Origin of the sequence: Blautia sp. AM47-4 (assembly GCF_003479865.1) — a bacterium.
Classification (GTDB): domain Bacteria; phylum Bacillota; class Clostridia; order Lachnospirales; family Lachnospiraceae; genus Fusicatenibacter; species Fusicatenibacter saccharivorans.
In genome coordinates, this window is the sequence record NZ_QUHY01000012.1 from 1 (window position 1) to 57,671 (window position 57,671).

Genomic DNA, 57,671 nt, shown 5'->3' on the forward strand with positions numbered 1-57,671 from the left:
TTTTACCCAGTTGTAAAAAGTTCCTGGCTTGATATCATGTTCCACACACCATTGATGATCTGTCAATCCACTTTGACGGCATTCCATGATGAGACGGTATTGTTCTTCGGCAGGTATTCTTTTGCTTCTCATGAGCACACCTCCATAACTTTAATAGAGTAAAATGCTCGCATCTATCATTTCTAGCAAGAAAAGATGAAGTAAAATGCTTGCATTCTCTATTGATTATTATGGGATATTTTTTAGGGCAACACAATCCGTCGAATTATTTTGCACTTACAGTTCTTCTGAATTGCCTAGATGTTTATGATATTTTAATTGTATTTTTCCAACTTCTACATACTGTTTGTTTTCTGGCTCACTACGATCTATCTTACTTTCAATCTCAAAAAGTATTTTTTCCGCTTTCTCATATTCTTTACGATGCATATATTTTGAAAATTCTATTTTTAATTCTAATATTTCATATTCTTCTACCTGAATTCCTGTCTCAATTCTTTTTCCATTTCTATCCATTTTTTCCATAATTTGCCAAAGCTTTTCACTTCGCGGCTGCTGATTTCCGTTTTCTATCCGCGCCAGTGTCTCCTGTGTGCAAATATCCTCACTTAACGATTCTTGTGTGAGTTTGGATGCTCTTCTCGTTCTTCGAATTAATTCGGCATCCACCTCAAAATTCCGAATTACATGTTCAAACAAACGATAATTCTCAAACGACACATTATAATCATGTTCTACCTCTAATATGCATTTTTGTTCCTGACGTAATATTTCAATAAAATCCGCATTTGACTGTTCTTTCTCTAAAATTCGTATATACTGACTTAAAATTTCCGGCATATAAAGTAGCTTTCCTTCGTCTCTTAACGCTTCCAGCGCTTCTTCTGTTCTCATTTTTATATATGTAGTATTTTCACCCTCTTCTATCACTTTACTTATTAAAAGTGCTGCGTACGGAATTATTTTTACTCGTTCTGTCTTTTCAAAATTTTTTCGGAAAATTTCTTCTACTAACGCTTTAATTTCATCTTTGGCTCGTTTTTGTTCTGTTTCTTGACAGACTTCCCACCTAAAAAGAAGTAATTTATATTCCTCAGCACTTAAAACTCCCGTCTTTCTTTGGTTTTCTGCCTCCGGCATTGTTTGTAGAATTGCCGTTTCCAGATGCTCACAAACCAGTTCTACCGATTCTCCGCGCAGCCACGCAATCTGCGCACGTTCCTGTTCTATGAATTGTCGATGCAATGGTTCTTTTGCCCGTTTGTTCTTTTCATATTCATCCAGATATTGTTCTGCTTCTTCCCATTTTCTTTGACATATTTTTTGTTGAACTTCCTGTCGTAATTCATAAATTTTATAAACATCCATCGGCAATATATAAGTAAGTCGCTCTACTGATTTTCCTAATCGCCCCATAATTCGATCAATCAGGAAAAAATCTATTTCCTGCTGATCCGCTTCAATTCTTGCATATTTCGACAAAGAAGAAATTCCCATGCATAATTGTTTTTGGCGTATTCCTTCTTTTTCTCGTAGTTTCCACAGTAGCTGTCCAATTCCTTGCATTTGTTTCATTTTTTCTCAATAAGTCCTCTTTTATATGTTATATTTTTTGACTTTTATTATATCTCGTTCTTCTACATATTTACTAATCAATTCTTTGCTAACTTGAACTAAATCTGGCGTACGTACTCCTTCTCTCTTAACGTCCACAACAACTGCCCGATTTTTTTGTCTATTTCATAATTTTCTCGTAATACTTTTGGTTACATTTTGATTTATTTTGACAAAACTACAAATATTATCATTCCTTCTATTATAAATTCTCATTTCTTGCAACAACAAGAGAAATTATATACATATTTGTGTGCTTTTCTTTGTACAAAACAACGTATTTCATTTTTTTTCAATAAAAGTGTAATTTTTCATTCTTTTAAACGTATAAGATTATCTTAGGCGTAAAAAAGGCCCCAGCGTAAACCGAAGCCTTCCTTTGCTCTGCAACTATGCCCTCTTTTTTTCCGAATCATCACACCAATTTCATAATTTCCCTTTTCCCATTTATTTTTCATCTCTTCTATGTTTTTTGTCCTCACTTTCACTGAGACTTTTCTATGTTCTAGCAAAACCTTTGCTTTTAATACCCTTCTCGGCTCTCAGATTCCTCATACACTTCCACCGTACCGGAATGATTTCCCATCATAGGACGGTAAATGTACTGCCGCACGTTGATGTCTACCTTCGCTGCCTTATCATCTGCGGAAATGTAAATTCCAGCCTCTGTGTTGTCATCGTCTACCGTGTAGGTATCTCCTGTTCCAAAATAGGAAAGATCGCCGTCCTCTTTCTGCTTCTGTGTTTCTTCTGGCAATTTATCTCTTGTTGTTGTGTTCACGTACCTTTTAGTAAGTTCATATTACGCCTAAATTATCTGAAAATCTATGATTTTATTTAAAATTCTTCTTACATTTTTCTTTATATAAAAGACTTCTTTCCATACGCCAAGGCAGGTTGGATTTTCATGCATCTTCTCTCTTACTTTTTCTTCTAACTACCACTCCCAATACTATGATCGCTGCTAAAACTCCCCCCTCCGTCATCAACATACGATACATCATTTTATGCTGATATTTCCCCGGCTGTGCCGCTACATCAAGAACCGAGCTAGTTCCTCCGAGGGAATTTTCCAGCTCTATGTAAGTGGAATCTGCAACAGCGGCTACAACCGACGGATAGCTGTATGCCGGAAATGCCGTCTGCTTCACAAACATATCATTCGTATTATTTTCCGCCCGTGAACTGTCGGTAAGACAGCCTGCCGCATCTTCGCGTCCCGGGATCAGATATTCTACACTTTTTTCATTCATTGCAATCCAGATCGGAAAACGGATGGGATCTGCTCCACCGACCAGATGAAACTGATAATCTTCCCACGCAACGTCTGGATTTGCAGCAAGCGAAGTCTTTAACTGCTCGATATAGGTAGGTGTATTGTCATTTTCATACCCTCGAGTGCCGCTGATGTGCCACGCATCGCCCGGCTTTCCATCCTCTCCATCAGCTCTCACTGCGCACGCCTCATACAAATGACCATAAGCTTTGATCGGAACAATCCAGATATAATCACTCTCTTCCAGTGCCGTTTCGACTTCCGAAACAGAAAGCAGCTCGGAAGTAAAAAGCGGCGTGTCAATATACTCTTTCAGCGCATTGTCGAAATCAATATCATCGACCGTCACCCCTTCTGAAAACGGGTCGTAAACAGGCCCGCCATTCGTAGAAGACACAATTTCATCTGCAAGCGCCACAATTTTTTCATAGTCTCCGGAATCCGGCAATGTTTCGAATGTTGATGCAGAAACACTCATTGCTGATACTGCAACAGCACCAACCAGTCCCCAAAATATTCCCAATTTTCTTTTCATGCAACGCCCTCCTTTCCCTTTTCATCTCTTCCCTTTTTTCTTTATTATATCTGATCCCGCTTTTCCCAGACAATGCAGCACTTTTCCTATATTTTCCTTTTCTTTTTTGTTACTATTTTAATTGCAACTTGTTATCTTCTTCAAATGATTACCAGTTCCAACACGCAAAAACAGAGGCTCACCTCCTCATTGGAAATGGCCTCTGCTTTTTTTCATTTTTCTTCTTACATCGGAACTTTTTCCACCAGATCTTCTACCTTGCATACTAACACCCGTGCAATCTTCAACAACGTTTCTGTCTGCGCCTTGTTAATGTCTTTTCTTCGCTGTTCGTACTGCTGAATAGTACGAACTGAAACACCTGATTGCTGTGCCAGTTCACTCTGACTTAAATTTGCAAAGGTACGCAATTCTTTCAGGTTCGTCTCCGGTTTTGCTTCACGATATAATTCATTCATTTTGTCCACAAACTGGCGTATATCCATTTCATGGTATGGTGTGTAAAGCATTCGTACTTCAGTTACAGGGATGGCCTGATTTATTTCCGCAAAGGATAAACTAGTACTCCACTGATAATAGGCCAGTGCCCAGCCGATCCAGTATTCAGGGCTTCGATTGTAGGAATATGAAGGTGTTTGTTTCGGATGTGGTTTTCCAGTTTCCCTTAATACTTCATATGCAATCTCAACTCCCGATCTTCCAGCCACTATAGAGCAGTCACCTCTTTCAAACCGCGATGCTGTATTACTCATGCAAAACCACTGCCATGCCGTTTCCAATGGATATTTTAAATTATTCACCATATAATCCAGCATGCAGGCAAGATTTTTTTGAGCAACAGAAAGATATAATTTATCGTAAGCATAGATCATCTGGTTTCATCTCCTCATCCAAACTTTTTTCAAAACAAAGCAAAAAGAACTTTTGACATTTTCACAAAAGCGTGATACTATGATATTGAAAAAGAGTGCTACCGGTAGACGGTTAGTCCGATATAGTTTGCAAAAATAACCGCAACGTTTGTCAGACTGTATGGCGGTTATTTTTGTGTCTTATTGTTATCCTTGCCAAGCGTATATCCGATACTAAAGCAGGTTAAGCCGAAGCTCATTACTGCAAGAAAGTCCATAATACTCATTGGCTTAGCCCTCCTTTCAAAAGATTCTCTTTCGAGTTTCTATGTAATCAGAGGGTCACAGGTCTACACTTCGTTTCGGTCGTTGCTAAACGAGTGCCACCGGCACTCAGCAACCCTCTGTCGAAGGACTAACCGCCTACCGTTTTGATAGCACCCATATTTTTATTATATCCTCTTCACAATCAGCTTTCAACAACAAATTTACTCTCTTCGGTTATATTATAGTGTTTCTTTTTGGTTGTATTTTACGTTCGACACTTATTTTAAAACTTTCTCTTTCCACCACCATACGATCCCCACAACAATTCCTCCCGCCAGCACAAAAATCATCTGCCTTCCTGAAAGCTCCCATCCAAATAACTCAACCCTTGCTTTCTTCGGCTGATACGAATACCCCATCAAAATTCTGTTATCATCCCCCGTCCCCACTGTAGCATGGCAATATGTGGTTCCCATAAATTTCATTGCAGAATTTGATGTTCCCAACTGGCTTCCGGAATAGCTGGCGCCGTTTAGCTGTTGATTATTTGCGACAAGATTTCCACTGACTTCCCAGTCGTTCATTTTGCTGTTTTTGTACCATAAGGTTCCGCCAAATTTATACGGTCTTATCGCCTCTCCCAGCAAAAACGAAAAGCTGTCGTTTCCACATGGCTTTTTATCCTCTGTGAATTCATACGTTGGATAAACATAAATCGTCGAACCATTTTTGAAGGCTGATGCAGAAAATTCAATCCCTTCGAAATCTTCCTCTCTTCCATTCATCGCCTGTTTTCCTACATCGATTTTCATATACTCAAATTTTCCATCCCCATTTTTTAAATCATCGACGATAAACTGCTTCACATGCTCATCCAGCTTTTGTATCTCATTCTCTGGCATCCCTGTTTCCTGCAAATAAGCATCGTAATCAGAAGGAACCTTTTCCTCTGCCTTCACATAAGATACCCCCGCATACAATGACAGTCCGCAGCAAAGTAAAACCAGAAATAACGTCCGCATTTTTCTCATACAACGCTCCTCCTTCCTGTTGTCATATTCGATAAACCCGTTCAAATATTCTCTCTTTATCATTATATTATCATAAGATTCAGAATCTTTATATGACGTTTTCCTTAACTTTTTAAAACGCAAAAAATCCCTCCCCACACATCACGCATGGAAAGGGATTTCTCTATTTACTCTATTTTTCTTTTAATCCATCAGCAGATCTCCGCACCCGCCGGCATTGCTTTTTCCGGGGTCATGAGGCATACGTTGCCTTCGGCGTCTTCTGCACAGAGCAGCATTCCTTCGGACATCATTCCTGCCAGTTTGGCCGGTTTCAGGTTGGTGAGAACCATAACCTTCATTCCGATGGTGTCTTCCGGTTTGTAATATGCTTTGATTCCGGAGACGATCTGTCTTACCTGGCTTCCTACTTTGACCTGGAAGCAGAGGAGTTTTTTGGATTTCTTGACTGGCTCGCAGGAGATGATTTCACCTACCTGGAACTGCATTTTTCCGAAGTCTTCGAAAGTGATTTCTTCCTTCGGCTCAAGGTCAATCACTGCTTCCTCTTCTTTTTCCTCTTCCTGGGATGCAGCAGCCATAGCAGCTTTCTGTTTTGCCTGGATCACTTCTACTTTTTCCATTACCTCTTTGACATCGAGTCTCTGGAACAGGATCTGCGGCTGATCGGTTACTTTATTGCCCGATACGTACAGTCCGAACTGATTGAGCTCTTCGTAGCTGCGTTTCTCTGCGTTCAGCTGAGCCAGGATCTTCTCAGTAGTCTCCGGCATGAAGGACTCGAGCAGGCATGCGCCGATGGTGATGCTCTCTACCAGGTTGTACAGAACTTCTTCCAGACGGTCTTTCTTTGCCTCATCCTTTGCCAGTGCCCACGGCATCGTCTCGTCGATGTATTTGTTGCAGCGTTTGAACAGACCAAAGATCTCAGTCATTGCATCTGCCACACGCAGCTCTTCCATCTTTGCAGCAACTTTTGCTTTTGTTGCGGTAACGACTGCTTTCAGATCATCATCCACCTCTTCTGCTGCGCCGGTCTTTGTCACAACGCCGCCGAAGTATTTGTTGCTCATGGAGATGGTACGGTTTACCAGGTTTCCAAGAGTATTGGCAAGGTCGGAATTCATACGCTCAACCAGCAGCTCCCAGGTAATGACACCGTCGTTCTCAAACGGCATCTCGTGCAGAACGAAGTAGCGGACAGCGTCTACGCCGAACAGGTCTACCAGATCGTCTGCGTAAATCACGTTTCCTTTGGATTTACTCATCTTGCCGTCGCCCTGCAGCAGCCACGGATGACCAAATACCTGTTTCGGCAGCGGCAGATCAAGTGCCATCAGGAAGATCGGCCAGTAAATGGTATGGAAACGGATGATGTCTTTTCCGATCAGATGCAGGTCTGCCGGCCACAGCTTGTTGAACTGCTCGGAACTGTTTCCGTCACAGTCATAACCGATTCCAGTGATGTAGTTGGTCAGTGCATCCAGCCATACATAGGTAACGTGCTTCGGGTCGAAGGATACCGGGATTCCCCAGGTGAAGGAGGTTCTGGATACACAGAGATCCTGCAGTCCCGGAAGAAGGAAGTTGTTCATCATCTCGTTCTTTCTGGAAACCGGCTGGATGAATTCCGGATGAGTGTTGATATAATCGATCAGTCTCGGTGCATATTTGCTCATCTTGAAGAAATATGCTTCTTCTTTTGCCGGCGTAACCGGGCGTCCGCAATCCGGGCATTTTCCGTCTACGAGCTGGGACTCGGTGAAGAAGGATTCACACGGTGTACAGTAAAGACCTTCGTAATATCCTTTGTAGATATCTCCCTGATCGTACAGTTTTTTGAAGATTTTCTGTACCTGTGCCTCGTGATCGGCGTCGGTGGTACGGATGAATTTGTCGTAGGACGTATTCATCAGATCCCAGATTCTCTTGATCTCGGTGGATACGTTGTCTACGAATTCTTTTGGCGTGATACCTGCCTCTTCTGCTTTCAGCTCGATCTTCTGGCCATGCTCATCGGTTCCGGTCTGGAAGAATACATCGTAGCCCTGCTGACGTTTGAAGCGGGCGATGCTGTCCGCGAGTACGATCTCGTAGGTGTTTCCGATGTGCGGCTTGCCGGATGTGTAGGCAATCGCCGTGGTGATATAATATTTTGGTCTGATTTTTTCCATTGCTTTCATTTCTCCTTTCAAATAAAAAAACTGCCTTATTCCGCTCTCTTGTAGTCGGAAGAAGACAGGTTTGTTTACCCGTGATACCACTTCTTTTCGTCCCTGCCTCACGGCAGAAACCTCTGCAGGTACATGTGCTATACCTCTCCGCTGTAACAGGCGGAACCTGTCGCAGCCTTACCGTTTCAGATTGTTGTTCTCACGGTTCGGTGCGCCTCTCGGAAGCCATGTTCGATCTGCCGCTCCTCCTCCCCTCTCAGCCTGCAAAACCGGAATAGTTTTCGGGGGTGTTCTCTGTAAATTCGCACATGCAGATGTACTCTCTTCGTCACTGTGTTTTGTTTTTATGCACTGGTTTTATGCTAACACATTTACATCAATTTGTAACCGCAAAAAAGCCCGCCGTACGGGGATTTTTTCATATTCTCCCCATTCGGCGGACCTTTCATTCATCGTAACAATTATCTGTGGTTTGCTTTGATCACAGACATTGCTGCTTCATCTGCTACAACTGTCAGATCGTTGTGAAGCTGCAGGATGGAAGCCGGAACCTGCGGAGTAACCGGTCCGTACAGAACTTTGTCGAGGATCTCTGCTTTTCCTTCGCCGCTGACGATCAGCAGAACTTTTCTCGCCTGCATGATGTTCTTGATTCCCATGGTGTATGCCTGGGTCGGAACATCCTCTACTTTTTCAAAGAAACGTTTATTTGCCTGAATGGTGCTCTCGGTCAGGTCAACGCAGTGTGTCTCTTTCTCGAATGCTGCGCCCGGCTCGTTGAATCCGATGTGGCCGTTGTTTCCAAGTCCAAGAAGCTGCAGGTCAATGCCGCCGACGCTGCGGATGATTTCGTTGTATGCTGCACATGCTTTTTCGCTGTCCGGCTCCAGTCCGTTCGGAACGAAGGTGCGCTCTTTGTTGATGTTGACATGATTGAACAGGTTGGTGTTCATGAAGTAACGATAGCTCTGATCATTCTCCGGAGAGAGTCCTTTGTACTCGTCCAGGTTTACGCTGGTGACATTTGCGAAATCAAGGTCGCCTTTGTTGTACCACTCAACGAGCTGTTTGTAAGCGCCGACCGGGGTAGATCCGGTTGCAAGGCCGAGCACTGCGTGTGGTTTCATGATCACCTGCGCGGAGATGATGTTTGCTGCTTTTCTGCTCATATCATTGTAATCTTTTGCTTCAATTAATAACATTTGTTTTTCCTCCAAATTTCTTCTATATAATAAATTACATAATAACCTGTTTCAGGTTCAGTTCGTCGTCCACCAGAAGTACATGCGCTTTTTTGCCCGGTGCAATGGATCCTACTTCATCGTAGATACCGATGCTCTGTGCCGGATTTCTTGTTGCCGCAAAAATGGCATCTGCCAGCGGAATATCAAACGAAACTGCTTTTCTCATGCAGTCGTACAGGTTCGTAGCGGAACCCGCGATGGTCTCACCGTCGGTCAGGGTTGCTTTTCCGTCTTTCATCCAGACAGCCTGTCCCCCGAGGGAATACGTTCCGTTCGGCATTCCCGTTGCCATCATGGAATCGCTGATGAGAACCATGCGCTCACTTCCCATCATGGAGAAGGTCGCGCGGACAACCGCACCGTGAATGTGATAGCCGTCACAGATCAGCTCCATGCGGCACTCCGGATCGTCGAATGCGGCGCCGATGACACCAGGGTTACGGTGTGCGAACGGCGGCATGGCGTTGTACAGATGGGTGACATGGTGTGCTCCTGCTTTCATGGCAGCCAGCGCGGTGTCATAATCTGCTGTTGTATGGCCGATGGAAACCATGACTTCATCGGAAACCTCTTTGATAAATTCCAGTGAGCCAGGCATATTCGGGGCCAGGGTTACGAGACGGATTTTTCCGCCGCTCGCCGCATTGCATGCGCGGAAGAACTCAGCGTTCGGAGCCACGATGTTCTCCTCTGCCTGTGCGCCTTTTTTGATCGGATCGATGAACGGTCCTTCCATGTTGACGCCGGCGATCACTTCTGCTTCCGGCTCATCTTTGATTGCTTCGATGGTTCCGAAGATTTTCAGCAGATCGTCTTTTGGCAGTGTCATGGATGTCGGGCAGTAAGAGGTAATGCCGTGCGCTTTCTCGTAGCGCAGGATCTCTTTTAAACCTTCCACGTCTCCGTCTGAAAAATCATGTCCGGCAGCGCCGTGGCTGTGTACGTCAACCAGTCCCGGCAGAACCATCATGCCTTTCGCATCGATCACTTCCTGATCGATCACTTCTTCTTTTGTGGAAACGAAACGTTTTCCTTCTATATAAAGATCTTTTTCCGCAAACGTTCCGTCTTCCTGAAATACACGTCCGTTTTTGATAATCATTGTCTTGCCTTCTTTCTTTGATCTGTTCTGATTATAATTTATGTTGATTTTATTTTCAACTATTTTTATATTTTAGAAATTACTTTCACGTCATTAAAGTTCTTTCCATTTTTCCGCCCGCTTTCCCGTGCAATTCACACACAATTGAAAGTTGATTCACCACTCTGCCTGTGATACAATAAAACAAGAACTGATCTGAATTTTTTTCAGATATTTACAGATACCAGGAGGACTTACGTTCCATGGAACACTTTGAAAAATCGATTATTCCTGTCATTGAGTCTGTCTATCCCTCGTTCACTCCCCTGGAACGGACGGTAGCAGATTTTTTTATTCATAATACCGACGAGTCGGATCTGTCCGCGCGCCACGTTTCGGAACTACTCTATGTTTCGGAGGCTTCGCTCTCCCGCTTTGCGAAAAAATGCGGCTACACGGGCTACCGCGAATTTGTCTACCGTTACCAGGAAGGCCTGAACGCCGCACTGCCTGGCACGGACGATCACATCAAACAGGTGCTGAATACGTATCAGGAGCTGCTGAATAAAAGCTACTCGCTCGCCGACCGCGCGCAGATTGACCGCATCTGCCATATTCTCACTTCGAAGCGTCGGGTGTATGTCTACGGTCTTGGAAGCTCCGGACTTTCCGCCCAGGAAATGAAGCTGCGTTTTATGCTTGCAGGCGTGGATATTGAAGCAATTACCGACATTCACATCATGAAAATGAATGCCGTTCTGCTCAATGAGAGCTGCGCTGCAATCGGCATTACCGTCAGCGGACAGACACCGGAGGTGCTGCGTGCACTCGGAGCCGCAAAGGAAAAGGGAGCCTCTACCATTCTCTTTACCTCCCGCAGTTCGAGCGATTACGATGCCTTCTGCGATGAGGTGCTGCTGCTGGCAGTCAAGGAGCATCTGAAAAACGGCGGCGCAATCTCTCCGCAGTTCCCGATTCTCGTTATGATCGACGTTCTGTACTCGCATTTTCTCACGACCGACAGCGAGCGCAAGGAGGCTTTATATGAATACGCCGTTACCAAACTCCATGAAACGTGATCCCGGCCGCGGCAGCGCGTATCTTTCTTTTCTGAGGAAACGCTGCCGCGATTTCTTTTTCTTCTGCCTGCTCCTCGGCGTTTACGTCGCCTTCATCACCCTCACAGGCATCGGCTGTCCGATCCGGTTTTCCACCGGCATTTCCTGCCCGGGCTGCGGAATGAGCCGCGCGGTACTGTTAATGCTCTCCGGTCATTTTCAGGCGGCGTTTCGGATGCATCCGCTTGTCTATGCCGTACTGCCCGCAGGTGTCTGGCTCTTCTTCGGGCCGGAACAGACGGCGGGACTTCGGCGTTTTAAAAAGGGGATCATTACGGTGCTTGTCGTGCTGCTTCTCGCCGTTTATGCCTGGCGCATTTATTACCACGACCCGCTCCTTTCTATTGACCCCTCTCTCGGGCGCGTGCTACAATGGTTCTATCTTAATTAAAGGGGGTATTTACAAATGAATGTAAAAGACAACCGCAGTTTCTGGGTCTATCTTCTGCTTTCGATTGTCACCTGCGGACTCTACTCGATCTACTTCTGGTATGTTTATGTGGAAGACCTGAACACCATCTTTTACGGTGACGGCGAAGACAGCCCGAACTACATTATTGTGCTGCTTCTGTCCTGGGTTACCTGTGGAATTTACGGCGTTTACTGGCGTTACAAGCAGGCGAACCGCATGTACCGCGAATCCTACGACCGCTATGGGGTGATGATTGAGGAAAATGGTTCTGCCATTCTTCTGTGGACGCTGCTTGGCTACCTGACCGGCGGCATCGGCCAGCTCGTTGCCGACTATTTCATGATCCAGAACCTGAATAAGACGGCACTCGTTTATAATTCACGTGCATATTAAGCAGGGGAGGCGTTTTTTATGGCAACATCTATGGTAAAGGGAAATCCGGTAAAGCTGATGCTCTCGTTTGCCTTTCCGCTTCTCATCGGAAATCTGCTGCAGCAGACGTATAACATCATTGATGCGGCGATTGTCGGCCAGGCACTTGGCCCGGAGGCACTCGCCAGCGTCGGTGCAAGCAGCAGTGTACAGTTTCTGGTGCTCGGCTTCTGTATGGGAAGCTGCACGGGATTCAGTGTCCCGGTTGCCAAGTATTTCGGCGCCGGAAAGCTTGATAAAATGCGCGATTATATTTTTAATGGTGCTGCACTTGCTGTCCTGATTGCGGCCATTCTGACCACACTCTGCAGTTTACTCTGTGCACCGATTCTGCACCTGCTGTCGGTTCCGTCCGATATTTTCGCGGATGCTTACGCATATCAGCTTGTGATTTTCCTCGGAATTCCGTTTTCGATTCTGTACAATTATCTTTCCAGCATCCTGCGCGCCGTCGGGGACAGCCGCACACCGTTTCTGTTTCTGGCATTTTCGGCAATTCTGAATATTTTCCTCGACCTGTTCTGTATTATCATTCTGCATCTGGGGTGCGCAGGCGCGGCGATTGCGACGATTTCCGCCCAGGCGATCAGCGGACTTTTATGTCTGTTTTTTATTTCCCGTAAGGTAAAGCTCCTGCTTCCGACAAAGGAAAACCGCACTCTGCGAAAGGATGCCGCGCAGGAACTCCTCGCAATGGGCATTCCGACGGGACTGCAGTTTTCGATCACGGCGATCGGCAGTATGGTAATGCAGTCAGCGAATAATGGACTTGGCAGTGTTTATGTTTCGGCGTTCACAGCTGCTATGAAAATCAAACAGTTTATGATGTGCCCGTTTGATGCGATCAGTACCGCGGCTTCCGTCTTCTGCAGTCAGAATCTCGGAGCCGGCCAGTCAAAGCGAATCCATCAGGGACTCCGCCAGGGTGTGCTTGTCGGTGTCGGCTATGGTGCGTTTGCGGGTGTCATCATGATTCTGTTCGGACGGCCGCTGACAAAGCTCTTTATTGTCAGCTCTGCTTTTGAAGCAATCAACGCTTCGGCAAAATATCTGCGCTGCCTCGGATTTTTCTACTGGATGCTTGGTATTTTGAATGTCTGCCGTATGGTAACGCAGGGACTTGGCTACTCGGGAAGAGCCGTTTTCTCCGGCGTAATGGAGATGCTGGCACGGACGATTGTCTGCCTGGGATTTGTCGGTGCGTTTGGCTTCACCGCAATCTGCTTTGCGGATCAGGCTGCGTGGCTCGCCGCCTGCTGCTATATCGCACCGACATGTCTGTACTGCGTGAAGAAATCCACGAAAATGATTGCGGATCGCGGTGCGAAATAATAACGTTATTTTCTGTCTTACAGCGGCTTCCAGATACTTCTCAGGTTATCGCGGCAATCACCAGAAACTTGTTCCATCACAGATTTTGGTTCATTGCCCGCAAAATCAAAAAAAAGATACTGTTCTGCATGGAATCATCTTCCCCGCAAAACAGTATCTTTTTTCTTGTTTTTTCAGCGTTACCGCTCGATTCCATCTCTTGCCGCAAGACCCTTGTCAAACGGATGCTTGATTTTTTTCAGCTCCGAAACATAGTCCGCCCGCTCAATCAGCGCCTCCGATGGTCCCTGCCCTGTCAGAATCACTTCCAGCTTCTCCGGCTTGTGATCCAGAAAATCCAGAAGGAGCTGCTCATCAAACAGTTTGCTTCCAATCGTATAAACCAGCTCGTCCAGAAACAGTACATCGTATTCTTCCTGAACTGCTTTTTCTGTCACTTTCTGAAACTGCTCTTCATAATACCGTTTCTGCTCTGCCTTCTCCTCCGGTGTCATCAGAAACGAAAACTTTATCTTGTCCTGCCCCGGCACAAACGTCACATTCGGCGACAGCAAGAGCACCTTCCGCTCGCTCGTGCTGTTATCTTTCATAAACTGATAAATCAAAACACGGTATCCATACCCTGCCGCACGCGTGCAGAGTCCCATACCACAAGTCGTCTTTCCTTTTCCATCCCCACAGTAGATGTGGACACAGCCTGTCTGTTTTTCCATGGTGAAAACCTCGCTTTTTCTTTCTATGTTCATTTGTAAACAACAGGTAATTCGAAACAAGTTCGCAATCCCAAGTAAAAATTGTAAACAACGGAAAAAGGAGGGCAGATTTTATTCCGCCCCCCAAAAAGGTTTCCTGATTATTTACCAAAATATCTAGCCAGCAGACCAGCGAATGCTTTTCCGTGTCTAGCTTCGTCTCTTGCCATCTCATGCACGGTGTCATGGATTGCATCGAGATTCAGGCTTTGGCACGTTTTGCAAGATCTGTTTTGCCAGCGGTTGCTCCGTTCTCTGCCTCTACACGCATCTGCAGGTTTTTCTTGGTGCTGTCGGTTACGACTTCGCCGAGAAGCTCTGCGAATTTTGCTGCGTGCTCTGCTTCTTCGTAAGCTGCTTTTTCATAGTACAGACCTACTTCCGGATATCCCTCGCGGAATGCTACTCTGGACATTGCCAGGTACATACCAACCTCAGAGCACTCGCCCTCGAAATTGGCTCTCAGGTCTTTTTTGATATCTTCCGGAACATCGGATGCTACACCAACTACGTGCTCTGCTGCCCAGGTCAGATCCTCGCCCTGCTCGATAAATTTCTCTTTCGGTGCTTTACAGATCGGACAGACTTCCGGTGCTTCTGCTCCTTCATAAACATATCCACATACGCTGCATACAAATTTTTTCATAGTCTTTCTTTCCTTTCTTTTTGTTGTGTATTTAATTTTATCATTTCCAATTTTGTGGTTTATAACAGTTTTTTATTTTTGATATTAGTAACTGTTACTGATATTACTTTAACATAAGCTTCCCTTTTTGTCAATGCCTATTTTTAATTTTTTCTTTCTTCCTGGGGATGCTATACGTTCCCCGGGTGATTTCTGCAGTTCTCGCAGATGCCGTAAAAATTCACAGAGTAATCTTCGATCGTACCTCTGAAATTTTCCGCTGCTACGTTCTTGATTTCGCTGATGTCACGCATTGTAAGGTCTGTCACGCAGTGACATTTTCTGCAAATGAAATGGTGATGCGTGGAAGTATCTCCATCGAACCGGTCCGGGCCATCTCCTGTTGTAAGACGCTTGATCTCTCCTAATTCAGAAAGAAGAGACAGGTTCCGGTATACTGTGCCAAGACTGATATTGGGAAATTCTTTCCGTACATCGGTATAGAGCATATCTGCGGTCGGGTGATCCTTTCGCCCCTGAAGGCAGACTTTGATGCTTTCTCTTTGTCTGCTATACTTGAGTGTTGACATAGTTTTTTTCCTTTCGTATCTTTCGATAACAGTAATTGTTATTATATTTATACTATAAGGCTGCTTCTCGCAAAAGTCAAGAAAAAGATCACTACCCTGTCTACACAGATTTCCGTCTGTCCCAAGATCAAAAATTCCCCAAAAACGAGGAGTGCCCAGGAACCTCTCGGTGCCTGGGCTATTATTATGAAAAAATCTTAATTGTGTAGTGATTGCATACACGCTGTTCCTTTGGAACTGAGATAACTATACCAATTAATTATGAACAGATTATGAACGTGCAGTGAATCTTCTGTGAATCTGTACATTTTTTAGAATTATTTTATACTTTCTTTGTGTATTTATCACATATTTTATTTCTAATTCTGTCCCTTACTCTCTACTCTGTCTAGAAATCGTTTTTCTCCGTTAATTTTTCTATTCGTATTGCCCATCCCCGATTTTCCCTGTCATTTCTCTCTCATTTATGTTAAGATTGATGTACAGCCAATGCGGCAGAATGGAGGATTTTTTATGAGTACCGGAAATCAGGAATATATACGAGACATGAACCGCGCCCTGGTTCTCGAGGCAATCGCCAACCATCCGCCGCTTTCCCGCGCAGATCTGGCGAAAATGCTGCATCTGACAAAAGCAACCGTATCCACCATCGTCCAGGAACTGCTCGACCGCCAGCTCGTCATAGAACTCGGCAGCGCCGAAAAAACTTCCATGGGTCGAAAACCGATTCTGCTTACTTTTAATAATCGCTGCGGTTCCATCATCGCCGTCGATCTCGGCGTAAAAAAGATCACCATTCTCACCGGAGATCTGAAGGGAAAATCATGTACTGTAAAAGAATACCCGATTGATCCATCCCTCTCACTGGAGGAATACCTGATTTCCCTCCTCCACAAAACCAAATCCGACCTCCACAAGACTCCGTGCGGCCTCGTCGGAATCTCCATCGGAATCTACGGCGTCGTCTGCGACGACCTCGTTTTATTCACACCCTACTACGATCTGAAACACTCCAACCTGAAAAACTACCTCGAAGAAGAATTTCAGGTTCCTGTCATCGTAGAAAATGAAGCCAACCTCTCCGTCATCGGCGAAGCCGCCTGCGCAGAGCACTTTAAAAATATGATCTTCCTGAACATCCACGAAGGCGTCGGCATGGGAATCCTCATTGACGGCGAACTCTACACCGGCCAGAACGGCTACGCCGGCGAATTCGGCCACACCATCCTCTTCCCCGATGGCCGGCCCTGCCCCTGCGGCAACCACGGCTGCCTCGAACAGTACATCTCCGAAGCCTCCGTCCTAAACGATTTTGCCGCCGCCGAAGGCTTAGAAAACGTCTCCGTCGAACGCTTCATCCAGTATTACCAGGAAGGCAACCCCAACGCCCTCAAAGTAATGCAGGATTTCACCCACTACATCGGAATCAGCCTGAACACGGTTCTCCACACCTTCAACCCGGACGTCATCGTCATCAACAGCTCCTTCACCAACTACATCCCAGGTCTGATCGACGAAATCACCTCCGGAATCCAGAACCGCCTCCGCTGGTACCTCCACGTCCTCCCGGCTCACCTGCAGGATGTCTCCGTCCTCATGGGCGGAATCAGCCTCTGCTCCCGGAACTTCCTCGGAATTTCCACCTTTAAGCTGCTGGACCTGTAACTCAGAAATAAGTCCCTGTTCAGAGCCCCATCTCGATTCCGCTGCGCTGCATCTTGATGTGGCTTCTCGCCATATGAAATTTCAGAAAAAAGTGCTCATTCATGCAAGCATGATTCGCAATTTGTTCTGAAATTTCGCATGGCTCTGAATAGTCACAATTTGTTCATGATTTTTTTACAACATGAACACGCTTTCAACATAATTTACCCGTATACTAAAAGCATAAATAATGAATGCCAACATTATTTACACAATTTTCTTTTTCATATTGCCGATTAGAAAATCGGCTCTCCTTCCTTTAAAAATAAAAATGAAAGAAAGCACTGTTTCGCCAACGGTGCTTTTTTTCATGCCTTTTTCTCATTTTCTCCCATCTTCCTCACAACAATCTCACGCCGATCCGCCCATCCGGGCGGATCCAGACCTCCCCTCCCGCCCCCACTACCAGCCTCGCCGCCGCCCGTCCGTCCTTGCGTGATGCGGCATGGCAGCATTGGAAAAGCGGGCAGGAAAAACCAGAAAAAATGGAGGCCTTTCGAGAGACTGAAATCTGGTGCTCAACACCAGATTTCAAGGCATTCTGAGCTGGGAAAGCATCAGGCTTTCCTGGCGAATAATGCCGGTGTCTGTCGAAAGACCTCCATTTTTTCTACGTTTTTCCCCCGCTTTTCCACCGCTGCCATGCGCATCACGCAAGGGCGGACGGGCGACGGCGAGGCGTCCCCTCTATTTACACAATTCATCCGTCAACCGCGCAAACTCCTGTAAATTCAATGCCTCCCCACGAATCGTAAGCGGCCAGCCGCAGGCTGTGATTGCAGCCTCAATCTCCTCTTTCGAAAAATGCAGCAGCTCCGAATTTTTCAGTCCGTTCGCCAGAGTCTTCCGTCTCTGATTAAACGACGCCCGAATAATGGAGAACATCAACTTCTCATCCTTCGTCTCCACCGGCATCACCTCATGACGCGTCAGCCGGATCACCGCACTTCCAACCTTCGGCCGCGGCATAAAACAGTTCGGCGGCACATTCGCCACAATATACGGCTCCGCATAATACTGCACCGCCAGCGACAGCGCCCCGTAATCCTTCGATCCCGGCCCCGTCTGCATCCGGTCCGCAACCTCCTTCTGAACCATAACCGTAATCGAATCCACCGGCACATGATTCTCAAATAATCCCATAATAATCGGCGTCGTAATATAATACGGAAGATTCGCCACAACCTTGATCGGCCGTCCGTTGTTCTTCTCCTTCGCCAGCGCCGCCAGATCCACCTTCAAAACATCATTGTTGATAACCTCAACATTATCATAATCCGACAGCGTATCCTCCAGAATCGGGATCAGATTCTTGTCAATTTCCACCGCACACACACTCCGCGCAGCATACGCAAGATACTGCGTCAGCGTACCGATACCAGGTCCGATTTCCACAACAAAATCGTCCGGTCCGATACCTGCAGCGGCTACAATCTTATCCAGCACATGTGGATCGATCAGAAAATTCTGACCATACTTTTTCTGAAATACAAAGCCGTACTTCTGCAGTACGGCTATTGTATTCTGCGGCTCCCCGAGCCACGGTTTTACTTTCTCCATAAATTCTCCATGTATTTAGAACTCAAAGTCTTTCTCGTAAAGAATCACGCGGTCGTCCGCATCGGTATGCTTTCTGGACATGCGTCTTCCGAATTTACGGGTTCCCTTTTCTGCATGGGCGATGGCACGATCCACCATATCTTTGACCTGTGAAATCGTCATCGGCTCGCCCTCCTTCTGATTGTTGCCAATCTGTGTATACAGAGCAAGCACACCCATCTCGTCCATCTTGTATCCATTCTCACGCGCATACGTGCGGGCAAACGTAACCAGCTCGTCGTTCGTGAAAACAGGAATCGAAATGACCGTCTCAAACTTCTTCGCAAAATCAGGGTAATTCCGCAGAAGACCTCTCATGCTGACCTTCTCATCCTCGATGATCAGAACCAGACTGTCGGTACGGAAATCCATTGCCTGCGACAGCTTCTCGATCGTCTCCGGGTACATCAGACCGGCACGCTCGATCAGGAGGAAACCTCCCGCCAGCTTTGAAACAATCTGCGCACAGTCCTTTTTGTTCAGAACAGATGCATCCAGACGGGCCATCTTCGTTGCCGGAAGTTTTAAGTCAGCACAGATTGCACGGACGAGATCCTCCGACAGCTTCGTTTTTCCAGTACCGTATCCGCCCATAATGGCAATGTTTCCATGACGGGAAGTACGGTCGCCTGCGTAATGATAAACACCATGCATTGCATCCAGAATCTGGATATCCATGCCTGGAACTTTCGCAAAGTAAGTAAACAGCGCTTTCTGCTCGTCACTCAGCTTATCCGGCTGGGTGTCGTTCAGGATGCGGAGTCTTGCCTCCTCCGGCGTCTCCTCGCGGAGCACCTCTTCAATCGATTTCGCAACAGTTCCTTCCGGAATGTTGTCGCGGATCAGCTGAACGGTGGCATCCGTTGTTTTTTCGATGCTCATGTTGATCGTCGCATCGGATACGCGCTCACGCTTTGGCTCGGTCGGAACTTCGATTTCGATTTCCTCCGGGGTAATCTCGATCGGCTGGGTTCCTGCCGGCTCAAACGGATCGGCTGGCTCAGTCTCGGCCGGAGTTTCCGGCTCTGTTTCGCTTTCCGGCTCGTCAGCAGGTTCTGCTTCCGCAGTTTCCGGCTCATCCGGCAGTTCGATTTCCGATGCTTTTTCAGCTTCCTGCACTTCTGCGTTCAGCGCTGCCTGAAGCTCACTAAAATCGATGGTCGGCCGTGTCTCCTCTGCCGGTTTCAGATCCGCGATGACAACCGTTGCATCCATGGACGGTGTCTCCGCCGGTTCTACGGTTTCCTCAATTTCGGCTTCCGCCTGAGCCTTCTCGGCTGCTTCTGTTTCAGCTTCCACTGCTGGTTCTGTAACTTCTGCTTCTTCGATTTCAGCCTCGGCTGCCGGTTCTATAATCTCTTCGATCTCAGCTTCATCCATCGGCTCTGTAGCTTCTTCGGTTTCAGCCTCATCCGCCGGTTCTGTGATCTCTTCGGTTTCCGCTTCATCTGCCGGTTCTGCATCTTCTTCCGGCTCAGCTTCCGCCTGCGGCTCCTCTGCCGTTTCCCGTGCCTCTGTCTCGGACTCCGGATCCATCGGCTGCTCTGCGGTTTCGGCTTCTGCTGCCGGTTCCACTGGCTCTTCTGCTTCTTCCTCCGCAACTTCCTCCGACAGGTTTGCTGCGGTCTCCTGGAACAGTGCTTCGAGGTCCGGCTCTTCGTATTTCTTCTCCGGCTTCGGTGCTTTCGGCATTACCGGCTCGGCTTTTTCCTTCGGTTTTGGCTGCGGTCTTGTCTTGATTGTCGTGTTGGCATCCGGGGATACCTCTACGTTTACATCAAGCTGCTCCGGCTCCAGATCTTTTACTTCGTACTGTACCGGCTCTTCGCTTGTCTCTTCCTCGACTGCCGTCTCTTCCTGTTTCTTTCCGCGGAAGGAGAAGACATCGCGGATGCTCTTTGCAAGCTCTGCGTGAAGATCGATCGTATTTCCAAGGTACGTCGGCGTGCTGTCTGCATACGCCTGCTCTTCCGGAATCTCCTCGATCGGCTCCTCTGTCTGCTGCAGTGCTTCGTACTCCTGCACCTGCTCTGCATCTGCCTCGGCCTGCTGTGTTTTCTCATATGCTTCGTACGGCGAACCGGCTTCTTTTTCTTCTTCACCGGCCACATACTGGCTCATCACACCGCCGTTTACCGGTTTTACTTCCGGCGTCTCTGCCGGCTCTTTCGTCGCAGCCATTTCACCGGCTCCGCTCTCTCCGGCTAACCGCACTTCAAGTGCTTCCGGATCCTCGGACGGCTCTTCATTCTTTTTGTAGTCAAAACGATGCTCGTATTTGATCTGCTGGGACGGTGACAGCGGCTCGTACTTCATTTTCAGATCCATTGCCTTTGTCACATATTTGCCCTCGCTGAACCACAGGATCAGCTCATCACAGGCATCGATGCATTTCTGCGTCTCTCCGGCTTTGCTGTAAAGGTTTGCCAGTTCATATGCCCATCTCTCGGTAAATTCCCGCTCTTTGTATTCCTCCAGAAGGGAAATCTGCTCCTCAAGCGGCGCTTTCTGTCCTCTTAAAATCTTGTATTTCAGCAGATACCGGGAATTATCGTGACGTGCGACTGCTTCAAACTCGTTGTAAAAGTCAATCGCCTCATCAAAGTCTTTCATTTTTACGGAGACCTCTACCAGGCGGTACAGAATGCCCTTTCCGATGGAGGAACGGTCATACGCCATCAGCAGAATCTTCTTCGCCTCCGGATATCGTTTGTTCGCCTCATAGACATCCGCTACCATGCCGAGCGTACGCAGACTCTTGACACGCCGCCAGTCAACGGCTTCTACAACTGCAAGTGCCCCCTCATAGTCCTCTTTTTTTACCAGACTGTTCAGCTCTTCCAGCCGGCTTTGATATTCAGCTTTATCCAATCTTTTCACCTCAATACATTTCAGATTGTTTTAGTTCATAGACACGAACAGTGTACCACACTCCCCGTAGAATGTCAAAAGAATGCCTGTTTTGCAGGCATTTTTCGGGATGCAGATCCTTCCAGCGGTCATCAAAAAAAGAACACCCGCCCCTCCGGTTTTTCCCGGAAAAGCAGGTGTCCCCTAACTACTTATATTTGATTCCGATTACTTTCTGACAGTAATCTTGTCCAGATGCCAGATATCATCTACATACTGCTGGATAGTACGGTCGGATGTGAATTTGCCGCTGTGTGCGGTATTCAGGATCGCGCTTCTTGCCCATGCAGAAGTATTTCTGTATTTATCCTCAACACGCTCCTGTGCTGCCGCATAGGACTTGAAGTCTGCCAGGGTAAAGTACATATCCGGGCGCGGAGCATTCTTCGGTGTGAGCAGGGAGTCATACAGATCACGGAACATCATGGTGTCGCCGTTTGAGTATCTTCCGCTGATCAGATCCATCACTACGTTGTGGATGTCCTGATCGTGGATGAAGTAGCTCATCGGATCGTAGGTGTAGTTGTTCTCATATTCGATAACCTGATCTGCGGAAAGTCCGAAGATGAAGGCGTTCTCTTTTCCAACTTCCTCAACGATCTCTACGTTTGCACCGTCCATGGTTCCAAGAGTCAGGGCACCGTTCAGCATGAACTTCATGTTACCGGTACCGGAAGCCTCTTTACTTGCGGTGGAAATCTGCTCGGAAACATCAGCAGCGGCAAAGATCAGCTCTGCGTTGCTGACACGATAATCCTCGATAAATACGACTTTGATCTTTCCTTTGATGGTCGGATCGTTGTTTACCACATCACCAACGGAATTGATCAGTTTGATGATCGCTTTTGCACGCTCATAACCTGCGGATGCTTTTGCTCCGAAGATGAAGGTTCTCGGGTAGAACGGCATATCCGGGTTCTTTTTCAGGCGGTCATACAGATACATGATGTGCAGAATGTTCATAAACTGACGTTTGTACTCATGCAGACGTTTTACCTGAACATCGAAAATGGAGTTCGGGTCTACATCGATACCGTTATGCTCTTTGATGTATTTTGCCAGGCGGACTTTATTTTTATATTTGATTTCCATAAATTCCTTCTGTGCCTGGGTGTCATCTGCCAGCTTAGCGATCTTTTCGATCTTCGGCAGATCGGTGATCCAGCCGTCTCCGGCGTACTCGGTTACCCAGTCAGCCAGGAGCGGGTTTCCGTGAAGCAGGAAACGACGCTGTGTGATACCATTCGTCTTATTGTTGAACTTCTCCGGAGTCATCTCGTAGAAGTCTTTTAAGGTCTGTTTTTTCAGAATCTCGGTATGAAGCTGTGCAACACCGTTGACAGAATAGCCGCCTACGATAGCCAGACGGGCCATATGAACCTGTCCGTCGTAGATCACTGCCATCTGGCGGACTTTCTCTTCATCACCCGGGTACTGCTCTCTTACCTGGATCAGGAAGCGGCGGTTGATCTCCTCTACGATCTGATAGATACGCGGAAGAAGTCTGGAGAACAGGTCAACCGGCCATTTCTCGAGTGCCTCTGCCATGATGGTGTGGTTGGTGTATGCGCAGGTCTTTGTGGTGATCTCCCATGCCTCATCCCAGCCAAGGCCTTCCACGTCCATGAGGATTCGCATCAGCTCCGGAACGGCTACGGTCGGGTGAGTATCGTTCAGCTGGAAGGTAACCTTCTCATACAGCTTTGTGATATCATCGTGATGTTTTTTATATTTTGCAACTGCTCTCTGTACGCTTGCAGAAATAAAGAAATACTGCTGTTTCAGACGCAGCTCTTTTCCTTCGTAATGGTTGTCGTTCGGATACAGAACCTCTACGATGGTTTTTGCAAGGTTTTCCTGCTCAACCGCTTTGTGGTAATCACCTTTGTCGAAGGAATCCAGGGAGAAGTCCTGAATAGCCTCTGCATCCCAGATGGTCAGCGTGTTTACAACATCGTTGTCGTATCCTACGATTGGCATATCGTAAGGAATTGCGTTTACAGACTGGTAATCTTTCTGTACGAAGTTTACGCGTCCGGTAGCCTCATCATACTCCTGTGCTACGTATCCGCCAAATTTTACTTCTTTTGCGTATTCCGGGCGTTTCAGCTCGAATGGATAGCCGTGTTTCAGCCAGTTGTCCGGTACTTCTACCTGATAACCGTCGCGGATCTGCTGTTTGAACATACCGTATTTATAACGGATACCGCAGCCGTATGCCGGATATCCCAGTGTAGCCAGGGAATCCAGGAAGCATGCTGCCAGACGGCCAAGACCGCCGTTTCCAAGCGCAGGATCTCTCTCCTGGTCCTCCAGAAGGTTCAGGTTCAGTCCCATCTCATCAAGAGCTTCCTGTACCTGTTTGTATGCAGTCAGGTTAATCAGGTTATTTCCCAGCGCACGTCCCATCAGGAACTCCATGGACATATAGTACAGAATCTTCGGATCCTGCTCATCCATTGCTTTCTGGGTTTTCAGCCAGTTGTCAATAATAACGTCTTTTACTGCGTAGCAGACTGCCTGATAAATTTCCTGCTGGGAAGCCTCTTCCAGATTTTTTCTGTACAGCATTTTTACGTTTTCTTTGACACTGTTCTTAAAAGTTTCTTTGTTGAACTCGGCGTTTAACATCTGCGTCCTCCTCAATAGCAGTCTGCGAGCGGAGAGCTTGTCTGCATCCCCGCTCGCAGGCTGATTTTTATATTAACGATCGTCGTGGAAACGCATCCAGAAGTATTCTTAGATACGCTCTACTGCCATGGTAACCTTTTCGGAGTTGATATTCCACTCCTTCTCATAGCCCTTTGTCTCTCCAGTCACGATTTCTTCTGCCAGAACTTCAGATTTAATTTCATCACCATGGTTTTTCATGATGCTTACAATCTTGTCGTTGTCTTTTGCATATACTCTGATCTTGTCCATAACCTCAAAGCCGGCCTCTTTACGCATGGTCTGGATTTTACTTACCAGCTCACGAACAAAACCTTCCTCGATCAGTTCCGGAGTCAGATTGGTATCCAGAACAACGGTGATTGTATGGTCGGATTCGGATACATAGCCTTCCATCTGTGCCATGTCAATTAACAAATCCTCCTCTAATAATACAATTTCCTGTCCATCGATGTCAAGTTTAAGTTCGCCGGTGCTCTTGAGCTCTGCCATAGCCTTGTTTCCATCCAGCTCAGACAGGGTTGTTTTGATCTTGTTCAGGAGTTTTCCGTATTTTGGTCCTACGGTACGCATCTGCGGTTTGAAGCTGTAGCTGATGAAATCTGCGATGTCATCTTTAAATACAACTTCTTTGACATTCAGCTCGTCCTCGATGATCTCTTTGTAGAATTCGGAAAGCTGGAACTCGCTCTTCACGTACATGGTTCCGATCGGCTGACGGTTTTTGATATTGGCAGTATTTCTTGCGGCACGTCCCATAACGACGATCTCCAGCAGGTCTGCCATATCCTCTTCCATCTTCGGATCGATCCAGTTCTCATGTACCTCCGGGAAGTCGCACAGATGGATACTTTCCGGTGCACTTGCATCGATGCTCTTTACGAGGTTCTGATAAATATCCTCTGTCATGAACGGAATCATCGGAGCTGCTGCTTTTGCAACGGTCACCAGTGCGGTGTACAGAGTCATGTAAGCATTGATCTTATCCTGCTCCATGCCTTTTGCCCAGAAACGCTCACGGGAGCGGCGTACATACCAGTTACTCATATCATCACGAAGGACTGCAGTGCTTTTGCTGCCTCCGGGATACGGTAATTTGCCAGGTTGTCGTCTACTGCTTTTACAGTGGATTCCAGACGGGACAGCAGCCATTTATCCATAACAGCCAGTTTGTCATATTCCAGACTGTATTTTGTTGCATCGAAGTTGTCGATGTTTGCATACAGGACAAAGAACGCGTAGGTGTTCCACAGGGTTCCCATGAACTTTCTCTGTCCTTCCACGACCGTCTTGCCTGCGAAACGGCTCGGCAGCCACGGAGCACTGCTGGTGTAGAAGTACCAGCGGATCGCATCGGCACCGTAGGTCTGCAGTGCGTCAAACGGATCTACCGCATTTCCTTTGGATTTACTCATCTTCTGTCCGTTCTCATCCTGTACCAGACCAAGAACGATAACGTTCTCGTACGGTGCTTTGTTGAACAGCAGAGTGGAAATTGCAAGCAGGGAGTAGAACCATCCACGTGTCTGGTCTACAGCCTCGGAAATAAACTGTGCCGGGAACTGTTTCTCGAAGATTTCTTTGTTCTCGAATGGATAGTGATGCTGTGCGAACGGCATGGATCCGGAATCGAACCAGCAGTCGATAACCTCCGGTACACGGTGCATCTCTTTACCGCATTTCGGGCACTTAATGGTCACTGCGTCGATGTATGGGCGGTGAAGCTCGATGTCATCCGGGCAGTTGTCGGCTTTTTCTTTCAGTTCTTCGATACTGCCGATGCAGTCCTGATGGCCACATTCACACTGCCATACCGGAAGCGGAGTTCCCCAGTAACGGTTTCTGGAAAGTCCCCAGTCCTGAACATTCTCCAGCCAGTCGCCGAAGCGTCCTTTTCCGATGCTCTCCGGAATCCAGTTGATGGTGTTGTTGTTGCGGATCAGATCCTCTTTTACTGCAGTCATGCGGATGAACCAGGTCTCACGTGCATAGTAGATCAGCGGAGTATCGCATCTCCAGCAGTGCGGGTAGCTGTGCTCGAACAGCGGCGCATCAAACAGAAGATCCTTGTCCTCGAGTGCCTGCAGAACGGCCATATCTGCTTTCTTGCAGAAAGTGCCTGCCCACGGAGTTTCCTCGGTCATCTCACCTTTTTCGTTTACTAACTGTACGAATGGAAGATCGTATCTGTGACCGACCTTGGAGTCGTCCTCACCAAATGCAGGGGCGATATGAACAACACCGGTACCATCGGTCAGTGTTACGTAGGTATCGCAGACTACATAGTATGCTTTTTTGTTTCCGATTCTCTTCTCAGCGTACGGGAACAGCGGCTCGTACTCTTTGAACTCGAGATCTTTACCCTGATAATGCTCCAGGATTTCAGCGCCCTCACCGAGAACGGTGTCTACCAGAGCAGCTGCCATATAATAGGTATATCCTTTGCTTGTTACTTTTACATAATCCTCATCCGGGTTGACGCAGAGTGCAACGTTGGACGGAAGGGTCCACGGTGTGGTGGTCCATGCCAGGATGTAAGCGTCCTCGCCTTTTACTTTAAAGCGGACAACGGCTGAACGTTCTTTGACATCTTTGTATCCCTGCGCTACTTCATGGGAAGAAAGCGGGGTACCGCAGCGCGGGCAGTAAGGAACGATTTTGTGTCCTTCGTACAGAAGACCTTTCTTCCAGATCTCTTTTAATGCCCACCACTCGGACTCGATGTAATCGTTATGATACGTAACGTATGGGTTTTTCATATCAGCCCAGAAGCCAACGGTATGGGAGAAGTCTTCCCACATTCCCTCGTATTTCCATACGCTCTCTTTACACTGCTCGATGAATGGCTCTACGCCGTATTTTTCGATCTGATCTTTTCCGTCCAGACCGAGTTTTTTCTCAACTTCCAGCTCTACCGGCAGTCCGTGGGTATCCCAGCCTGCTTTTCTCGGCACCTGATAACCCTTCATGGTACGGTATCTCGGGATCATATCCTTGATAACACGGGTCTCTACGTGGCCGATGTGCGGTTTTCCGTTTGCGGTCGGCGGTCCGTCATAGAACACGTAGGACGGATTTCCTTCACGCACTTTCATACTTTTTTCGAAGATCTGATTGTCTTCCCAGAACTTCTCAACCTGTTTTTCTCTCTCGACAAAGTTCATGTCGGTTGAAACTTTCTTGTACATGCTTGTACCTCCTGAAACTTAAGTTTCTCGTTTGATTTGCTCGCGTAAAATAAGAAAAAGCTCCCGCCCTGTAATAGGACGAAAGCTGTACTTATCGTAACCACCTGTTACATACTATCATATGCATTTCCTGTAACGGGGAACAACCGGCAACTTCTTACCACTGCTCTCCGGTTTTCTATATTTTATGCGCCGGGTACGCAGATTCAGAACTGCAACTTGGAAGTGATGTTCACCTGCCGCTACTTGTACCGGACTCCCACCATCCCCGGCTCGCTTTCCACAGACCGTTCACGCGCAGACTACTGTCTTCGTCATCGTTTTTCATGCCTTATTATAACTAGGGGCTGTAAGCGTTGTCAAGAGTGGAAAGCATATTTTATCGGTTCTTTTCCGCGATTTTACGGGATTTTCGGGGGTGTGCGTTGCTATTTGGATGGGGGAATGGTAAAATCGGGGTATAATCAAAAAACGGAAAGGAAGTGAAATCATGGGAAGATTTGTGAATCCGGACAACAGTGCATTTCAGGTTGCTCTCAATTCTGAAATCTATGTGGACAAAACAGGACTTTTATCGTATACCAACAAAGTTCTGGACACCATACAGGGCTATATCTGCAACAGCCGCCCGCGGCGGTTTGGAAAATCATTTGCTGCAAATATGCTGGCGGCCTATTACAGCAAAGGCTGTGATTCCAGAAAGATGTTTTCTGGCCTTGCGATCAGCCAGACGGCAGACTTTGAGAAGCATCTGAACCAGTACGATGTGATTCATCTGGATATCCAGTGGTTTCTTTCGAATGTCAGCGATCCGGAACAGATTGTGGCCTACATTACAGAATGTACACTGGCCGAGCTGCGTACCATCTATGCAGATCAGCTTCCGCCGGAAGTTTCCACCGTTCCCGACGCTCTGTCCCGGATCAAAGAGGCGACCGGACAGAAATTTGTGATTATTATTGATGAATGGGATGTCCTGATTCGTGATGAGGCCTCCAACCAGAAAATTCAGGATGATTACATTAATTTTCTTCGTGGAATGTTCAAAGGGACGGAACCGACGAAATATATCCAGCTTGCGTTTCTCACGGGTATTCTTCCGATCAAAAAATTGAAAACGCAGTCTGCCTTAAATAATTTTCATCAGTATTCCATGCTGAATCCAGGCCCGCTGGCTTCCTATATTGGATTCACAGAAGATGAAGTTTCCGCTCTCTGTCAGAAATACGGACAAAATTTTGAGGAAGTCAGACGATGGTACGACGGCTATCTGCTTGGAAATTACCATGTATACAATCCAAACGCGGTGACAAGTCTGCTTCTGGATGGGACATTCCAAAGCTATTGGTCGGAGACGAGCACATACGATTCGATGGTTCCTTTTATCAATATGGATTTTGACGGATTGAAAACAGCAATTCTGGAGATGCTTTCCGGCGCCGCAGTTCCTGTCATGGTTACCTCTTTTAAAAATGACATGGTCAGCTTTGTAAATAAAGATGATGTTCTGACGCTGCTGATTCATTTGGGCTATCTTGCCTACAATCAGCAGACACAGATGGCATATATTCCCAACGAAGAAATCCGCAGGGAGTTTCTGACTGCGGTGACTTCCAATCATTGGAATGAACTTTTCGCTTTCCAGCAGGAATCTGCGGATCTTTTAGATGCTACGCTCGATATGGATGAAAATGCTGTCGCTGCCGGAATTGAAAAGGTCCATGAGGAATATACTTCCGTGATTCAGTATCATAATGAAAATTCGCTCAGTTGTGTCCTCACGATTGCTTATTTAAGTACGATGCAATATTACTTCAAACCCATTCGTGAACTTCCGACCGGGCGCGGTTTTTCCGATTTTGTCTTTCTGCCAAAGCCGGAATACCGATACGATTTTCCGGCGCTTGTAGTAGAACTGAAATGGAACAAGAATGCGAAAACGGCACTGGATCAGATTAAAAGACAGCATTACCCGGCTTCCATTGCATCTTATACAGGGGATATTCTGCTGGTTGGTGTTAATTATGATAAGAAGACGAAGGTGCATGAGTGTCGGATTGAAAAATATTTGAAATCAGGAGAAAAATGATGAAAGTTGTGATTGCAATTGATTCTTTTAAAGGAAGCCTTTCCTCTCTGCAGGCTGGAACAGCGGCCGCCACCGGGATTTATCGTGTCGATCCGAAGGTGGAGACGGTTGTGCGCCCGCTTGCCGATGGCGGTGAAGGTACCGTTCAGGCACTGACCGAAGGTCTTGGCGGACGGCTTGTCTCCGTTTCGGTGACCGGTCCTGCCGGAAAGCAGGTTATCTGCCCGTATGGCATCATCGACCGAACGCAGACCGCCATTATCGAGATGTCGGGGGCTGCCGGTATTACACAGGTACACGGCGATGAGAAAAATCCGCTGTACGCCACAACGTACGGTGTCGGTGAGGTTATCTGCGATGCCATCCGCAATGGCTGCCACCGCTTTATCATTGGAATCGGCGGAAGTGCCACAAATGACGGCGGTATTGGTATGCTACAGGCACTCGGTTTCGGACTGCTCGATGCAGAAGGAAAACAGGTTCCTTTTGGTGCTGTCGGACTGGAATCTCTTACCGCGATTACGGCAGATCACGTTCTGCCGGAACTTTCGGAATGCACCTTCCATATTGCCTGCGATGTAACGAATCCGCTCTGCGGTTCCAACGGCTGCAGCGCCGTTTTCGGACCGCAGAAGGGCGCGGATGCTGTCATGATCAAACGTATGGACACATCGCTTGCCTCCTACGCCGCACTCTGCCGGAAAACATTCCCGAACGTTGACGCGGAATTTCCCGGAACGGGTGCTGCGGGCGGACTTGGATTTGCTTTTCAGACGTTTCTTTCTGCTTCACTGGAACCCGGCATTCAGATCATACTGGATGAAACCCGACTTCGTGATGATGTGAGAGACGCTGATCTTGTCATCACCGGTGAGGGACAGCTCGATGGGCAAACCGTGATGGGAAAAGCGCCGATTGGAGTTGCAAAACTGTCAAAAGAATACGGCAAACCTGTCCTTGCGTTCTCAGGCTGTGTTACAAAAGATGCATCTGCATGCAACGCCGCCGGAATTGATGCCTTTTTCCCGATTCTGCGGAGCGTCGTTTCACTCGAAGAAGCTATGGATGTGAAAAATGCGGCAGAAAATATGACCGATACGGTAGAACAGGCTTTTCGGCTATTTTTGCTTCAGTAAAGCGGATATTCGCAATCCGCTTCGCTACTTGCTTGAGTCGGTTAAAATACAAGACCGTTTTCTCCTGCTTTAATTTTTGCAGGAAGGACAGAAAACACGTCGTGCTCTCATCGTCTTAATTCCAGCAGATATTCTGTCGTTCCTGCTTCCAGCTGTTTCGTTCCTGTCCACCGAAATCCGTGGCGGTTGTAAAACGCAATGGCACGCGTATTTTTCTCCAATGCCCATAGATGGTCTGCGTCAAACTTTTCAATTGCAAAGGTAATCAGCCCGTGGCCGACTCCGTTGTTCTGCAGACATGGATCTACGTATAGTTTACAGATTTCGGTTCCGTTGATTTCTGTAAAACCTCTTATAATTCCATCATCGTAGACATAGATGCGGTTTAAGATTTCTTCTTTCTTAAAGTACTGGTCGATCATCGGGACTACCTGCATTTCACCGAAGGAATAGGCCTCCTCGTGAAAAATCGGGAAATAATTGATTCGGTTGTTGAACACGAAAATTTCCGCAATTCTGGACAGGTCTTTCAGTTCTGCTTTTCTGATTTTCATATTTTCTCTCATTTTAATTTCCAATCAACACTTTCTTCCCCCGAAACGCAAATCCATAATACCTGATCCGCTCCTTTGCGATTCCTCTGGCAAGCAATTCTGTGTCATACTGTTTTTCCTGAATCTGACGAAGTGCATGCTCCACCGTCTCTTCCAGCGACTTTTCTTTTGATGTGTTCTGAACCTTAAATTCCATTACGATCGCATCCAGGTTTTCTTTCAATGGCTCCATTACTACGTCATACCTTCCGAATCCACTTTCTCTGTTGGAAGTGATTCTGTATTTTCCGGCCAGATCAACAATCAGCCCAAGGACAAATCCATGGTAAAATCTTTCTGGTTCGAGTTCCTCTGATGGTTTTCCGCCCGTGTCGAAACTGCTGAATGTCTGAAGTGCTACCTGATTCATAAACTGGTTCATATAATCCAGATCTCCGGCAAGCAGAGCATCTTTAAAATTGCCATATGCAGAATCTTCTTCTGTAAACCAGTCCTCTATCATTTGTTCAAACATCAGCATTGTCTCATGATTTGTCACTTTCAAATCATACTGGCGCTTTCCTGTTCGGTTATCCATTTCGTACCGATCCACTTTCAGATATCCGCTCGCAAGCATAAGACTCCAGATGGCTCCCCGCTTTCTGCCAAGCTGTTCAAAAATAACCTGCTCATCCAATTCTGTGCAGATCACTCTGCCGTTTAATAAATCTTCCATTTCCGTCTTGATCTTTGCAGGACTTCGACGGATCAGATTGGAGATCAGCATATTTCCGCTGGTGTCTGCCCAGTACGTTCCATATTCTCCCGTGTCCAGATATTTTGTAATGGACCACGGATTGTAAATATCCTTCCGTTTTCCAAAGGAAAATCCATCATACCAATAGCGGACGGTTCCTTTTTCATCGGACAGCCCATTTTCCTCCAGCGCATGAAAGACTTCTTCTTCTGTAAAGCCAAACGAGCCGCTGTACTTTTCCGATGTTGTTGTTACAACTTCAAGATTATTCAGATCGGAAAAGATAGATTCTTTACTGACTCTTGTTATTCCTGTCAGCAGTCCCCGTTCCATATAGGGATTCGTTTTGAATGTGGAATTGAACAGGCTTCTGATAAACGCAGTAAGATTCTCCCAATACCCATGAATATACGATTCCTGCAAAGGAGTATCATACTCATCCAGAAGAATAATCACCTTTTTTCCGTAATAGCGGCTCAGATAATCGGACAGATAATTGACAGCTACTGCTGCCGCATCATCCGACATATTTTCTTCAACGGAATCAAAATAGGCGCGGTCTTTTTCATTTAATACTTTGCTGGATTTGACAAATTCAAAAGTACTATATAATTTTACCAGCTTACGAATTACCGCTCTTCTTGCAGTCTCATATGTGGTTGCCTTGATATCTGCAAAGCTGAGGGAAATCACCGGATACGTTCCCTGCAGCTTACGAAATCTTTCCTCTTTCCAGATGACAAGGTCTTCAAAATATTTGCTGCATTCGGAATGATTTACGGAAAAGAAATATTCGACCATACTCATATTCAGGGTCTTGCCGAATCTTCTTGGGCGTGTGATCAGAGTAACACTGTCCTGATTGTCCCACCATTCCCTGATAAAATCCGTCTTATCGATATAAAAACAGTTATTCTTTCTAATGGATATAAAATCCTGATTTCCAATGGAAATTACTGATTTCATGGGTCTGCTCCTTCCTAAATCCTTTACCACCGACAGGCTTGCAAAAATTTATTTCTGTTTCTATTTTATCATATTTCTCTGGCAGAACAAAGATCATTCCCTGTCCGAAGCAATTATTTTCCATTGGATATTATGTTTTGACAGATGTCACGAACTATGCTTTCTCTGTCCTGATCCGCCGTTATTCTGGTTTCATACAGAACGGATGTATAATCTTTTTCGTTCCACCATCTCTGCATATCTTCTGCACTGAAATCATTGCAGTTCGGCTTTGTTTTGTGGCGCTTCACGGTCTCCTCGAAGGGGATGTCGAAGTAATATGCGTATATATTTTTTCCATATAAAGCTACTGCCAGCTCAAATAATGCACGATACCATTCCGCATTCAGTATTCCTTCCAGAATAACAATCTCGCTGTGTTTTCTTCCATATCGCAGAAGTTCTTCCAGAAGAGGCAGCGCCTTTGTATTTTCTCCGTCTTTGACTTTGAGCATATCTCTTCGGATAACATCCTGCGAGATCAGCATTGTATTCTTTCCGAACACTTGCTGTAATTCCTTTGCAATAGTTGTTTTTCCACTGCCGGAATTTCCTCTTAAAATGATTAATTTATTCGTCCGTAAGCAATCGCCCATTGTCATTCCATTCTCCATACATAATTCCCGCTTTCGTATTATCTAAAAGTTTCTGCAAACGGCTCTGAAATATTTCTTTTTCCTCAAACATTGTAATTTTATACACTTTTCGCTATCTGCAGCGCCAGAAACAGCTTGTCCAGATCGTGGTTAGCGGCAGATAATCCATCCGTTTCATAGTTTCCTTCGATCAGCACATCTCCCGCAACAAGAAAATCATACAGTTCAAATCCATAAAAATCACTGATCGCCTGAACGCCTGCGAGTTCCATTTCCACGGCAATGCATCCTTCTTCTTTTCGTTTTCTTACAAGATTTACCGTTTCCCGAAGCATACTGTCTGTCGTCCATACGCGCCCCTGAACGTATGGCAGTTTCCTTTCTTTGAAAAATTCCGCCAGTTTGTCCGTGTTTTTTATTTTTATGTAGTCCTGCGGTTCTGCAAAATAATAGGACAGTCCTTCTCCCCGGTATGCCTCCGTTGGGAGAATAAACTTTCCATCGGTTGCTTCTTTGTCCAGACTGCCGCACGAGCCAAACATGATAAAGACGGATGCTCCTGTTAAATGATTGACTTCGGCAATCGTTCCTGCTGCAAGAGCGGAACCAATTGGTGTCAGGTAGAAAGCAATCGTTTCTTCCTCATATGGCAGAGTCCAAACCGGTATATTTCCATTGCATGCTCTTACTTCTGCAATCTGTCGGCATGGGAATTTTTCAAGCATGTATTCATATATTACTTTTGAAAAAATTACCATACATTTTTTTACCAGATGCTGCTTCTCCCCATAAAAATTCTCCAGCTTTACAATCGGCTCGCTGTTGATATCATAAGAATCAATAATCATTCTGTTTCCTCCATAAATTTTATTTATCTTTACCAAAAAGTCCCATATCCACCACCCTTACTGCGCAGACATGAGACTTCCGTTTTTATTTTTGCATTACTTCAATAACACATTCATGTTTCTTCGTTTTTTTATTATAATTGATACCGGCAAGCATTCGAACCACAGAATCTTTCAGGCCATCCATATCCATTTGAATATAAATTTTTAAGGCCTCATACGTTTCCGTCTGGTTCCAATAGGTTCCGAATTTGTGGCGCAGCATGGCTTCTACCACAGATTTCGGGCTATACATGGAATAAATTTCATCTCCAGTCTGCCGATGCGCAATCAACTGATAACCATCGTACCACGTTTTTGCTTCTTCAAAACTCATCTCATATTTTTCACAGAGGGCAGATATCTCCTGCTCTGTGAAGCCAAAATATTCCGCCAGATCACCGGGATCTGTCATGGAATACTCGGTAAATATATTTAGTGCAGAATGAGAACCATTTTTGTTTGTGAATTTTTCTTTTTTCAGACTTTTTAGCAATACCTTTCGATTATATACATGCGTATTCCACAGTATTTCCATGCTTCTGAATTATTTTCATTAAATCATCAGCCTGCATCCAAACGGTTGCTGTATTATCATTTGGATGAACACCAATTTTATTTCCGACAAATTCCACGTCCATGAAGACTTGAACTCTGTGTTCGGCATCGTTTAGAATACCAAGCGGCGTAACGGCACCGGGTATCAGTTTCATAATATCAAATAATTCCTCCGCAGCTGCAAAAGAAAGTGCACGCAGACCACGTTGCCTGCGAAACGCTTTCAAATCTACTCGCTTGTTCCCTTTCATCGTTATCAAATAATAATTACGTTTTTTATCGTCGCGAACAAATAAATTTTTAGCGCCCCACTCTGGATACGGCAAATCAACAGCATCTGCTTCTTCCATATTGAAAACTGCCTTATGTTCCGTAATTTCATACGCTATATTTTGCCTTTTTAAATAATGATATATCTCTATCTTATCCATACTCTCTTATCTCTGTAAACTGAAATTGAAATATGCCCTTATTTTTCATACTTTTCAATCCGGCATTCATGTTCTTTTGTTTTTTCATTGTAGTTAATTCCCACCAGCAAAAGCTCCCCTGCATAGCATGCAACAGACTCCGGATATTTTCTGTCTCTGATCTGATCTAATGCTGCTCTGACGCTTTTGTCCCATTTCAGTTCCACAACAAGCGCCGGGTAATAATTCTGAAACTCCGGCTTTGGAATAAACACAAAGTCTGCAAATCCACGACCCGCGGGAAATTCGCGGATTGGTTTGAAATAGTATTGCATGGAACTCAAATAGGCAATGGACAGAACACTGCTGAGTGAGTTTTCATTGTTATACTGAATCACAGAAGTATATTCCCTGTGAATTTTTTCAATTTCTTTTGCTACTGCGTTTCCATTCATCTGAATTGTATCTTTCAGAAGCTGCTCTGATTCTTTTTGAAATACAATCAACTCATTCCATTTTTTCCTTTTCGTTGCCAGAATCAATTCCTGACGGATTTCCTCATTCGGAATAAAAGCAGTTCTAAATGTCCGGTCATAGGCCAGATATCCAAGGTGAATCAGATACGTCAGCACATCGTCTTTATTGGCGAAGCTAACGGTATCGTTCTGAAAAGAGGTAACATCAACCGGAACATGATCTCCTGAAAGCATTTCGATTACGGCACTTTTCAGGCCATCAAAATCCATATTGATCAGCGGAACAATCGCCTCATAGGATGCGGTTCCGGACCAGTAGCTCTGGAATTCGCCTTCGAGCATCAGGTTCACAACGGCATTTGGATTGTATACATGATATTTCCCAATCTGATAACCGTCGTACCATCGTTTGACTTCTTCAAACTTCTGACCATATACTTCACATAGTTTTTGAACTTCTGTTTCTGTAAAACCTACATATGGTGCAATCGGCCCGGCATGCAGCATCGAATAATCTTTGAAATTGTTCAGCGCCGACTGTGTCTTTTCTTTTTTTACAGGCAAAATACCTGTCAGATATGCCAGTTGAATATATTTTGTCGGCTCCGTCCCTTTGAACATCGCCCGCAGAAAATTGATATATTCTTCCTGTGTTTTGAGATCCGCCGCCTCGTCACGAATCAGAACATCCCATTCGTCTATAATCACAATAAATTTTGTCCCGGATGCCGCGTTGATCCGTGACAGCGCCTCCGGCAGTGACCGGATTTCTTCTGGAAGTATATGGGGATAATATTCTTTTAACTCCGAAATCGTTTTTTCTGAGATATAAGAAACAATCCGCTCCGGTCCGCCTGCCGGTTCCATACACCATTGGATATCCCAGTGGAGCACATCATACTGATTCAGATGTTTTTCAAAATCCTTTGCCCTGCTGATTTCCAGCCCGGAAAACATTTCTTTCGAACTGCAGCCCTTGCTGTAATACGCGGTGAGCATGTTTGCCGTAATTGATTTTCCAAACCGCCGCGGGCGGCTGTTGCAGATATATCCCTGCAGAGTGTTCATGACTTTATTCGTATAAGTCAGCAGTCCTGTTTTATCAACATAAATCTCAGAATTTAATGCAACCGCAAATGCTTCATTTCCCGGATTCAGATAACTTCCCATGCAAATCCCTCCCGTCAACATTTTATATGACTCATTATACTTGATCCCTCTGACTATCACAAGGACAGGATTTTCCCACGCAGCTTCCGGTTTTTCACTTTCGTCCTCCTGTGAGAATCCCATACAATTCCGGTCTTCTGTTTTTCAGTCCGCATTTTTCCCGCTTTCTGCATTTCCTGCATTTCGTTGATACTAAAATCAGACATGTTATTATCCTTCATCCTCGTAAATAATGATTTGAAAATATTGTAACTATTCAGAGCCATGCGAAATGGAAGAAAAATCGCGAATCATGTTTACATGAATGAGCTATTTTTCTGGAATTTCATATGGCGAGATGGGGCTCTGAATAGTTACAAAATATTATACCCTATAAATGCTTCAATGGTAAACTTTCATTTTGCCGCATAAAAAATACGCGCCGCATTTCTCATCAAAATCATGAGTATGCGGCACGCAGTTTTTATTTTGCTTTTTTCTTCTCTCTTTTCACAAAAAGACAGACACATACAACAACAAAAACAGCCGTTGCTGCGATCAGTACCGGCCATACCGGCAGTGGACAGACGCTTGCGCTGATCAGTTTCAGTCCCTGGTAAAGTGTGTATACACCGAAAATTGAAAAGATGACAAACGCCAGTGTATTCAGCAGCCCATCCGGTGTCTTGCTCTTTAAGAGGTAGCCGACCAGCATTCCGAGAATATCCGCTGCGAACAGTCCGAGAGAACATCCGATCCATACAACGAATGCGGATCCCATACCTTCATTTGCACCAAAGGTGATTGCGGTAAGCTGTGTTTTGTCTCCGAGCTCTGCTACGAAGAACGTACAGAAAACGGCGAGCGGTGCGAACCGAATTTTGGATTTGCCGCCTTCTTCCTCTTCCTCGTCATCATCACCGGAAATGGTGGATGCTGCGAAGTAAAGAAATGCGAGTGCTGCAATCGTCTTAATCAGCCAGTCCGGAATGAATTCGCTGACGAGGCCGCCTGCGAGAACCGCCATTCCATTCAGTACCAGAATCGCGGCTGCGGTTCCCAGGATAATGTCTTTCAGCTTGTACTTCGAAGTAAGCGCAATCAGCATGAGCTGCGTCTTATCGCCCATCTCTGCGATGAACTCGGTAAGAAACACCTTTAGAAATAACACCATTTTCCATTCCCCTTATCTTATAATGATATAAATGGCATATGCGGCATAAAATGCGACCATACAGAAACCTTCGACTCTTCCGATTTTCTTTTTGGTTCCTGCAAAAATCCATACACATACCGTGAATACGATCAATACACACAAATCAATTATATTTTCCGTAATGATGGCCATCGGGCTGATTGCGGATGCAATGCCAAGTACCATAAGAATGTTGAAGATATTAGAACCGATCGCATTGCCAAGTGCCATATCAACTTCATTCTTTCTCGCAGCAACGATAGAAGTTACGAGTTCCGGAAGGGAAGTTCCGATGGAAACAATGGTCAGTCCGATCAGAGTCTGGCTCATTCCGAGATCGCCCGCAATTCTCGCTGCGGCATCTACGGTCACATCTCCGCCGACTGCAATGGCGACTGCTCCGCCGACGATGAACACGATACCCTTCGGAACGGAAAGCAGCTTGATGTCCTCGTCGGAACCGCCTTCAATTTCGACTTTTTTTCCTTCGCGGTTTGCCTTTAATGCAATCTGAACCATGTAGACAATGTAACCTGCAAAGAATCCAATTAAGATCACGCCGTCCAGGTGACCGAGCATCATACCGGATTTATCGCCGAGTCCGCTGATTCCTAAAACCATTAAAAGTCCGGCGCAGATCAGGGACAGCGGGATGTCTCTTTTGATGGTTTCCTTTGCGACTTCTACGGTAGTCAGTACGGCACAGACACCGATGACAACCATCAGGTTAAAGATATTGGAACCGATGACATTACTGACTGCGAGCTCGTTGTTGCCGGTAAGTGAAGCCGATACACTGACCGCGGTCTCCGGAAGTGATGTTCCCATGGCAACAATGGTCAGTCCGATGATGATCGACGGAACGTGCAGTCTCTTTGCTGCGCTTGAGCTTCCTTCTACGAAAAAGTCCGCACCTTTGATCAGCAGGACAAAACCGATGACGAGACAGACAAGCACAAGAGCAAACGGGGCGTTGTTGATGAAATTTTCCATGTTTTCCTCCTTTGTTTTCCAAGCATATATTCCAAAATAGTATCGTTAACAGAAGCAGGTTTTACTCATTATCCGCAAAAAAAGACTCATGTATATCAAGGAACATCCGATATGCGATACACCGGTGATTCATCGATATACATGAGTCTCATTATTTAAGATTTGCCAGATTATACTCTTTTCTTATAATCAGAATGTTGACAAATCACACATTCGTGCTAACTACTCCCTCATGGAATATTACATTACTTGATAAATACTATCAAATGTCTTCGGGGTTGTCAACAAAATTTGACTTTTTTATCCGAAAGATTTCAGCCCCGCTTACGAATGCATACCAGTCATGGGTGCAGAATACTTTACAAAATATAACAAACCGAATATCCTAAAACGAGAAAAACTTCATTTTCATGATAGTCCATTTTTAGACTGATCTATCTTTTCTATGGTACTCACCTCTCTATTCGTCCTGTGTTTCCATCTCTTCGAGTTCCAGTTCCGTTTCCATCATGCGTTCCAGCAGGGATTCCTGTGTCTGATTTTCTTCGTCTATTTTCGTCTGAAGCTCCATCAGCCGTTCGTAATCTGCGGAAAGTTCCGGGTCCATCATTTCCAGTTGAAGTTCTGACATTCTGCTCTCACTCTCCGCAAGCTGCTCCTCGTATTTTTCGAGCTGCCGTTTTAAGCGGGACAGAATTTTTCCCGGATTATAATATTTCTTTTTGTCAAACACATCATCCAGTGTCGGAACGTCGGCTGATTTCCGTACAATTCCTCCCGCATTTCCCGTTTCTCTGCCCGGTGTCTGCCGTTTGATTTCTTCGAGATACTGTGCATAATTCATTCCGTAAAATTGTACGTCGCTCTCGCCGAACTCCAGAATGCCGGTTGCCACCTGGTTGATGAAATAACGGTCGTGCGATACGAACAGAACGGTTCCCTCGTAGCTGGTCAGCATTTTTTCCAGCGCTTCTTTTCCCGCCAGATCCATGTGATTCGTCGGCTCGTCCAGGATCAGGAAATTCGGTTTCGTATAGAAAATCCGGCAGAGCTCCAGCCGCACTTTTTCACCGCCGGAGAGCTGCCCCATTTTCTTTTCGACATCCTCACCGGAAAACAGAAAGGCTCCCAGTGCGCTTCGGACATCGTTGCGAAGCAGGTTCGGATAAAGACTCCAGAAATAGTCGAGCACCGTCTGCTCCGGGTCGAATTTCTGGTTGACTGCTTGGTGCTGATCGAAGTAGGCAAAATCCACGCGGTTTCCAAACTGATAGCTTCCGCCTAATGCCTTGATTTCGCCCACAACGGTTTTCAGAAGCGTCGACTTTCCTTTTCCGTTTTCTCCGATGATCACAATCCGTTCTGCTTTTTTGATGACGGCCGAAACCTCGCTCAGGACGGTATCGTATCCGATTTTCAGTTTCTTCATCGTGAGCACATCCGTATAGCTTTCGCGTACCGGATGGAATAAGGCGTGGAATGTCCTCGTGTCAAACCGCCGCGGTTTCTCAATTTTTACCATGTGCTCGATCGCCATTCGTTTCGAACGGGTGGCCGCAACTTTTGTCGGTGTGTTTTTCCATTTTTCAATCCACGCCGTCAGACGCTCGATTTCCTTCTGCTGCGCTTCATAGTCTTTTTCCTGTTTGATCTGTGCTTCTTCTTTTTGTTTCACAAATGCCGAATAATTTCCCGGATACCGTTTGATGTCACCGTATTCGATTTCATACGTCACATCAATCACGCGGTCCAGAAACATGCGGTCATGTGATACAATGATAACGGCATTTTCGTAGCTTTTCAGATAATTTTCCAACCACTCCACTGCAGCGATGTCGAGGTGGTTGGTCGGCTCGTCCAGAAGCAGGATGTCCGGGCGCTGTAAGAGGAGCTGAATTAGGGCAATTTTTGTCTGCTGTCCGCCCGAAAATTCACCGATCGGTTTTTCCAGATCTTCGAGCGCAAAACCAAATTTCTGAAACATCGTTTCCATATCCCGTTTCCAGCTGTATCCGTGGAGACTCTCCATTCTCCGCTCCAAATAGTCGTATTCTCCCAGCAGTTTTTTGTGATCTTCTGCCTCGGCGAGCAGCTTTTCGATTTCCTTTTTTCGCGCTTCACACGCAAAGACTTCCGCGAAAGCCTTCTCCAACTCCACTCTTACCGGCACATCTCCATCGGTAAAATTAATCTGGCGCAAAAAACCGATGTTCTGTTTTCCGCTCATCGTAATTCCGCAGCTCTCGTCGCTGTCCAGATTACTCATCTCAATATCCCCGGCAATCAGCCGCAGAAGCGTCGTTTTTCCGCATCCGTTTCTGCCGACAATTGCAATTTTTTCTATGTCGTGAATTTCGAAATTCACACTGTTTAAAATCGTGTCTGCGCCAAACTGGACTCTGGCATTTCTGATCTGATATCTCATGTTTTATACCTTTTCTGTTGTTTCAACTCACAGTCGGTATTTTCACGGAGTCTGACATGTCGAAAATAGTTCGACTGTGACTTACCTCATGTCAATGGAGGATACCGATTTCTCTCCGCCCGCCACTGCTGTTATGTTTCTTTTAACAATTCATCCCACCGCTTTAGAAGCGGGGGGCTTCTTGTCTACTGATGTTAAAATTCTGCTTCCATTATACCGTCTCCGTCCTTCGTTCTCAATGCCAAAAATTTTTCGAATCAAATTTGGTACGCCTGCGGCATAAAAATATCTCTGTTTTACTGATTTGTTCCAGTAACAGAGATATTTAACTTCCTATCACAAATACAAATCTTCCACTGTCAACAGAACCGCATTTTCTCTTTCCGCCCGTTCTTTTACGGGTTCTGTAAATCCTGACTTACTGAAAAACATAATGTTAAAAATTCAAACTTGGAACTGTTGTAAAATTTTTCTAACTGCTTTAATTCTTCCAGTCTTCCAATCATAAGCATCCTTCCTCCCACTTACTCTGAAAACCTTTTGTTAAAAATACTACTCACGAGTAGTATACTCATGAGTAGTATATAATATTCTTCTCCTATTTTCAATACTGCTACTGGCTTTGTAAGTGCATTGAAAAATTCATTCTTTCCTGCTAACGAAAAATATGATATGTCTGCGAATGGAGTGTCTTTCCCGTCTTCGTTGTAATTTCTTCGCACGCAACCTTTTCAAAGCAAAATTTCTCAACCAAATGTGTGCTTGGCGCATTCCTGATATCCACTTCGTAAATATAATACTGATATTTCCCTGTAGAATTTAAATCATCAATTAATCCCCGCAAAGCCTCATAGCCATATCCTTTTCCATGGGCGGACTCTTTCAGCCAAATTCCAACTTCCGGCGTTTTTTCTTTTATATCGAACACTTCCATGCTTCCAACAAATTCGCCGTCCCGTGTAAGAATCACCAGCTCCAGCATGTCTCCCTGTTCCATCGCTTTCACAAAGCCAGAAAGGATTTCATCTGCCGCATTGATATCAGAAAAACTGTCTGGATATTGATATTTTGTGATTTCATCTGTAAATTCTGTATAGTATGCTTCTAAAAAACTGTCACGATATGGCTGAATGATAAGCCTTTCTGTTGTCAGCATAAAATCACGACAGTCTGTTGTCATTTCAGGCACCTCTGATAAAAGATTAGAATCTTGGATTTTAGCCATGCTTTCTTTCTGCTTGTCCTGCATTTCTTTCACAGCCTTTCTTTCAGATTGCAAAATGCATCCGCTGTCAATTCATAGTCAACGGATGATTCCAACTCACCTATCTGGTTTTTCCACGAATCGTGATGAACTGCCGTTTTGCGGAATCCAAGTTTTTCATAGACGTGCTGTGCTCTTGTGTTTTTGAGGTTGGTATCGAGAAAAATGGCATTTGCTCCCATGCGGAACAGTTCTTCGATGAGCATGCTCAATACAACTCTTCCAATGCCTTTTTCCTGATAATCGGATTCACAGATTTTAATTCCAATCTCGTATCGATGATTTTCGAATACATAGAAACTCATTTCCCCGATTCGCACATCATTATATTCTATGATCAGTCTTCGTCTGGTTTCATCGCTGTCGTCGGCAATCTGTTTTTCTATTTCCGCTGCGCTTGTACCAAGTCCATTGGGGAATCCGGCATGAGCCATGACGGTTCCATCGTTCCACCAGGCGGCTAACTGTTCACAGTCTTTCTTTTCGGCATTTCTGATGCATAGATGATTGTATTTTATGTTCATTTCTTTTTTCTCCATAACACGAATATCCGAAAAAATATCGTTTTCAAAAAGGATTTCAAATCCATCTGCCGGCTGAAATCTGCCATTCAGGATTTCTTTTCCATGGAAGGATATTTTTCTTGCTTTGTTCGCCGCATCTTTCACCTCGATCTCACAATACGAAAGCAAATATGCGCAGATTGCCGTTGCATGAGAAACCACGAGTGCTGTTTCTCCTTCTTCCATCTGTCCGACGATAGAATCGATCGCGGTTTTCATCCGCACCTTCACTTGATTTAACGATTCCCCGCCCGGATTGCGAAAATCGTGATCTTCATACTGTTTCAGCCAGAAATCCTCCCTGGCATCCCCGATCGTTCTTTCATGCAGCTCCTTCACAATGACCGGGTGATCTGCGATGAATTCAGCCGTTTCCATTGCTCTCCGATAAGGTGAAGAAAAGCATCTGTCCACATTTGAAAATATATTTCTTTTTGATACAGCAAGCGCTTTTCCCTCTTCCGATAGAGGAATCTGCTCATTCGGCATATCCCCTTTTTCCGGGATGGAATGCCTCATTAAAAATATTTTTTTCACTTCACTCTCCCCTGCTGTTATTCCTAAAGTTTTTTAATCAAAAACATCTCCATCGGCTTTTTTCCATATCCTTTTTCTGATGTTCCCCAGCGATAAAAAGCATGGTGCAAAACGGAGTATTATCCCAGAAAAGATTATATTGCAGCAATCAAATGTTTCCAGCGGACCTGCTCTTGTGGATATTCTTGATAAACTGATACGAATGGATGTTGTTGCAAAAGAAGCTCCTATTAACGATGAAAATGATGTGTCGCACGGACGGAAGCTTCCCACAGTTCCACCAGCGTTTCCATCCGCGGCATTCCCTCCTGTACTTCATATATTGTTATCTTACTCATCTTCCTTCCACAGCTTTCCTTCTTTATAATGTTTCCTGCAAAGCGCCACATAACTCTCGTTCGATCCAAGGAAAATCTGCGCGCCTTCCCGAACGATTTTTCCGTCTGCGTATCTCGTATTGCACTGCGCCCGTCTTCCGCACCAGCAGACCGTTGGGACTTCCTCGATGATGTCAGCGATTTCCATCAATCTTCTCGAACCCGGAAACAGATGTGTCTGGAAGTCCGCACGCAGACCGTAGCAGAGAACCGGAATCCCATAAAAATCCACGATGTCCGAAAGCGTATCAACTTCCTCCGGAGAAAGAAACTGCGCCTCGTCGATCAGAACCGCATCCACTTTCTTTCCGTGATACCGGTATTCCCCGCTGTCTGTACTCCAGGTCTCTGAAATTTCTTTTAAAAATTCATCCACATATTCCGCCGGTGCCTCCAGCCCGATGCGGGACTTGATTTCATGTTCTCCGTCGCGGTTGTCCGTCCGCGGTTTCAGCAGAACAGCATACTGTCCGCGCTCCTCATAATTATAGCGAACCATCAAAATATTAGCAGATTTCGAACTGCCCATCGCGCCGTAGCGGAAATATAATTTTGCCATTGTTTTTCGTCCTTTTGTCTTTTCTTATTCTTTCAGTTCTTTCCGTAAAAACGGCTCCTCATCAAGCCAAGTCTCTTAAAAATCATCGCCTTCTATTCCTTCCTCATTTTTCTTCGAATCACCCACCGAACCGCCAGCGTCACCGCAATCAGAACCGCCGCAATTACGCCATCCCGCAGAATCCCTGTATACCACGGTGCAGACCACGTCTCATACAAACCGGGGTGTGCTGTGTAGTCATAATACGTATAAACGCTCTTTCCAAGAAACACGCCAACGACACACCACAGAAAAATTCCGGAAATTTTATGGATTGTTTTCATTGCTCTGCCCCCATTTCTTCTCTATAACAGAAAACTACCGACAAACCTGCTTTTATCGATAGTTCTCTTACCTCTCAAGCACTCAATTTAAGCTTTCCACTCTACACCTGTGCTTTTTCTCCGTCTTTTCATACCCAATTCCCACAGCCAGTATTTTTCCTGTATACTTTTTCTGTTCTGCAAGCCGCGGCACAAATTTTAATGCATACTTCCTGTCTTTGATCTGCTGAATTGCTTCTTCCGGAGTGTGGTCTACTTTTAGTTCAAGAATAATTCCATCTGCGGTCAGATCATATGGATAGAAAATAAAATCCACATACCCAACTCCCGCCTTATCCTCACGCTCTACCCGGTAACTGTCACGCGCAGCCAGGTATACCAGATTGACAATGGCTGACAATTCTGTCTCATGGTTGTACGACAGCAGCGGAACTTCCGTATCGTGCACCAGTTCCAGAATTTTTTCCATCGTATGCGTATCTCCCGCCAGAGTCGCTTTCAGCATTTTCTCGGACTCTTTCGCCAGGCGATATACATATCCCAGAGATTCATTCTTCATCAGCAGCTCATCAAACTTCTCCATCAATTCCCTGTTCGGAATAGACACTTTTCCATTCAAATAGCTTAAAAATCCATACACCACCATCGCAGAGTAAATTTCATCTCTCGTAGACAGGTTCATGGAAGTGGCCGCATATTCCTGTATTTTTGCCGAAACTGACTCTCCTGCTGCCATCAGTACAAGGTCATCCCTGACGTCGGATACATTATTTCGAATGTAATAATAAATTTCATCATATGGACCTGAGCTGGTCCAGTAATTTGCCAGATTGTTAAACTGCAGTGCAAAAACAACGGAGCGTGGATTGTATACCCGCTCTCCCGCTTTTGTATAATAACCGTTATACCAGTCTCGCAGACCTTTTCGCGTCACATTTTTTATTTTTCTCTGTTTTTCGCATTCTCTACAGTACCTTTCATACAAATCATCCACTTCGTCATCTGTAAATCCAAAGTATGTTCCGAACATTGGTGAATTTACCATCGTGAACTCCGCAAACATATTCAGTTCCGATCCGCTGGAATATTTCGCAATCGGCAAAATTCCCGTCATATACGATAAAATCACATAGGGACGGTCCTTCAGCAGATTACTTAAAAATGCCACATACTTTGCTTTATCCGCTTCTGTTATAAATTCCCTGTGAAAAATAAAATCCCATTCGTCCAGAACAAAAATAAATTTTTCGCCATGATACTGTTGAAAGATCTCTTCCAGAATATCTCCAATCGCATCTGTTTCACTGGTTTTTGCATCCGGATACGCTTCCCGCAGATCACTGATCAGAAGTTCTTCCACACGCTCGATATACTGTCGGTAAGATTCACAGTTTCTCGGCATTTTACTGAAATCAATCCGAATGACGTTATACTTGTTTTTGTATTTCTGGCAGTCATCCGCTTCTGAAATTTTAAGCCGGTCAAAAAGTTCACCTGAATCAATACCCTTCTGAAAAAACGAGCTGATCATATTGGCCGCAATTGTTTTTCCAAATCTGCGCGGCCTTGTGACGCAAAGATGGCGATTCCCTGCAGCCACATAGGGAAACAGTTCCTGCAGCAGCATTGTTTTATCCACAAAATACGGGCTGCGGCTCTCACTCTGATACAGGGTATACGGTGTCTGACTGTTTAAATAAGCTCCCATTCTGCGCCTCCTCTTTTCATACGTTCCATTATTTTTTATTATAACCGATCCCGCTCTGTTTTCCAATTAAAAAGGCAGAAGAAATGAAACCTTTTATCCCGTTTCCATTTCCTCTGCCTTTCTTACATTTCTTTCCTCTTCTGATTCCTCTTCTTCCGCAGGTTCTCTTTCTTCTGCCGGATTTCCCCCGCCTCCTGTTCGCTGCTGATGCGGATGGTTTTCACGACGAAGAGTTTTCCTTCATCCGAATGTTTCATGCGGGCTTTGCCTTTCAAATATCCGTGCTCCGGGCACCAGGCTACGCAGTAGTAGTTTTTCCCGCCGGCCGAAAACCAGCGTAAGCGTTTTCTTGCCGTTTTCCCGCAGATGCAGCAGTGCGTGCTGCAGACCTCGCGGTCGTGCATGGCTTCTTCTTTTGTGTCGAATTCGCGGGAGATGAATTTCGTGTAGCCATTATAGACGGCGTGGATCTCCTCTTTTTTCGATTTCGGGTTCTGATATACGTCGATCGAGTCGTACGCCAGCACAACATCCATATCGATGCGCGCAAAAATGTCGGCCGTATATTTTGCATCCGAAAGCGCCTGATGAAAATGCTCGTCCTCGGGAGATGGAGGAAGTCGGCGGCGTACTCGAGCGCCCGGCGGCTCTTCATCGTTTCGTACTGGATCGCGAACAGTTTCTGTACATCGTAAAAATGAATCGGCCCGCGGATCAGCGACAGGAGGTTATAAAATTTCATGTTCCGCTGGAGCTCCGTCAGGTCTCCCGGTCCCCAGGTGCCGAACATGCACGCACCGCCGGAGAATGCAAAAAATTCCTGCACGGCCTGCGCAAATGGGATTCCGTTCTGCAGATCCTCTTCTGTCAGTCCGACGACCTCGCGCGTCCGGTGATGGAGATGCTGGTAGACCACCGGTTTTACAATCCGGTGAAACGTTCCCACCACATTCCGCTCACCATCCATCTTCACCGCGCCGATCTCAATAATCTCAAATGGCAGCTTCGGGTTCTCTTTTCCTTTTCCATAGGGACACTGGTTCCATTCCAGGTCAAAAATCACATAGTCCATTGTATTGTCAATCCTTCATTCTGTGTCGTCTGTCCCTATTATAAATGATTTTGATATAATGAGCAACTATCTGGCAATTCCATTCTCTGCCCATTCTGGCAATTTTCTTCCTGTGCATTACATTTCCCATTCATTTCATCCTGTTCTCTTTCAAACTTAACGCTTCTTTTATTGAAATCCCAGGGTAAATCCGATATAATATTTTTAACTCCGGCCTTCGTTTTTACTCAAAAAAATCACCTGAAAAAGCCGGAAATATTACGAATTTAGATGAGCATCCGATATGAAAACAAAATTAACGCAAAAACAGATTCGATTTCAGGCGCTTCTGCTGTTTTTTATTACATTTTTTCTTGTCGAGCTCTGCGCCGGTTTTCTGTATCAGAATCAGTTAAAGGAAGCAAAGCTGAAAGCTGACTATACCGCACAGACGACCATCGGCCGCGTGAAATCGCAGTTAAACCATTATCTTGCCGAATCCAATCTGATGAAACACATGATTGAAGCCGGTTATACCGTCAATGACGAAGAGTTTTCCGTCCTCTCCTCGCTGATGCAGGACGACCAGAATGTCATCAAAGCACATGAGCTTGCAAAGGACGGCATTGTCACACTGATTTATCCGATGCGTGGAAACGAAGCCGCTCTCGGACTCAATACGCTCGAAAATCCTGCCAGACGGCAGGAGGCCACTCTTGCCAAAGAGAGCGGTGAGTACACCATCGCAGGACCATTTGAACTGCAGCAGGGCGGCATCGGCGCACTGCTTTTTGACCCGATCTACACAACCGATGACAGTGGAAACAAGACCTTCTGGGGCTTTTCGCTTCTCGTTCTCGACTGGGAATCCTTTCTGGATGAAATCGAACTGAATACGCTGGAAGAAGCCGGCTATACCTACGAAATCTGGAAAATTTCTCCGGCCACCGGCGAACACGTTTCCATCGCACACTCCGGTAATTCCCGGCGTTCCGATGCCATGGAAGTTCTCTGCACCGTGCCGAACGACACCTGGCATTTTGAAATTGTACCGAAAAACGGCTGGCTCAGTCTGCTGCAGGTTTTTGTTTTCTTTGCACTCGGGCTCATCCTTTCCCTGCTTGCCTCTATTGGTTTTCTGCAGTTCCAGATGCGCCGCTATAAAGACGAGATTCACGCAGCAGAACTGGAAAAAGCCGTACAGGAAGCACAGTCTGCCAACGAAGCAAAAACACGTTTTCTGTTCAACATGAGCCACGACATCCGAACCCCGATGAATGCCATCATCGGTTTCTCGGATCTGCTGGAAAAGCACATCGACGAGAAGGACCGCGCGGTCGACTACATTGCAAAAATCAAGTCCTCCAGCAGTTTTCTGCTCTCCCTGATCAACTACGTGCTTGAGATGGCGCGCATTGAGAGCGGTAAAGCCTCGCTGAAAATCGAGCTCGGCAGCTACAGCGAGCTGATCAATTCCCTGAATGCAGTGTTTGAGCCTTCGTTAAAAAGCAAAAATCTTTCCTATCTCTGTTACAACACGGTGGAACACGATGCCATCCTCTGCGACCGGACAAAAATACGGGAGATTCTGCTGAATATCATCAGCAACTCCATCAAGTATACGCCGGAGGGCGGAAAAATTTCCGTAAAAATCGAAGAGACACCGGCACCAAGGAAGGGCTTTGCCTCCTACCGCATCACCGTGAAGGACAACGGCATCGGCATGAGCAAAGAGTATCTGCCGCATATTTTTGAAGAATTTACAAGAGAACATTCCTCCACCGAAAGCCACATCACCGGAACCGGCCTCGGCCTTCCGATCGTAAAATCCCTCGTGAATCTGATGGGCGGAACGATCGATGTGGAAAGCGAACTCGGTGCCGGAACAATAACTACGATCTGCCTCACGTTTGAACTTCCGACCGAAGAACAGCTTGCGGCTCACCAGCATAAAGACGAGATTCTCGAGCAGTCCCTGCAGACGCTTTCCGAAAAACGCGTGCTGCTTGCCGAGGATAATGACCTGAATGCAGAAATTGTACTCACCGTTCTGGAAGAAAACGGCATTCACGCCGAGCACGTAAAAGACGGCGCCCTCTGCTTAAAAGCAGTCCAGAACGCACCAGAAGATTATTACAATGTTATTCTGATGGATATTCAGATGCCGAACATGAACGGCTATCAGGCCGCAGAAGCGATCCGTGCACTCCCGGGAAAACGCGGGGAAATCCCGATTGTCGCCATGACGGCAAACGCGTTTGAAGAGGACCGCCGAAAAGCACTGGAATCCGGCATGAACGCCCATATCGCGAAACCCGTTGACGTTTCGGTTCTTCTCGAAACACTTTCCAGGTTTTCATGACCTTTACAGATCCCGATGCGCCGTAGCGGACGCTTTTATTTCTCGTTTTTCAGCAGATCCAGGTTTTTGGAGATCAGCTCGCATCTCTGTTTTACGCAGTCCGGGGATCTGTGCGGATCCTGCGGTGTGTTGAACAGATAGTCCTCGAGTTTGTCGATTGTGGTAGTTGCTACATGCATTCTTGTATCGCAGGATGCATAGTAGATGTAAACCTCTCCGTTCTCACGCGCAATCGCGCCGTTTGTAAATACAACGTTGGAAACGTCTCCGACTCTCTCTTTTCCAAGCGGAACCAGGAATACACCGGACGGCTCTGCAATGACTTTGGACGGATCGTTCAGATCGGTACCGAAGACATACAGAACGTAGCGAAGGCCTGCTGCTGTATTTCTTACACCGTGTGCAATGTTGATCCAGCATTTCTTACCTCGGATCGGCACTGCTCCAGCACCGTTTTTGGACTCGGTCAGGGTATGATAAATACGTTTGCTGATGATCTTCTCCTCGTCGATGACAGCGTGTGTGATATCATCGCAGAGTCCGAAGCCGATTCCTCCGCCGCTTCCGGTCTCAATGAAACCATCCATCGGACGGGTGTAGAAGGCATATTTTCCGTCTACGAACTCCGGATGCAGAACAACGTTTCTCTGCTGCGGAGAACGTAAGGTTTTCAGGTTGTCCAGACGCTCCCAGGTCTTCAGGTCTTTCGTTCTTACGATACCAGCCTCAGCAACAGCCGCGGACAGATCCGGATCGTTTTTGTCCTTGCTCTCAGAGCAGAACACTCCGTAAATCCAGCCGTCCTCGTGCTGGGTCAGACGCATGTCATAAACGTTGGTTTCCTCTGCGCAGGTATCCGGCAGCACAACCGGGTAATCCCAGAAATGGAATCCGTCGATACCAGTATCACTCTCTGCAACAGCAAAGAAAGATTTTCTGTCATTGCCCTCCACGCGGACAACGAGATAATACTTTCCATTCAGATAAATCGCGCCGGAGTTCATCACAGCGTTGATGCCGAGACGCTCCATAAAGTACGGATTCGTCTCCTCATCCAGATCATATCTCCAGTGAACAGGAGCGAACTCTCTTGTCAGCACCGGATACTCATAGCGGTCATAAATACCGTTGTAAAAATCTGCTTTTGTGTTCTTTCTTGCCACAAGGCGGTCTACCTTGGCTTTTTCCACATAATACTGTTTATTCAGCATCTTTTAACCTCCCAATTACTTCCATACACATACGTCCATTGTGATACGGGCATTTCCACGGTTCTACAATCGGCTCATGAATCGGGCTTCCGTCTGCATTCACGCACCAGAACCACTCAGACCCCTCTCGTTTGTCGATCACATATTCCTTGATGTAGCCCCAGATGTCTTTTGCCGCATCGAGATACTTTGTTTCCTCCGGTTTTTTCTGCCATGCATTTAAAAATCCAACGACTGCTTCTGCCTGTACCCACCAGACTCTTGTGGTATCATCCACACCGCGCTCGCACTCATTCATCAGCGAATGATTTTTGTATGCCGTGTTGTAGATATTTTCCGCAATCTCTCCGGTGATCGGCAGCAGTTTTTCCCGGTAAGCCGGATCGCCGAGCACTTCTGTACCCCGGTCGATCAGCCAGGAAGTCTCGATATCATGGCCATAAGAATACAGATCAATCAGCGTATTCCATGTCCGGTCGAAGAATACTTCCTGACGGCCTTTTTCTTTGTTATATACTTTATCCGCGAAGAGATCCATCATAAAGCGGAGACGGTCACCGGTAAACGGATCCTTTGTCACGCGGTACAGCTCGGTATATGCTTCGAAAACATGCAGCAGCGTATTCATGGTCTTCTCTGCCATGACGCCGTTCTCCGAGAGCTTTTCATTGCTCTCCGGCTTGAAATCGCGGGTAAATGCCTCGAGATAACCGTACTCGTCGGTGCAGTGTGTCTCGATGATCTGCTGCAGCGATTTTGCCAGCTCCAGCGCCTCGGTGTCGCCCGTCGCATCAAAATACGTAGACAGCGCATAAATTGCAAATGCCTGATTGTACGTATGCTTTGTCGTATCGAGCGGTTTTCCGTCGTAGGTGACAGACCAGAACACGCCACCGTACTCGCGGTCCACACACGCCTGTTTCATAAAGCGGTACGCATGCTCCGCATCGGCGCGCAGCTTCTCGTCCTTTAAGGTCAGGTACGCATTCGAGAAAAACCAGAGAATTCTGCTGTTTAAGATGCAGCCCTTCTCATACGTTTTCTGCACGTTCAGATCAAAGTCCTGATAGCCGTAAAATCCGCCGTATTCCTCATCTCTTAAGCCCTCCCAGAACGGAACGATCCGTCCAGTAAGCTCCTGCTTTACTTCCTTTGCCAAAGACTGCATCTTTTCTTTCCTTCTTTCTTATCTTCTTCCAATTTCGGTGTCAGACTCGCGTACGACACTGTTTTTCTTGATATAATCTACAATCAGATCTACGGTTGTGAATGCCAGTCCTACATACGTATCGGCTGCGCCGTAGTAGATCGCGATCTTTCCGGTCTCTGCATCGTGAATGGTTGCGCACGGGAAGGTTACGTTCGGAACGAAGCCTCTCTCCTCATACCACTCTTCCGGTGTCAGAAGGAAGTTCTGGCAGCGGTATTTTACGATGGACGGATTCTCTTTGTCGAGGATTGCGCCGCCGATGCTGTATACATAGCCATTGCAGGTGCCGCTTACACCGTGGTAGAACAGCAGCCATCCTTCGTTGGTCTCAATCGGAGCTGCGCCGCCGCCGATCTTTAAGGACTCCCACCACTCCGGGCTCTTGCTCATGACGTGGCGGTGTTTGCCCCAGTACAGCATATCCGGGCTCTCGGACAGGAAGATGTCACCGAACGGTGTGTGGCCGCTGTCGCTTGGACGGGACAGCATCACGAAGTTGCCGTTGATTTTTCTCGGGAAGAGAACGGCATTTCTGTTGAATGGAAGGAATGGATTCTCCACACGTACGAAGGTTTCAAAATCTTTTGTTTTTGCCATTCCGATGGCTGCACCGTAGAAGTCCTGGCACCAGATGATGTAGTAGGTATCTTCTACTTTTACAAGACGCGGGTCATATGCGTAAACCGGCATGAACGGTTTGCCTTCTTCGTCAACGAACTGGATTTTGTTCTCATCGAAATTCCAGTGGATCGCATCTTTGCTTCTTCCAAGGTAGATGTACGGGATTCCGTTTGTCTGCTCACCACGGAATACTCCGATGAACTCGTCGCCGTACGGCATAACGGCGCTGTTGAAGATTCTTGCTACTTCCTTCACCGGATTTCTTCCGATGATCGGATTCTCGCTGTATCTCCATACCGGTGCACCGGAAAACTCAGCCGGGCCTTCCTGCCATGGCATATTTTTGACAGCATCTCCAATAATTTTAACTTCGCTCATTTTTTGAAACCTCCATGAAAAATATTGTTTGTTTATGAGTTGTACTTTGTTTTTTTAAGTTTCTGTTAGTGGACAGAATCTTGTTTTTTCATTCTTTTTTCTCCGAACCGCCGTGTTTTATCACCCTCACGCCCAGTCCTTTAGCTTAATTTTAACATAGATGATTAATTTTTCAACTGGAAATTACTTAAAAAATAAGTTCCGTTAGATACTGTCAATTTTTAAGTGACTTTGTTGTGTAATATGTACAAAAACGGGGCATTTCAAAATGCCCCGTTTCTTAATTTATAATTCAGTTATAAAAATCAAAGCTTTACGCTCTCTTTCGGCACCAGCTGTCCGGAGACAATTTCCATATTTTTGCCGGATGCCGCGCCGCGGATCTGCTTCAGCGCTTTTTCGAGCGCTACTTTTACCATCGCCTTCGTATTGATCTCATACGAAGTGATCTTGAGATCCGGGAAACCCGGATACAGGTAATTATCGAAGCCGACAACGGAAACGTCCTCCGGCACGGAGATGCCGCGTTTTTCCAGCTCGAGCATCAGAAGGCCGGCGGTCAGGTCGCAGTTGCAGACGAACGCTTCCGGCATCTGTTCCGGGAGATGAATTTCGATCTGGCCCTGCTCATCACGGTCCTCCAGAATCCATTCCGCCGGTGTCACATCGCGGTGTTCCAGAACAGCCTTGGAAAAACCGCAGTACCGATCCATGATACTGCTGGAAAAATGAATCGAACCGACAAAAGCCAGCTTGGTCAGGCCATGCTCATACAGGTATTCCGTCATCAGATACATTCCGTGAAAGTTATCTGCGATCACGGCATCTTTTGCCAGCTCATTGTCGTAGAAATCCAGAAATACGATCGGAAGATCCACGTTTTTCTTCAGATAGTGGATGTAATCGCGGCTCGTGTCTCCCATAAGGATCAGTGCATCGACGGTCTGCTCCTTGGCGATGCACGGCACGATCATCTCATCTTCCATCTCCTGTTTCAGGATCTCCACGGTCACCATACAGCTCTTTTCCGTCGCCGCCAGTGCCATCTCCTGATACATTTTCCAGTAAAATGTCGTATACTCTGCCAGATACCGTTCCGGAATCACCACTCCGATGCAGCGCAGGCTTTTTCCCTGTGTATTTCTCGCTCCGCTTCCCGGCTGGCGGTACCCCATTTCCTTTGCAATTTCCAGAATCCGGGCACGCATCTCATCGCTGACCCCTTTCTGTCCTGTAATCGCGTTATGCACGGTGACGGCGCTGACGCCCGCCACCTTTGCAATATCTGCCAATCTTACTTTTGCCATATCCGTTGCTCCTTAGTCTACTGCAACAAAGTGATACAGTCTGCTGACGAAATCACCCCAGAAATCTTTCATCCGGAAACCGGCATTCATCAGCATCTCGCCGCTGTAAACCTCATCGGTTCCCTCCAGACGATATTTTTTCGCCGGATCAAAGCCGCGCAGGCGAACCTTGCGGGACGGCATATTTGCCTGTGCCAGCACCTGTACGTAGGTCACAAGCACTTCGCTTTTATCCTCCGATGCTACTGCCCAGCAGTCGGATCTGTGGTTTTCACGGCTGGAAAGAATACGGTAATACTCTCCCTCGCGGATCAGTTCATGATATTTGTGATACATTGCGGTCTGCTCCGGAATCAGCTTTCTCTCTTCTTCCGGCAGTTTTGTGATATCAAGCTCATAGCCGAACGTTCCGGCCAGTGCCACATGGCCTCTCGTTGTAAACGGAGTTACACGGCCAACCGTATGGTTCGGGCATACGCTGACGTGTGCACCCATTGAGCAGAGCGGGTAAATGAGGGCTGTTCCCTCCTGGATTTCCAGACGCTCAATCGCATCGGTGTCGTCGGAGCACCAGATCTGCGGGCTGTAGTAAAGCATTCCAGGATCGAAACGTGCACCGCCGCCGGAGCAGTTCTCCAGAAGCAGATCCGGGAACTCCTGTACCAGACGCTCCTGCATCGCATACATACCGAGCACGTAGCGGTGGAACAGCTCCTGCTGGGAATCTTTGTCCAGGTAGGTGCTTCCCAGGTCGCTTAACTGACGGTTCATATCCCATTTCACGTATTTGATGTTTGCACTGCGCAGGATTTTTGCCACACATTCATACGCATAATCCTGCACTTCCGGGCGGGAGAGATCCAGCACGTACTGGCAGCGGATCTCAGTCGCTTCTCTTCCCGGAATCTGAATCGCCCATTCCGGGTGCTCTCTGTAGAGATCAGAGTCCGGGGAGATCATCTCCGGCTCGAACCAGATACCGAATTCAAGACCGATTTCATTCACTTTGTCAACCAGATTTTTCAGGCCGCCTTTGATCTTCTCTTCGTTGACAACCCAGTCACCGAGGGAAGAATCGTCTTTATTTCGTTTTCCGAACCAGCCGTCATCCATAACAAGCATCTCGATGCCGTCTTTTTTTGCCTCTCTTGCGATATCGAGGAGTTTATCGGTATCAAAATCAAAGTAAGTTGCTTCCCAGTTGTTAATCAGAATCGGGCGTTTTTTGTGGTTGTACGGGCTGCGGATCATATGTCTGCGATAAAATGCATGGTAGGAACGCGTCATTTTGCCAAGTCCCTCGGCAGAGTAGACCATAACAACCTCCGGCGCCTGGAATTCATCGCCGGCTTTTAAATTCCAGCAGAACTCCTCCTGGTTGATACCCATGACCATACGAACGGTATCAAACTGGCATCTTTCCACCTGTCCGATAAAGTTGCCGGAATATACGAAGTGCATTGCGTAAACCTCGCCGCGCTCCTGATCCGTTCCCGGTGTCACCAGGGCCACAAACGGGTGCTCCTGATGGCTGGACTCTCCTTTTCCGGAGGAAACGAGCTGTTTTCCGTAACGGAGCGCACCCTGCTGGATGTGGCGTTCTCTTCCCCAGGATCCATGAAGAGAAAGCATCTCAAAGTCTTCGTTGTCCATATCGAGGCAGGCACTGTAGATTTTCTCTACCTTCAGCGCTTCACTGCCTTCATTTTTCACGCGGACACTTCGGGTGATAACGTTTTCTTTTGTAAAAACAGAGTAGGAAAGGACAACAACAAGATCAAGAACAGGATCTTTGCAGGTGATTTCCAGAGTTTCTACTTCGTCCTCGGTTCCAAAAGAAGCCGGAAGACCGGTCAGCGGGCGTTTTCCTTTGAAAATTTCATAGGAATCAAAGAAAATCTCACATCCCATACGGCCCTGTGCATTTCTTATATTCAGACAGCTCTCACGGTAATCGCCGACTCCTCCGGTCGGGTATTCCATTGGAAAACGGTCGAGGAACGAAGATTTCTCTCTCTTATTGACGGACGGGGTGAACGGCGGCTCATCCATGCGGAGCGGATACAGATCCGGCTCTCCGTGCAGAAGGGGTCCGTAGTAAACATGTCCGACGTAGCCTTCCGGGCTCAGGCCGATCACATACGTCGTATTCTCTGTATTTAACTGAAAAAGCTTTTTCTCATCATAATATAAAATCGCCATTTTCTTCTCCTTATTTCAGGTAAGCTTGATCCGCCGGGCCGATTTTTGTACAAAAAGACCTCACCCGCCGGGCTGAGGCCTTTTTTTGTTTCTATATCACACAGCGTTTAAGCAGTTACCATTGCATTTTTTAATTTTTCCAGTTTCTCGGCTGCATCTTCAAGGGATGTGCCTTTTACGCCGAAATAGAATTTGATCTTCGGCTCAGTACCGGATGGGCGCACACAGCACCATGCGTTGTTTTCCAGCTCATAGTAAAGAACGTTGGAGGACGGAAGTCCGGTCGCGCTCTTCTCGCCACTTACGAGATCCACTCGTACGTCTGCTTTGTAATCGCGTACGGCAAGAACCTGGAAACCGCCCAGCTCTTTTGGCGGGTTCTCA

43 protein-coding genes and 4 pseudogenes (1 of these 47 running past the window's edge) are annotated in these 57,671 nt (G+C 46.3%); 8 read left to right on the plus strand and 39 right to left on the minus strand.

The features are described from left to right. The 9 genes from tnpA to nagA all read right to left on the minus strand — a co-directional run. On the minus strand, nucleotides 1-132 hold a 132-nt coding region (gene tnpA / locus DW965_RS22130; protein ID WP_442857657.1), incomplete at its 3' end, for an IS66 family insertion sequence element accessory protein TnpA. Between the two features lie 144 nt (nucleotides 133-276). After that, nucleotides 277-1,575, minus strand: coding sequence for a helix-turn-helix domain-containing protein (locus DW965_RS09445; RefSeq protein WP_117805107.1), 1,299 nt, complete (start codon nucleotides 1,573-1,575; stop codon nucleotides 277-279). Between the two features lie 562 nt (nucleotides 1,576-2,137). After that, nucleotides 2,138-2,371: a hypothetical protein gene (locus DW965_RS09450; protein ID WP_022461189.1), complete on the minus strand. Its 234-nt coding sequence runs from the start codon at nucleotides 2,369-2,371 to the stop codon at nucleotides 2,138-2,140. Between the two features lie 148 nt (nucleotides 2,372-2,519). Then, nucleotides 2,520-3,425: a hypothetical protein gene (locus tag DW965_RS09455; protein WP_022461188.1), complete on the minus strand. Its 906-nt coding sequence runs from the start codon at nucleotides 3,423-3,425 to the stop codon at nucleotides 2,520-2,522. 224 nt (nucleotides 3,426-3,649) lie between these two features. Beyond that, the gene (locus tag DW965_RS09460) at nucleotides 3,650-4,297 is read right to left on the minus strand and encodes a helix-turn-helix domain-containing protein (RefSeq protein WP_022461187.1); all 648 of its coding nucleotides are present in this window, start codon (nucleotides 4,295-4,297) and stop codon (nucleotides 3,650-3,652) included. A gap of 524 nt (nucleotides 4,298-4,821) precedes the next feature. Continuing rightward, nucleotides 4,822-5,574 carry a hypothetical protein gene (locus tag DW965_RS09465; RefSeq protein ID WP_022461185.1) on the minus strand — a complete coding sequence of 251 codons (753 nt, stop codon included), beginning with the start codon at nucleotides 5,572-5,574 and terminating at the stop codon, nucleotides 4,822-4,824. A 191-nt stretch (nucleotides 5,575-5,765) separates the two neighbouring features. After that, nucleotides 5,766-7,748 (minus strand): methionine--tRNA ligase, encoded by a 1,983-nt coding sequence (gene metG / locus DW965_RS09470; protein ID WP_117805108.1) that lies wholly within the window; start codon nucleotides 7,746-7,748, stop codon nucleotides 5,766-5,768. Between the two features lie 461 nt (nucleotides 7,749-8,209). After that, nucleotides 8,210-8,950 carry a glucosamine-6-phosphate deaminase gene (nagB, locus tag DW965_RS09475; protein WP_117761352.1) on the minus strand — a complete coding sequence of 247 codons (741 nt, stop codon included), beginning with the start codon at nucleotides 8,948-8,950 and terminating at the stop codon, nucleotides 8,210-8,212. 34 nt (nucleotides 8,951-8,984) lie between these two features. Further along, on the minus strand, nucleotides 8,985-10,094 hold the full coding sequence (nagA, locus tag DW965_RS09480; RefSeq protein WP_055220960.1) for an N-acetylglucosamine-6-phosphate deacetylase: 1,110 nt from the start codon (nucleotides 10,092-10,094) through the stop codon (nucleotides 8,985-8,987). A 242-nt stretch (nucleotides 10,095-10,336) separates the two neighbouring features. On the opposite strand from nagA, the gene DW965_RS09485 reads away from it, so the two are divergent. From DW965_RS09485 to DW965_RS09500, 4 genes are read left to right on the plus strand one after another with little or no spacing between them, the layout of a single operon-like run. Then, entirely contained in the window at nucleotides 10,337-11,152 is an 816-nt protein-coding gene (locus DW965_RS09485; protein ID WP_022462919.1) for a MurR/RpiR family transcriptional regulator, read from the plus strand. Next, a complete protein-coding gene (locus DW965_RS09490; RefSeq protein WP_199681645.1) occupies nucleotides 11,118-11,582 on the plus strand; it encodes a DUF2752 domain-containing protein in 465 nt (154 codons plus the stop codon). Before DW965_RS09485 ends, DW965_RS09490 begins: the two co-directional genes overlap by 35 nt. 15 nt (nucleotides 11,583-11,597) lie before the next feature. Further along, nucleotides 11,598-11,996 (plus strand): DUF4234 domain-containing protein, encoded by a 399-nt coding sequence (locus DW965_RS09495; protein ID WP_055220966.1) that lies wholly within the window; start codon nucleotides 11,598-11,600, stop codon nucleotides 11,994-11,996. Nucleotides 11,997-12,014: 18 nt separating this feature from the next. Further along, nucleotides 12,015-13,367 (plus strand): MATE family efflux transporter, encoded by a 1,353-nt coding sequence (locus DW965_RS09500; RefSeq protein WP_117761354.1) that lies wholly within the window; start codon nucleotides 12,015-12,017, stop codon nucleotides 13,365-13,367. 179 nt (nucleotides 13,368-13,546) lie between these two features. Here the strand turns inward: DW965_RS09500 and DW965_RS09505 are convergent, their stop codons facing one another. From DW965_RS09505 to DW965_RS09515, 3 genes and pseudogenes are all read right to left on the minus strand, one after another. After that, nucleotides 13,547-14,080 (minus strand): cob(I)yrinic acid a,c-diamide adenosyltransferase, encoded by a 534-nt coding sequence (locus tag DW965_RS09505; RefSeq protein WP_022462915.1) that lies wholly within the window; start codon nucleotides 14,078-14,080, stop codon nucleotides 13,547-13,549. 140 nt (nucleotides 14,081-14,220) lie between these two features. Continuing rightward, nucleotides 14,221-14,765, minus strand: a pseudogene (locus DW965_RS09510) (NADH peroxidase). 170 nt (nucleotides 14,766-14,935) lie between these two features. Beyond that, a complete protein-coding gene (locus DW965_RS09515) occupies nucleotides 14,936-15,334 on the minus strand; it encodes a Fur family transcriptional regulator (RefSeq protein ID WP_117814367.1) in 399 nt (132 codons plus the stop codon). A gap of 513 nt (nucleotides 15,335-15,847) precedes the next feature. Here DW965_RS09515 and DW965_RS09520 point away from each other — a divergent pair. Then, nucleotides 15,848-16,999: an ROK family transcriptional regulator gene (locus DW965_RS09520; RefSeq protein WP_119198338.1), complete on the plus strand. Its 1,152-nt coding sequence runs from the start codon at nucleotides 15,848-15,850 to the stop codon at nucleotides 16,997-16,999. A 726-nt stretch (nucleotides 17,000-17,725) separates the two neighbouring features. Here the strand turns inward: DW965_RS09520 and rsmA are convergent. From rsmA to ileS, 4 genes and pseudogenes are all read right to left on the minus strand, one after another. After that, a complete protein-coding gene (gene rsmA / locus DW965_RS09525) occupies nucleotides 17,726-18,598 on the minus strand; it encodes a 16S rRNA (adenine(1518)-N(6)/adenine(1519)-N(6))-dimethyltransferase RsmA (RefSeq protein ID WP_022461748.1) in 873 nt (290 codons plus the stop codon). A gap of 15 nt (nucleotides 18,599-18,613) precedes the next feature. Then, nucleotides 18,614-21,517: a hypothetical protein gene (locus DW965_RS09530; protein WP_442857758.1), complete on the minus strand. Its 2,904-nt coding sequence runs from the start codon at nucleotides 21,515-21,517 to the stop codon at nucleotides 18,614-18,616. Nucleotides 21,518-21,715: 198 nt separating this feature from the next. Continuing rightward, the gene (locus DW965_RS09535; RefSeq protein ID WP_055222024.1) at nucleotides 21,716-24,178 is read right to left on the minus strand and encodes a glycogen/starch/alpha-glucan phosphorylase; all 2,463 of its coding nucleotides are present in this window, start codon (nucleotides 24,176-24,178) and stop codon (nucleotides 21,716-21,718) included. A gap of 108 nt (nucleotides 24,179-24,286) precedes the next feature. Next, nucleotides 24,287-27,405: pseudogene (gene ileS, locus DW965_RS09540) on the minus strand (isoleucine--tRNA ligase). Nucleotides 27,406-27,895: 490 nt separating this feature from the next. On the opposite strand from ileS, the gene DW965_RS09545 reads away from it, so the two are divergent. Both DW965_RS09545 and DW965_RS09550 read left to right on the plus strand, forming a co-directional pair. Further along, the gene (locus DW965_RS09545) at nucleotides 27,896-29,494 is read left to right on the plus strand and encodes an AAA family ATPase (RefSeq protein WP_117761357.1); all 1,599 of its coding nucleotides are present in this window, start codon (nucleotides 27,896-27,898) and stop codon (nucleotides 29,492-29,494) included. Then, nucleotides 29,494-30,630 carry a glycerate kinase family protein gene (locus tag DW965_RS09550; RefSeq protein WP_117761358.1) on the plus strand — a complete coding sequence of 379 codons (1,137 nt, stop codon included), beginning with the start codon at nucleotides 29,494-29,496 and terminating at the stop codon, nucleotides 30,628-30,630. The genes DW965_RS09545 and DW965_RS09550 overlap by 1 nt, the downstream gene beginning before the upstream one ends. A 107-nt stretch (nucleotides 30,631-30,737) precedes the next feature. Here the strand turns inward: DW965_RS09550 and DW965_RS09555 are convergent, their stop codons facing one another. The 17 genes and pseudogenes from DW965_RS09555 to DW965_RS22135 form a co-directional block, all read right to left on the minus strand. Next, a complete protein-coding gene (locus DW965_RS09555) occupies nucleotides 30,738-31,184 on the minus strand; it encodes a GNAT family N-acetyltransferase (protein ID WP_055225986.1) in 447 nt (148 codons plus the stop codon). Between the two features lie 13 nt (nucleotides 31,185-31,197). After that, entirely contained in the window at nucleotides 31,198-32,886 is a 1,689-nt protein-coding gene (locus DW965_RS09560) for an AAA family ATPase (protein ID WP_055225796.1), read from the minus strand. Nucleotides 32,887-32,999: 113 nt separating this feature from the next. Next, entirely contained in the window at nucleotides 33,000-33,539 is a 540-nt protein-coding gene (locus tag DW965_RS09565; protein ID WP_243004570.1) for a kinase, read from the minus strand. 80 nt (nucleotides 33,540-33,619) lie between these two features. After that, a complete protein-coding gene (locus DW965_RS09575; RefSeq protein WP_055225800.1) occupies nucleotides 33,620-34,369 on the minus strand; it encodes a nucleoside phosphorylase in 750 nt (249 codons plus the stop codon). 145 nt (nucleotides 34,370-34,514) lie between these two features. After that, nucleotides 34,515-34,868: pseudogene (locus DW965_RS09580) on the minus strand (AAA family ATPase); the annotation flags it as partial. A 46-nt stretch (nucleotides 34,869-34,914) separates the two neighbouring features. Next, nucleotides 34,915-35,397 (minus strand): prolyl-tRNA synthetase associated domain-containing protein, encoded by a 483-nt coding sequence (locus tag DW965_RS09585; protein ID WP_055268132.1) that lies wholly within the window; start codon nucleotides 35,395-35,397, stop codon nucleotides 34,915-34,917. Between the two features lie 38 nt (nucleotides 35,398-35,435). Continuing rightward, the gene (locus tag DW965_RS09590) at nucleotides 35,436-37,022 is read right to left on the minus strand and encodes an AAA family ATPase (protein WP_117761360.1); all 1,587 of its coding nucleotides are present in this window, start codon (nucleotides 37,020-37,022) and stop codon (nucleotides 35,436-35,438) included. A 463-nt stretch (nucleotides 37,023-37,485) separates the two neighbouring features. Then, nucleotides 37,486-38,175, minus strand: coding sequence for a TMEM165/GDT1 family protein (locus DW965_RS09595; protein ID WP_117761361.1), 690 nt, complete (start codon nucleotides 38,173-38,175; stop codon nucleotides 37,486-37,488). Between the two features lie 12 nt (nucleotides 38,176-38,187). Beyond that, on the minus strand, nucleotides 38,188-39,189 hold the full coding sequence (locus DW965_RS09600; RefSeq protein WP_119198339.1) for a calcium/sodium antiporter: 1,002 nt from the start codon (nucleotides 39,187-39,189) through the stop codon (nucleotides 38,188-38,190). Between the two features lie 460 nt (nucleotides 39,190-39,649). Beyond that, nucleotides 39,650-41,614, minus strand: a complete 1,965-nt coding sequence (locus tag DW965_RS09605) for an ABC-F family ATP-binding cassette domain-containing protein (RefSeq protein ID WP_117761362.1) — start codon at nucleotides 41,612-41,614, stop codon at nucleotides 39,650-39,652. Nucleotides 41,615-42,269: 655 nt separating this feature from the next. Further along, nucleotides 42,270-42,863: a GNAT family N-acetyltransferase gene (locus DW965_RS09610; RefSeq protein ID WP_243004571.1), complete on the minus strand. Its 594-nt coding sequence runs from the start codon at nucleotides 42,861-42,863 to the stop codon at nucleotides 42,270-42,272. Between the two features lie 5 nt (nucleotides 42,864-42,868). Next, entirely contained in the window at nucleotides 42,869-43,978 is a 1,110-nt protein-coding gene (locus tag DW965_RS09615; RefSeq protein WP_119198340.1) for a bifunctional histidine phosphatase family protein/GNAT family N-acetyltransferase, read from the minus strand. A 330-nt stretch (nucleotides 43,979-44,308) separates the two neighbouring features. Further along, nucleotides 44,309-44,914, minus strand: a complete 606-nt coding sequence (locus tag DW965_RS09625; RefSeq protein ID WP_117802704.1) for a thymidine kinase — start codon at nucleotides 44,912-44,914, stop codon at nucleotides 44,309-44,311. Nucleotides 44,915-45,006: 92 nt separating this feature from the next. Then, nucleotides 45,007-45,237, minus strand: coding sequence for a hypothetical protein (locus tag DW965_RS09630; protein WP_119198341.1), 231 nt, complete (start codon nucleotides 45,235-45,237; stop codon nucleotides 45,007-45,009). A gap of 82 nt (nucleotides 45,238-45,319) precedes the next feature. Then, on the minus strand, nucleotides 45,320-46,945 hold the full coding sequence (locus tag DW965_RS09635) for an AAA family ATPase (RefSeq protein ID WP_119198342.1): 1,626 nt from the start codon (nucleotides 46,943-46,945) through the stop codon (nucleotides 45,320-45,322). A 122-nt stretch (nucleotides 46,946-47,067) separates the two neighbouring features. Beyond that, nucleotides 47,068-47,481 (minus strand): hypothetical protein, encoded by a 414-nt coding sequence (locus DW965_RS19925; protein WP_243036565.1) that lies wholly within the window; start codon nucleotides 47,479-47,481, stop codon nucleotides 47,068-47,070. A 272-nt stretch (nucleotides 47,482-47,753) separates the two neighbouring features. Next, nucleotides 47,754-48,017 (minus strand): annotated as a pseudogene (locus DW965_RS22135) (exonuclease domain-containing protein); the annotation flags it as partial. A 283-nt stretch (nucleotides 48,018-48,300) separates the two neighbouring features. Here DW965_RS22135 and DW965_RS09645 point away from each other — a divergent pair. Next, nucleotides 48,301-50,358: an ATP-binding protein gene (locus DW965_RS09645; RefSeq protein ID WP_118601459.1), complete on the plus strand. Its 2,058-nt coding sequence runs from the start codon at nucleotides 48,301-48,303 to the stop codon at nucleotides 50,356-50,358. Nucleotides 50,359-50,393: 35 nt separating this feature from the next. Here the strand turns inward: DW965_RS09645 and DW965_RS09650 are convergent, their stop codons facing one another. The 6 genes from DW965_RS09650 to DW965_RS09675 all read right to left on the minus strand — a co-directional run. Continuing rightward, a complete protein-coding gene (locus tag DW965_RS09650; protein ID WP_119198343.1) occupies nucleotides 50,394-51,569 on the minus strand; it encodes a glycoside hydrolase family 130 protein in 1,176 nt (391 codons plus the stop codon). Then, on the minus strand, nucleotides 51,559-52,737 hold the full coding sequence (locus DW965_RS09655) for an AGE family epimerase/isomerase (RefSeq protein ID WP_055221154.1): 1,179 nt from the start codon (nucleotides 52,735-52,737) through the stop codon (nucleotides 51,559-51,561). Before DW965_RS09655 ends, DW965_RS09650 begins: the two co-directional genes overlap by 11 nt. 18 nt (nucleotides 52,738-52,755) lie before the next feature. Further along, complete coding sequence (locus DW965_RS09660) at nucleotides 52,756-53,778, minus strand: glycoside hydrolase family 130 protein (RefSeq protein ID WP_117510535.1); 1,023 nt, start codon at nucleotides 53,776-53,778, stop codon at nucleotides 52,756-52,758. Nucleotides 53,779-54,083: 305 nt separating this feature from the next. Beyond that, nucleotides 54,084-55,085: a substrate-binding domain-containing protein gene (locus DW965_RS09665; RefSeq protein ID WP_119198344.1), complete on the minus strand. Its 1,002-nt coding sequence runs from the start codon at nucleotides 55,083-55,085 to the stop codon at nucleotides 54,084-54,086. Nucleotides 55,086-55,097: 12 nt separating this feature from the next. Next, on the minus strand, nucleotides 55,098-57,287 hold the full coding sequence (locus DW965_RS09670; RefSeq protein WP_118750366.1) for an alpha-galactosidase: 2,190 nt from the start codon (nucleotides 57,285-57,287) through the stop codon (nucleotides 55,098-55,100). A 107-nt stretch (nucleotides 57,288-57,394) separates the two neighbouring features. Further along, nucleotides 57,395-57,671: the 3' end of a phospho-sugar mutase gene (locus DW965_RS09675; protein WP_118659914.1), read on the minus strand. Its footprint extends 1,442 nt past the window's final position; 277 of the gene's 1,719 nt are visible here — the last part of the coding sequence; its start codon lies off the right edge, out of view; it ends in the stop codon at nucleotides 57,395-57,397.

Coding starts and splice junctions, on each gene's coding strand:
- DW965_RS09605 (WP_117761362.1), bottom strand. CDS start 41,614: ATGAGATATCAGATCAGAAATGCCAGAGTCCAGTTTGGCGCAGACACG.
- DW965_RS09610 (WP_243004571.1), bottom strand. CDS start 42,863: ATGCAGGACAAGCAGAAAGAAAGCATGGCTAAAATCCAAGATTCTAAT.
- nagA (WP_055220960.1), bottom strand. CDS start 10,094: ATGATTATCAAAAACGGACGTGTATTTCAGGAAGACGGAACGTTTGCG.
- nagB (WP_117761352.1), bottom strand. CDS start 8,950: ATGTTATTAATTGAAGCAAAAGATTACAATGATATGAGCAGAAAAGCA.
- DW965_RS09545 (WP_117761357.1), top strand. CDS start 27,896: ATGGGAAGATTTGTGAATCCGGACAACAGTGCATTTCAGGTTGCTCTC.
- DW965_RS09560 (WP_055225796.1), bottom strand. CDS start 32,886: ATGAAATCAGTAATTTCCATTGGAAATCAGGATTTTATATCCATTAGA.
- DW965_RS09490 (WP_199681645.1), top strand. CDS start 11,118: ATGAATACGCCGTTACCAAACTCCATGAAACGTGATCCCGGCCGCGGC.
- DW965_RS09670 (WP_118750366.1), bottom strand. CDS start 57,287: ATGGCGATTTTATATTATGATGAGAAAAAGCTTTTTCAGTTAAATACA.
- DW965_RS09575 (WP_055225800.1), bottom strand. CDS start 34,369: ATGATTATTGATTCTTATGATATCAACAGCGAGCCGATTGTAAAGCTG.
- DW965_RS09585 (WP_055268132.1), bottom strand. CDS start 35,397: ATGGATAAGATAGAGATATATCATTATTTAAAAAGGCAAAATATAGCG.
- DW965_RS09660 (WP_117510535.1), bottom strand. CDS start 53,778: ATGAGCGAAGTTAAAATTATTGGAGATGCTGTCAAAAATATGCCATGG.
- DW965_RS09590 (WP_117761360.1), bottom strand. CDS start 37,022: ATGGGAAGTTATCTGAATCCGGGAAATGAAGCATTTGCGGTTGCATTA.
- DW965_RS09650 (WP_119198343.1), bottom strand. CDS start 51,569: ATGCTGAATAAACAGTATTATGTGGAAAAAGCCAAGGTAGACCGCCTT.
- DW965_RS09550 (WP_117761358.1), top strand. CDS start 29,494: ATGAAAGTTGTGATTGCAATTGATTCTTTTAAAGGAAGCCTTTCCTCT.
- DW965_RS09595 (WP_117761361.1), bottom strand. CDS start 38,175: ATGGTGTTATTTCTAAAGGTGTTTCTTACCGAGTTCATCGCAGAGATG.
- DW965_RS09555 (WP_055225986.1), bottom strand. CDS start 31,184: ATGAAAATCAGAAAAGCAGAACTGAAAGACCTGTCCAGAATTGCGGAA.
- DW965_RS09665 (WP_119198344.1), bottom strand. CDS start 55,085: ATGGCAAAAGTAAGATTGGCAGATATTGCAAAGGTGGCGGGCGTCAGC.
- DW965_RS09630 (WP_119198341.1), bottom strand. CDS start 45,237: ATGAAAACAATCCATAAAATTTCCGGAATTTTTCTGTGGTGTGTCGTT.
- DW965_RS09460 (WP_022461187.1), bottom strand. CDS start 4,297: ATGATCTATGCTTACGATAAATTATATCTTTCTGTTGCTCAAAAAAAT.
- DW965_RS09600 (WP_119198339.1), bottom strand. CDS start 39,189: ATGGAAAATTTCATCAACAACGCCCCGTTTGCTCTTGTGCTTGTCTGT.
- DW965_RS09520 (WP_119198338.1), top strand. CDS start 15,848: ATGAGTACCGGAAATCAGGAATATATACGAGACATGAACCGCGCCCTG.
- DW965_RS09565 (WP_243004570.1), bottom strand. CDS start 33,539: ATGGAGAATGGAATGACAATGGGCGATTGCTTACGGACGAATAAATTA.
- rsmA (WP_022461748.1), bottom strand. CDS start 18,598: ATGGAGAAAGTAAAACCGTGGCTCGGGGAGCCGCAGAATACAATAGCC.
- DW965_RS09645 (WP_118601459.1), top strand. CDS start 48,301: ATGAAAACAAAATTAACGCAAAAACAGATTCGATTTCAGGCGCTTCTG.
- metG (WP_117805108.1), bottom strand. CDS start 7,748: ATGGAAAAAATCAGACCAAAATATTATATCACCACGGCGATTGCCTAC.
- DW965_RS09500 (WP_117761354.1), top strand. CDS start 12,015: ATGGCAACATCTATGGTAAAGGGAAATCCGGTAAAGCTGATGCTCTCG.
- DW965_RS09495 (WP_055220966.1), top strand. CDS start 11,598: ATGAATGTAAAAGACAACCGCAGTTTCTGGGTCTATCTTCTGCTTTCG.
- DW965_RS09515 (WP_117814367.1), bottom strand. CDS start 15,334: ATGTCAACACTCAAGTATAGCAGACAAAGAGAAAGCATCAAAGTCTGC.
- DW965_RS09445 (WP_117805107.1), bottom strand. CDS start 1,575: ATGAAACAAATGCAAGGAATTGGACAGCTACTGTGGAAACTACGAGAA.
- DW965_RS09655 (WP_055221154.1), bottom strand. CDS start 52,737: ATGCAGTCTTTGGCAAAGGAAGTAAAGCAGGAGCTTACTGGACGGATC.
- DW965_RS09535 (WP_055222024.1), bottom strand. CDS start 24,178: ATGTTAAACGCCGAGTTCAACAAAGAAACTTTTAAGAACAGTGTCAAA.
- DW965_RS09455 (WP_022461188.1), bottom strand. CDS start 3,425: ATGAAAAGAAAATTGGGAATATTTTGGGGACTGGTTGGTGCTGTTGCA.
- DW965_RS09505 (WP_022462915.1), bottom strand. CDS start 14,080: ATGGAAAAACAGACAGGCTGTGTCCACATCTACTGTGGGGATGGAAAA.
- DW965_RS09625 (WP_117802704.1), bottom strand. CDS start 44,914: ATGGCAAAATTATATTTCCGCTACGGCGCGATGGGCAGTTCGAAATCT.
- DW965_RS09635 (WP_119198342.1), bottom strand. CDS start 46,945: ATGGGAGCTTATTTAAACAGTCAGACACCGTATACCCTGTATCAGAGT.
- DW965_RS09465 (WP_022461185.1), bottom strand. CDS start 5,574: ATGAGAAAAATGCGGACGTTATTTCTGGTTTTACTTTGCTGCGGACTG.
- DW965_RS19925 (WP_243036565.1), bottom strand. CDS start 47,481: ATGGATGTTGTGCTGGCGTACGACTCGATCGACGTATATCAGAACCCG.
- DW965_RS09485 (WP_022462919.1), top strand. CDS start 10,337: ATGGAACACTTTGAAAAATCGATTATTCCTGTCATTGAGTCTGTCTAT.